Genomic DNA, 57,671 nt, shown 5'->3' with positions numbered 1-57,671 from the left:
GACACCGGCACTCAACCCTCCCAATTCCGCGGGAATAACTGGGGCTGGGTCGGCGCTTGGAACCGCTGGATTATTTGGCACAGTGGACACTGGAACGGTAAAGATATCGAATTTCGCCTGCGCAGCCTCACAGGAATCCACGCCCGCAATGGTTAGTGTTGCCCGGACATTCGCTCCCTTAGGAAGCACTGCGCCGCGAGGACGAGGCTTCCCCTTGTATTCATCGCGCTTTTGAAGTTCTGCCCATTCTGCATCGGTCGGCAAATTAACGGTTGCCTGAGCACGGTGCAGGTCATCTTCGACAGAAGAAGTGAACACCGGGTTGGTGAGGATCTCCATCTTATCCACACTCCACTGTGCGGCGCGGATGGTTGTTTGATCGTTCACGCTTAGTGCCAACCGCTGCAAAACCATGTCTTCAGGGCTGGTAAATGAGAACTCACACCGGACCTGTCGGGCACCAGGAAGCAACGGTGAATTGGGATCAGTGACCGCCTTCGTGATTATCTGCGAACCGCCGAACGTTTTGTCTGGCTGTCGGTTGTTCTGAACGTCCGCCGTTGGTTTTACCGTCGTGGTCGAACCATCGCTTCCAGAACCAGTAGTTGAAGGTGCTGTGGTCGTAGTGTTTCCCGCAGCAGGCCCCGGGTTCGTCACAGGTGGAAGACCTGTACCGCTCGGGAAATCCGGAAGTGGCTCCACTGGAGCAGGTTCAGAAGGAGCCGGTTCAGTCGCCGCAGGCGGAGTACTTGTCGCGGGTTGATTCGGTTGTGACGGCTGCGTGGCTGGAGTTGTTGTCGTAGCGGTCGCCGGTGCAGAGCTCGGGGGAGAAACAACTTCTCCCACGACTTCCAGCTTCAGAGTTCCGTTAGGCGTTCCGAAATTGTTGATTTGGAAAGTGATTTTTGTTCCTGTGGGAAGTTCGCCGGAAAACTCTCCCACGGGGAAATTTCCGCCTGGGGCTCGCACTACGCCTTCAACAATTTTAGGATTCTTCGCTACTGTTCTGCCATCTACCAAGTATGCCCAGCTAGAGTAAGAGAGGCTGCCAGATCCCATGGCCATTGATGCCCTTAACTGCGACGCCTTGACTGGTTTGTCTAAAACGAGGTCGACACTAATGTTCTTTGTTCCAGAGGAGATCGTCTTTTGACTAGAGGCTACGACCCCGGTTTGGGCAGATGCGACCGAACCGAAATTGATTGGCGCATCAGGTACGACGGGCGCCAAAACTAGGCCGAAAGCTAGCGAAGTCGCCGCCAAAACGTGTAGAGGAACTCGCATCCAACGGGTCCGTCGATTCGAGGTCTTTGTGAACCTCTTATTGCGGGTCATTGTCTTCTCCGGTTTCAAGAATTGTTCTGCCAGTTTTTCTGTAAGGGAGGACTTATGCGTCATTCTTCAGTTCCATGTCGACGACTCAGTAGGAGGAAGATCCAACCAAGTCCAATGAGCAGGAGAGCAGAACCAATAACCCACAGCACTGATGCTCCGGTATTAGCCAGCCAGGACGGCCTTGGGTTCTCACTCGGAGGCGTAGGCGGGACTTCGGTTTCATTTCCGGGTGGTGAAGCGGGGGGCTCACCGGGATGATCCGCGGGGGGCCCAGGAATATTCGGAGGCACGCCCGGTGGGGTCGTCGGCGGAGTCGTCGGTGGCTCATCCGGAGAGTTCGGGATTGACGTCTTGGCGTACACGACTGCATCGCAAACCCACGTCCCATCTTGTCCAATTGGCACGGTCACGGCAAAAGCCGGAACATCGAGGTTTTCATGGGCACTGTCCGCGGGCTTCTGCGTCTCGACGAGATAAATGCCAGGCTCTACGTTGTCGAACGTAACTTCCCCTGTCTCAGTGGTGGTTGCCGTGCGGAAGTCGACGCGTTCCAACTGCTCAACGTCCGAAACCGTCAGGGCACCAGCTCGGTTCCAGCCCTCCAGAGTGGTCAGGTCCACGCCCTTGACGCGGGAAATCGTAAAAACATATCCCGATCCGTTCCCAGGAGGAAGTTCACCGACAGGGACATCGTCGAATGGGTTCCCCTTGGGCAGCCGCACTGTGAGGGAAAAAGAGTGGCCACACTGTTGTTCAATTCCTTTAACCGCTGTTTGGTCCACCCAACCTGTAATCACAGGCTTGGCAATGGCAGAGGGGCCCAGGGCAGACACCCCGAGTGCTAGAGCAGCTGCAAAACCACCCACAGCGAGGCGGCAGCTATTACGCATTGGTCGAGTCCCCCTCGTTGTCATGTTGCGCAACAATGGACTTCTGTCGCATCTTGTAGACCCACCGCGCAAGAGCAATGAGCACCAGGACGGCAAAGGCTAGGATTGCCCACATCCACCACTGGATGTGAGGACCCTTCTGGTCAAAGACTCCTTCGTCCTTGGGATCCATCGGCACCTGGTGGCCGGTGACCAAAAGGCGATGCGTATTAACCCCATAAGGCGTACAGGTGATAAGCGTCATCAGGTCTTGGCCCTCCACGGGGCGCAATGAATCGGTTTCGTGCGGCTCAACCACTCGAATGTCGTGAACCTCGTACTTCAACTTGTGCCCTGCCACCTGGACGTAGAAAGCTTGTCCCTTCTTTACGTCTGTGAGGTTGTCAAACAAGGTGGCATTAGGCAGCCCAGTGTGGCCGGTAAGCACCGAGTGCGTACTTTGTCCACCTACTGGTAGGTCACTTCCAAATAGATGGCCAACTCCCTTGGAAAGGGTCTTGTCATCAGTGCCGTGATAGATCGGCAGGTCTGCCTTCGCACCCGGTACGATGATGCGCCCCATGACGTCGGAGCTGTTGAGCTGGCTCAGGTACTCCTGATAAGGGATATTGTCCTTTGACACGCGAGCCAGCCAAGGGTCCAAAATCACGCCGGTGTTTTTGGTGCGGTTGTACTCATGAGCTGCGTCCCATTGCGCATCGTTGACCTCGGGCGGAGTAGCCACATCTAGTTGTGAGTACGCCTGCGCGGCTCTGGTCTGGGCGAAGTTGTTCCATTGGGTAGAGACCACTGGGTAAAGCAGTACCGCAAGCCCCAGCAAAACAACCAAGATGGGCGCCAAAGTGCCGCCTTTGGCTTTCTTGCCTACAGCACCATCGGAGCTACGTGACCGCTCCTTGAGCGCGACATTGGAATGGCGTCCCACCGTGTGTGGTCTCCCTAAAAATCTGACTACTAAATGAAGTTGTGTAAAAAGTCTGAGCTGCGCTGCTACCCCAACATGCGGAGAAGCAGCGCAGATGGTGAGGCTTATCCTCTGGGGGCTACCCAGAGACGTCGTTAAGCCCCCTCACCAAAGGCTGTCCCTCTAAGACTGGGACTTCGCGTTACGACGAGCCCAGAAGGCGCCACCGAATACGATCGCGAGGCCAGCGAGGATCATGCCGACGATGCCGGCACCACCGGTCAGCGGCAGGTTCGGAGTGGTGTCATCCAGGTTGACGACCTTGCCATCGCCCTTGTCACCGATCTTGACGGAAGCGGGCTGGTAAACCGGAACATTAATGGTGGTCGAGCCAGCTGTTTCCTGGAGATCTTGAACCTTACCGTTCTGGTCGGTCGTCCACGTCGTGGTCAGCTGCGGAACAACAACCTTCTTGGTCTGGTTAGACGCCACGAGCTCGAACTGCAGGGGCTTAGACAGCAGCTCCTTGCCCGCCGGAGCCTTGGTCTCCACGAGGCAGTACACCGACTTCTGCGCGGGATCAACGGCCTTGCCATTTACCCAGTCGGTAACGTGTAGACCAGAAACAGAAACCTGACCGTCCTTATTGGACACGAACGTATCCGCGTAGGTATTTGCGAAGTCGTCCTGTGCTGACACCACAAAGCCGTTGATGCTCTTCGGATCGTTCTTGATTACGTCATCGACCTTCACAGCCTCACAAGTAGTAGTGCCCGGCTTGGTCTGGACGATCTTGAATTCTGCCCCGGCAAGTGCAGCTCCAGCTCCGTCGACCTTCTGGAACTTCAGCTCGCCCCAGCGAGACTCAACGATGTTGGTCTTGGTGCCCGGAGTGCCAGGCGGCGGAGTGGTCGGAGGCGTCGGGGGGTTGCCATTGACATCCCAATCCGAATTAGGGTTATTGGGCTCAAATTCAACTGCTTGGTTGGGCGCAGCCTGCTTGTTGGTGAGCTTCTGCACTGCAACACCGGTCCTAATAGCGGTGTTGGACTCTAGCTTCTTCAGGCCACCAGCGGTGAAAGCGACCCGGAAAGAGTTATTGGCAGCGTTCTTGACCAGGGTGTAGTCGGCGCCTTCGGTCAGCTTCGTGAAGTCGGCAGCATTAGGAGTCTTGATAGCGACTTCCACGGTTGCTTTGTTGACATCGAAGTTGGTCTTGTCCAGAGAGTCCTCTACGAAGTAGTAGCTCAGACGCTTGCCGTCCTGGATCTTACGAACCTGCGTGTTGATGTAGTAGTTGACCACATCACCCGGCCCAGCCAGCTTGCCGTTTTGGTCACGATCCACAACCTGCTTCTCGGGCTGCTTCTTGGAGTAGTTCTTGGGGTACGCGTGCACGTCGTAGTTCCACGAGGTGCCGCCGGTAGCTTCATTTCCCTTGGTCATCGGAACGAAGGCAATGAAGTCAGCCGCTGGGGTGTACCCCTCCTTCGGCTTGGTTTCTTGGACCAAGTACGCACCGATCGGCAGGTCGGTCAGAACGATTTCACCATTAGCGTTAGTCGTTTGAACGAACTTTGGAGCGCCCAGGTTCTTCTTCGCCTGATCCACGGTAAGGCCGGCAGCCTTTGCCAGACCTTCGTTAGTCTTCAGATCGACGTTGTTGATCTTGGTGATCGTGAACTCAACACCCTGAAGCTTTTCACCCTGGATGGTCGGATCCACTTCACCAGTCGGGGTCTTCGTAGAGTCCGGGTTCGCGTGCTTGTGGATGGTGAGTTTACCGGTGTCCTGCAGAATCAGAGAGGAGGGCTGGGCATTCTGCGCAAATGCGACCGGAGTGCCCAGCGGCACGGTAGTCAGCGACAAGCCCAAAGCGGCAAATGCTGCGACGGACCGAACGGTCATCGAGTTATTTTTCAATTTTCAATGTTCTTTCTGTAGAAGCCTGATGAAAGTGATGTATGTAGAAAGGGCCCTCTACGCCACTTCATGACATTTCACAACCAAAAATCTACATTTTTCACAGCGCGAAAGCAACTAGAATCTAGAATTCCGAAGGTTTTTATTCACCCCATCATATAGCGGCCATATTATATGTCTTCCGCTTGATATGAATGTATCCTTATGTTCGATCATTTCACCCCTATTCACAAGGGGTTCCCCTAAACCTAAGCGCCAAGACTTAACCCTTACAACGTGTCTGCCCGGGTTCGCTTCAGTCAGCTACATTCGAAATACAAGAAGCCCCCTGATCCAACTGATCGGATCAGGGGACTTATAACCTTGTACCCCGTACGGGATTTGAACCCGTGTTACCGGCGTGAGAGGCCGGCGTCCTAGGCCGCTAGACGAACGGGGCTTAACGGCATCCTTGCGGACTCGTTGAACTTTAGACGAGCAACTCTATCAACAACAAATCAGCTGGTAGACGGCGATTTCTGGAGCTTCCCAGCAGGCAAAACGCGATGGCAAAACAACAGTCCCTACGCAGACAAAAGAAAAGCGGCCAACACTTTCGTATTGACCGCTTAACTTTGTACCCCGTACGGGATTTGAACCCGTGTTACCGGCGTGAGAGGCCGGCGTCCTAGGCCGCTAGACGAACGGGGCATATAGGACGCGAACTAAAAGCTCGCTGCTGGCCTACCAGGACTCGAACCTAGAATGACGGTACCAGAAACCGTAGTGTTGCCAATTACACCATAGGCCATTGTTGCTCTTTGCTTGCTTGCGCTCGCTGTGCAACGGGGATAACTATAACCACATGGGTGTTTTTCTCCCAAATTGCCAGGTCACAGCACTCTTTCAAGCAAAAAAGCGGGCCGGAAATCGTATCCAGCCCGCCTTCCACGTCAGCTCCTACTCGGCAGCAAACGGCGTTACCGCGCGAGCAGCGCGCAGTCGAGCCAGAGTGGATTCGCGTCCCAGCAGCTCCATGGATTCAAACAGCGGCGGGGAAACCTGCTCGCCGGAGATCGCCACGCGGAGCGCACCGTAGGCCTTACGCGGTTTAAGCTCCAGCTTCTCAATCAGGGCAGAGCTCAGCGCCTGCTCGATGGCAGCGGTCTCCCACGTATCCAGCGCTTCGAGGGCAGAGATGGCCTCCTCGAGAGGCTGGACCGCATCCTCCTTGAGGTTCTTGCGTGCCGCCTTCTCGTTGAGCTCCAGCTCTGCATCCGGGGTCACCAGGAACTTCAACAGGCCATAGGCCTCGCCCAGCGTCTTGATGCGGGTCTGGGTGAGATCAGCTGCCACCGCGAACTTGTCGGCCGGGTAGTCCTCGGGGAAGTCGGTAAAGCGGGTCAGATGCTCGCGCAGGCGGGTTGCAAAGTCCTCCGGCTCCAGCAGGCGAATGTGGTCGGCGTTGATAGCCAGGAGCTTCTTGTCGTCGAAACGCGCGGGGTTGCCCAGCACATCGGCGACGTCGAAGTTATCCACGAACTCCTGGCGGCTGAAGATGTCCTGATCCGAGGAGAGCGACCAACCCAGCAGCGCCAGGTAGTTCAGCATGCCCTCGGGGATGATGCCGGCCTCGATGTGGTTGAAGAGGTTGGATTCGGGATCGCGCTTGGAGAGCTTCTTGTTCCCCTGCCCCATCACAAACGGCAGATGCCCAAACTCCGGTGTGAATTCGGCAATGCCGATCTTCTTCAGGGCCTCGTACAGCGCGAGCTGACGGGGAGTAGACGAGAGCAGGTCCTCGCCACGCAGGACGTGCGTGATCCCCATGAGGGCGTCGTCAACCGGGTTGACCAAGGTATACAGCGGTGCGCCATTCGAACGCGCGACCACGTAGTCGGGTTGGGTGGATGCCTGGAATGTCACCTCACCGCGAACCAAGTCGGTCCAGGTCCAGTCCTGGTCTGGCATGCGCAGGCGGTAGACGGGCTTGCGGCCCTCCGCCTCAAACGCAGCGATCTGCTCGTCGGTGAGGTCGCGGTCGAAGTTGTCGTATCCCAGCTTCGGGTCGCGGCCTGCAGCCTTGTGGCGCTCTTCCACCTCTTCGGCGGTCGAGTACGCCGGGTAGACCAAGTCTGCCTCGATTAGCTTGTTCAGCACGTCGCTGTAAATGTCGCTGCGCTGCGACTGGCGGTACGGCTCGTGCGGTCCGCCCTTGATCACGCCTTCATCCCAGTCGAGGCCCAGCCAGTTCAGCGAGTCAATGATCGCCTGGTAGCTGTCCTCGGAGTCACGCTGGGCATCGGTGTCCTCGATGCGGAAGACCAGCTTTCCACCGGTGTGGCGGGCATATCCCCAATTGAAGAGGGCAGTGCGCACCAGGCCGACGTGCGGGGTGCCGGTGGGCGATGGGCAAAAACGTACGCGAACATCACTTGTCATGGCACCGATGGTACTCACCAGGGGCCAAGCAACCACCGGTCAGTCATAGTTGCTGATAAAGCCATGGGTAGGATTGGAGCACGTGTGTGCTCATCGACCTTCTACCGCGCCGGACTTCCTGCTCTCCCGAGCAACGGGGTCTGTGCGTACTCAAGGCTCTCTAGCCACCTATACGGATCCTTGGGAAGCTGCTGATGCTCTCAGCTCGGGTACCATCGACATGGTTGTGGGTGCTCTCCCCTTTGAGCGATCCGCAGACGCTGCGCTTGCCGTGCCAGAGTCGATCATTCGCGAGCCCGGCCCTCTCGAACCGCACAGCTATTACCGCTTCGGGCCAGGCGCACAGCTGAGCGCGCGGATCGCCGGTGTGGATCCAGAAGAACACGAGCACCTGCGCCGCATTGAGGCTGCGCTGGCCACCATCCAAACCTCTAAGTTGGACAAGGTGGTCCTCGCACGCGCCGTGGACATTGCCTTCGACCCGCCTGTCGATCCGCTCCTGGTCGCCGCCCGCCTCATCGACCGTTCCAGCAACAAGGACGGTTTTATCGCCGATCTCTCCCCTGCATTGGAGCCGGGAACGATGCTGGTGGGGTCCTCTCCCGAGGTGCTGGTCAAGCGCACAGGCATGACTGTGACGTGTTATCCCCTGGCCGGCTCGGCCCCGCGCCAGCAGGACCCGGCGCAGGATCGGGCCGTTGCTGAGACGTTGGCGGCCTCGACTAAGGATCTGTCGGAGCACCATTTCGTCGTTGAGCATCTGCGCCAGGCTCTGAGCCCCCTGTGCGACTACCTGGAGGCGCCCGACGTCCCCGAACTCACGCACACCAATGAAATGTGGCACCTGGCTACGCCGATCGTCGGTAAGCTCAAAAACCCACGCACCTCGGCGCTGGAGTTGGCGCTGCGCCTCTATCCCACCCCTGCGGTCTGCGGAACGCCTACCGACTCGGCCGAGGCGCTTATCAACACCGCAGAGTCGGACCGCTCCTTCTATGCCGGAGCCGTCGGCTGGGCGGACTCCTCCGGCGACGGGGAATACATGGTGGCTATCCGGTGTGCCGAGGTCGCCGGAGATGGAACCCATGCCCGCACCTGGGCGGGCGGCGGAATCGTGGCGGAGTCTGATGCCGAGGCCGAGCTCGCAGAGACCAGCGCCAAGCTCCGCACGATCCTGAAAGCGCTCGACCTCTAGGCCTTACGCGCGATCAGCACCTCATCGACAGTGTGATGTGCTCCCGCTCCACCGGCGACTTCTCGCTCGGTGCTCTTTAGCTCAATCACCTTGAGCGTGGTTAGGGCATCAGCGACCGCACGCGGACTCATAATGTCGCCGTGGACGTGCTCGTGATGCACAAACAGCAGGTTCCCGCCGGGAGCAACCAGGGACTCCAACGTGGCTAGCTCTTCTGCCTTCATTGGGAGGTAGAAGCAGCTGACCAAGTCAAAGGTTTGCTCACCGACTCCCTGAATGGTTGCCTCGCAAAACTCAATGCGCTTGTCGACGCCGCGCTGCACCGCCAACTCCCGAGCGCGCCGGATTGCCGTCGGAGCGGGGTCAATGGCCAGCACCTTCCAGCCACGTTCGGCGAGCCAGACCGAGTCAGCTCCCTCACCGCAGCCGACATCAATAGCTGATCCTGGGATGAAATCCTGTGCCTCTCGGATTAGCGCTTGGTTCGGGTTACCCGACCATTGCACCCCAGATGCGTAGACGGCCTCAAAGTCTTCCGGCAGGTGGTTATGCCCACTCAATGGGGTTCTCCAGCACACCGAGGCCTTCGATCTCCACAGCAATGCGGTCGCCAGGAACCATGGCCTCGGTGCCGGCCGGAGAGCCGGTGCAGATCACGTCGCCGGGCAGAAGAGTCATCGATGCGGTGATGAACTCAATGATCTCGCCCAGCTTCATGATCATCTGGTTCGAGTTGGAGTCCTGCTTGGTTGCCGTGACGCCATCGTGAGTCAAGTGGGCCTTAATGGCAAGGTTGTCCAAGTCAAAGGAATCGATGTCGGTCTCGATCCAGGGACCCAGCGGGCAGAAAGTATCAATTCCCTTGGCGCGCGCCCACTGGCCGTCGGCAAACTGCAGGTCACGCGAGGAGACGTCGTTGACGATGGTGAAGCCGCGCACCACGGAACGCCAATTTTCAGCCTTGACGTTCTTGCACGGAGTACCGATAACGACCGCGAGCTCGCCCTCGAACTCCACCTTGGTGGCAAAGTCCGGGATCTTAATCGGTGCGAACGGGCCGGTCACCGACGTCGGCGGCTTGAGAAACAGGGTCGGGGGAAGCGATTCCGCGGACTTCTGGAAGACCTCGGCAACGTGATCGGCATAGTTGCGCCCGATGGCTACGACCTTGCTGGGCAAGGTTGGGGCGAGCAGACGGACGTCGGAAAGCGGCCACTGCTTCCCGGTGAATTCCGGTTCGGTGTATGGGGTGCCAGCGATCTGGCGAGCGACGAGGGCGGAGTCATTCTCTCCCTCGATAACAGCGAACGTGAGTCCTTCAGGGGTAGCAATTCGAGCAAAGCGCATACCTTTAAGAGTACGCGCATACTGTTGGGCTCGCGCGCTGGGGTGATCTACACCCCAAGGGGCGGGCCCACCCCAGCTAGCCTGCGCCTACTGGTAAGAGACAAACCACGGACGCGGGTCTACCTCGCGGTAGGTCTGCTCCGGAGTGAAGGTCGGGGTGTCCTCGTCGATGAAGTTCTTCCAGGCCATGAACCACCGATCGCTCAAACCCTCCTGCAGAACGTTCCACGTCTCAAACTTCAGGTCCGGGGTGCCGTGGCCGTCGGCGTGCAGAACGGGAGCAAGCTCCGGGTAGTCGGTGCGGATCTGATCGCGATCCCGCAGCATTTGCGCCTGGAACTGGTGTAGGACGAATGCCTTCTGCGGAAGGTTGTTCTCGCGCGTCAGCTGCGCCAGCCACTCCGCTACCTCGTTGATCTCCTGCGCTTCCGCCGAGCCAACACGTTGGAGGGGGATCTCACCCGGGCCGATCTTCCACTCGGCATCCAGGGCCAGGCCGACGTTCGGACGCTTAAGCAGCTCCTCGTACAGCTTGGCCTGGTCCAGGAAATTCGCCCGCCCCGGCTGCAGGTCGATCACGGCGTAGCCACCGGCCTCCGTGATCGCATCGATGTACGGTACGTAGTCCTCGACCGGGAACTCGTTGGTGTAATTGCCATCCGGTCCTGGAGAGGCAGACGCCACGGACACGATGATCTCAAAGGCCGGAACAACCGGCTGATCCTCGAACTCTTGGTATTGATCAACGAGTTGCTGAAGGTGCTCCACCGATTCCTTCGGCGGGCGCTCCCCCATTACCCCCAGTGCTGGACCGGAGGGGTGACCGTAATAGGCGATCATGCGGCGCCCCGGAAAGACCAGGCCTCCGCCGCCGGGCAGCTCGCCGTTGCTAGCCATCGCGCTTGCCCCGGCGTAATACTCAGTACCGCCGAACTGTTGTCCCAGCGCCAGCGTGTTGCCCTCCGCAGCAACCTTCATGGTTTCCGGCGTAATGCGCGGATCTGGGTAATCCAGCAGGTGAACCGGCGCGCCGGCCGCCTTAGCGGTGGCAATCGCTGCCGGCGAGGTCTCTGCGGTGACCATTACGTCCGGAACTGCAACCGGATGCTTGGAGTTCTTGTTCGGCGTATCGACGATCTGACGCACCGCATCCTGGTCGCTTTCTGGATCGACCTCCAGCTCTTCGACCTTGGCGTCGCCCAGATCGGCCGTCTTAATATCTCCCGCCGCGAGCACCGTCTTGGCGCCCAGGCGGTCAATTTCCTTGCCGATGAGCTCGGCGTTGTCCGACTTCACTGTGAGCACTGGTGCCGAGCGCTTGATCGCTTCCTTTCCAGCTGTCACAGCGGCAGCCGGGTTATCCGCAGCAACGACGACCACGTCAGACTTTTTAAAGAGTCGCTGGGAAACGTCGATTCCGTCGCCACGCGAGTCGTCAATGGCCTCCGGCCCGCTCATCTCCAACTGAGGCTTGCCGGAGCTGGAGTGCGAGCCGGAACCTCCCAGGCCAAACGGCGAAGTGTCGGAGGCGCAACCAGCCAAGCTCACAGCGAGGACGGTAGCGGTAGCGATACTTACAACGCGTCGATTCAAGCGGCACTCAGCTTTCTATACATAATCTCCAAGGGTAGTGCCACCAGATGGGCACCACCCTACGCGTTTCTGCGTCGCTGTTGAGTCTACCTACGCACCGCGCAGGGCTTGTGCGAGGCGGTCTCCAATTTCGGAAGTAGATGCCTTCTGCTCACCGCGCGCGCTCACGTCCTGTGCAACCGCCTGCTCGATACGCTGCGCTGCGTCCTCATCGCCCAGGTGACGCAAGAGAAGAGCCACGGACAGGATTGCCGCGGTGGGATCAGCGATCCCCTGGCCAGCGATGTCGGGGGCCGATCCGTGAACGGGCTCGAACATCGACGGGTTTGCGCCCGTGGCATCGATGTTTCCGCTTGCGGCCAAGCCGATGCCACCCGTTACTGCTCCGGCGAGATCAGTGAGAATGTCACCGAAGAGGTTGTCGGTAACGATAACGTCGTATCGCTGTGGGTCCGTGACCATGTAAATGGTGGCCGCGTCGATGTGGTTGTACTCCACCGCCACGTCCGGGTATTCGGCGGAGACCTCGTTGACGGTGCGCTGCCACAGGTCACCGGCATTGACCAGAACGTTGGTCTTATGCACCAAGGTCAGGTGCTTACGCCGTCCGCGGGCGCGTTCGAAAGCATCGCGCACCACCCGCTCCACGCCGTACCGGGTGTTCTGCGAAACCTCGGAAGCGACCTCGTGCGGAGTGTTCTTGCGCAGTGAGCCACCGTTACCGCAGTACAGCCCCTCGGTTCCCTCGCGTACAACGACAAAGTCGATCTTCCCCGGATTGGCCAACGGTGATGTTGCCGAGGGGTACAGCTTGGCCGGCCGCAGGTTCACGTGATGATCAAGCTCAAAGCGCAGCTTCAGCAGCAGTTCACGCTCCAGGATGCCGGGCGGAACCTTGCCTGGCGCCCCGATTGCCCCCAGGAGAATGGCGTCGTGCTTGCGCAGATCGTCGAGGTCATCATCCGTGAGGGTATCGCCGGTCTCCAGGTAACGCTGGGCCCCCAACTGAAACTCGGTTACTTCCACGTCGTCACGCACCGCGCGGAGAACCTTGAGTGCCTCTGCAGTAACTTCTGGGCCGATGCCGTCCCCGGCGATCACAGCGAGTTTCATTATGTGGGATTCCTTTTCTCACTAGGTGAACTTTCGGCCCAGTGTAGCAGCCCTAGCAGCAGCGAGCCCCCGGGTTGGCATCCTGCTCCGCATAACGGCGCTTCCAGTACTCCCGTTCGCTCAAGACCGGGTGGTCAGGGTGGTGCGAGCGCTGATGAGCCACGTACTTGCGATAGTCGTGATCCCCCATCAGCTCACCCACGTACCAGCGCACGCTCTTGATGGCCCGCAGCATCAATGCCTCTCACCCGCACCGGAGTGTTCCAGCTCCCGCATGACCTCTTTCTCCCGCTTCGTGGCAATCATGTTTGCCGGAAGGAAGAGCGTCGATGGGTGATCTGGCTCCTCCGAGCTGTGCGGGGCGATTCCGGCCGAGCGATCGCGCACTGCCCGCACACAGGTCACCACAGCAGCTCCGACCACTACGAGCACGAGGGCAGCAAAGACAACCGATAGCGTTCCCTGGATAAACGTGTTGCGCACGACCGCGTCGATCGCCTCCGGAGACTTCGCGGTGCCGAACTCCGTCAACCCCTGCTGGGCAGCCTCCTTGAAACGAGCGTGCTGGGCCCAGTAACCGATCTTCGGATTCGAGCTAAAGATCTTCTGCCACGAGGCGGTCATTGTGACGATGAAGTCCCAGGCCAGAGGCACTCCCGGGACCCAAGCCCAGGCGTACAGCCCCTTCTTTACTACAACGACCAATACCAAAGCCAGGGCCATGGCAGCCAGGAGCTGGTTGGCGATGCCGAAGAGCGGGAACAGCACGTTAATGCCGCCGAGCGGGTCGGTGGCACCCATGACCAGGATGGCACCCCAGAGCGCGCAGACAGCGAGAGTGGCGATCCAGGTGCCCAGCTTCCAGGTAGGATCACCGAACTTCTTCAGACCCGGGATGTTCGACAGAGAATCGGTCATCATGAAGCGTGCCACGCGCGTGCCGGCATCCACTGCGGTCAGGATGAACAGCGCCTCAAACATGATGGCGAAGTGGTACCAGAACGCCTGCAGCCCCGGGTTGCGCGTGATGCTGGTGAGAATCTGACTCATGCCAAACGCGAAGGTCGGGGCACCACCCGTACGCGAAACGATGGTGTGCTCTCCGACCGACTCTGCGGCCTGCTCAAGCTGCTGAGCCGTCATCGGCTCGCCCGGGATCGCCAGCGAGCTGACGAATTCTGCTGCACCTTGAGGGTTTCCACCCGTCAGCGTGGCAGGAGAGTTCATGGCGAAGTACATGTGACGATCAATGATCACCGCCGTCACCAGAGCCATGATGGCCACGAAAGACTCCATAAGCATGCCGCCGTAGCCGATGGCCCGCATGTGAGTTTCCTTCTCCAGCAGCTTGGGCGTAGTACCCGAGGAGATCAGCGCGTGGAAACCAGAGAGTGCACCACAAGCGATGGTGATGAACAGGAAGGGAAACAATCCACCAGCAAAGACCGGCCCATCTCCAGTGTGTGCAAAGGTTGTTAAGGCCGGCATGTGCACTTCGGGCCGGTCAATCAGCAGAGCAACTGCCAGCAAGGCGATCACGCCAACCTTCATAAAGGTGGAGAGGTAATCGCGCGGGGCGAGCAAGAGCCACACCGGCAGGATGGCAGCAACCACACCGTAGATGATCACCGCGGCGGCCAAAGTCTCCTTGGACAGCGTGAAGGCGGCCGCACCCCACTCAGTTTCCGCGACCCAGCCGCCGGAGATGATGGCCAGGAGCAGCAGCACAACGCCGATGATCGAGACTTCGGACACGCGACCCGGGCGCACATAGCGCAGGTACAAGCCCATGAACATGGCGATCGGGATGGTCATAGAGATGGAGAAGACTCCCCACGGGCTCTCCGCCAGCGCGTTGACCACAACAAGCGCGAGCACCGCGATGATGATGATCATGATGGCCATCGTCGCGATAATGCCGGCGGCACCGCCTACACGGCCCACCTCATCGCGAATCATTTGGCCGAGCGAGCGACCCCGGCGGCGCGTAGACACCCACAACACCAGGTAGTCCTGCACCGCGCCGGCAAAGATCACGCCGAGGACGATCCACAGCGTGCCGGGTAAGTACCCCATCTGTGCCGCCATAACCGGGCCCACCAGCGGTCCGGCACCAGCAATGGCTGCAAAGTGGTGACCGAACAGCACACGTCGATCAGTAGGAACAAAGTCCTTACCGTCGTTGATGTATTCGGCCGGGGTGGCGCGGTCGTTGCGCGGCTTGACCACCTTGTACTGGATCAAGCGCGCGTACAGCGAGTAGCCGATGACGTAGGAACCGCAGGCGGCAAGAACCAGCCAGACCGAGTTGATGGCTTCTCCACGCGCCAGGGCAATGGATGCCCATCCCACGGCCGCCAAAATTGCCGCCACAGCGATGACGATTTTTTCGCCCCCGCCAATGCGTATCGACGACGCCACCGCTACCGGATGGTCCCTCCCTTCCACGGTGTTGTACACGAGATCGTCTTCTCGCTGCTTATGTAACGCCGTACTCATGGCTTCCTCCGCCTACTCGCAGTTCTCACCTTGGAGGGACACTTGACAAAACATATTTATTTTAAGTCACACCACACCCCTGCGTGAGGCAAACGCAACAAAAACGGCCCGTTCACCGCAGAATTTCTTCCCGGGAAAACAGGCCGCCCTTGCGACAAGGTTTTTAGGACAGGTCGAGCTGGAACGCTTGAGCCTCGAGCTGCTGCGCCAGCTCCTCTACCAGCTCATGCGGAAGCTCGCGCTCGGTGCGCAAGATGAGCACTGCGCCCTTACCGTCGGCGGTCTGGCTCAGCGCTGCGGCCTCAATGTTGATGCCCTGCTCGCCGATAATGGAGCCCGCCTTACCCAGCGCACCTGGGGTGTCCTCATAACGCAGGAATACGTTGGGGCCGGTAGCCCGCAGATCGAGGCCGCGTCCATTGATGCGCACAATCTTTTCCACGTGATCCAAACCAGTCAGCGCGCCTGTCACGCTGACGCGCGTCCCGGTGGAAGAAACTGCGTGCACCTCCAATGCCGAGCGGTGGGACACCGACTCGCTCTGGGTGTTCACGGTGAAGTTGACCCCGCGGTCTTCAGCAATCTGCGGGGCATTGACAAACGTCACCGGATCGGAGGTTATGCCAGTAAACAGACCACGCAGTGCCGAAAGCCCGAGGGCTTCCACCTGATCATTGGAAAGCTCTCCGCGAGCGACAACGTCGAGGGCTACCGGGGCGGCGTCGAGAAGCGAAGACGCGATCAGACCGAGCTTGCGTGCCAGGTCCAGCCACAGGGCGACCTCCTCCCCCACGTGACCACCTGCGACATTGACGGCGTCGGCAACGAACTCGCCGCGCAGGGCCTTCAGCACCGAATGAGCCACATCAGTACCCGCTCGATCCTGTGCCTCGACCGTGGAGGCTCCGAGGTGGGGCGTGACGACGACCTCATCGAGCTGGAAAAGAGGCGAATCCGTGCACGGTTCAGTGGCGTACACATCGAATCCTGCACCACGAATGTGGCCGTCTCGGATGGCTTCGGCCAGCGCCTCTTCATCCACCAGCCCTCCGCGCGCAGCATTGACGATGATCTGACCAGGCTTGGCCTTAGCCAGAAGCTCCCGCGAGAACATTCCCGCTGTTTCGGGCGTCTTGGGCAGGTGGATCGTGACAAAGTCGGCACGTGCCATGAGCTCTTCAAGCTCCAGGAGCTCGACACCCAACTGGGCGGCTCGAGCCGGGTTGGCGTAGGGGTCAAATGCCACGACTTTGGCGTCAAAGGCGGCGAGACGCTGAGCAAAGAGCTGGCCAATGTGGCCGAATCCGACGATGCCGATGGTCTTGCCGTAGATTTCGACGCCCTTAAACGCAGAACGCTTCCACTCCCCGGCACGCAGCGTGGCATCCGCAGCCGGAATCTGGCGGGCCGTAGCTAGGAGCAGCGCGATGGCGTGTTCACATGCGGAGTGGATGTTGGAGGTCGGAGCGTTTACGACCATGACGCCGCGCTCAGTCGCGGTCGCGACGTCTACGTTGTCAAGGCCCACGCCTGCTCGTCCAACGATCTTGAGACGCGGGGCGGCGGCGAGAGCTTCGGCATCGATGGTGGTGGCGGACCTGACCAACACTGCGTCAGCGTCCGCGAGCGCGGGAAGAAGCTCAGCGCGGTTTGGTCCGTCGACCCAGCGAATTTCTACCTCCGAGCCCAGCGCTTCGACGGTGGACTCGGCTAGTTTGTCGGCGATGAGTACGACCGGCTTGGTCATGGTGGCATTGCTCCTAACCTAAGTGGGGTTAAAGAATGCTACCTATCAAACCATAGAAATGCGGGCTGCGCCCGCAGAATGGGAAAATTCTTCCTATTCTGCGAACGCATTCGGCCCTTCATCACCGCCGTGAATATCCGCGACGTCGACATCCCGGATGACCGGGCGACCCATGGCTTCTTCCACCAAGGCCAGCAAGCGGGCTCGACGCTCCCCGAAGAATGCCTGGGCGTTGGACGCGTGGAGCATGGCTGGATCCAGCTCGTGGGTAGCCAAAACAGCGTCGAACTCGTCGTCTTCCATGATCGACTTCGACTGGATGCGTGGCAGATAGCGCGTCGGGTTGAAGTTGTTCAGCACCACCTCGGTGCGCTTGCCCATCGGAGTGCGGTTGAGCACCGAAAGCGCCAACACCGGCTCGATACCGTGCTGGGCACACCACTGGACCGGGAAGATCGGCTCGAACGACGGCTCAAGTTCGGCGTAAGTCTCCGGGGTGAACTCCTTACCGGTGCGCCAGTCCTTGGCGCCGCGTGCCATCAGTAGGGCGAACATGCCACGCCACACACCGGTGTCGGAATCAACCGACAGCAGGCGAGACTCCGTGAAGCTGGCGTCCGCCACCGTCTTGGGCAAGGGGGCATTCTCGTCATTAAGCCACTGGGTAACCTGCGCAACGTCACGCTCGGCACGAATGGCAACGGCGGCCGATCCGTACAGCTCACCGAGCACGCCAGACCAGAACCAGCGGTTGAGGCGATCCTCGGCCTCTTGGTCCACGCCAAAGGAGGCCAAAGCCAAGATGGCTGCCAGGGGGATTACCTGCGCCGAGTAGGGCACTTGCTGGCCGGTAAAGATACGCCGGTCTGTAAGGAAGTGGGCAGCTGCGATGAAGCCGCGCTCGATTGTCGGAGCGTGCTGTCGCCACTCTGCCAGGGAGATCGTCAGTACGTCCTCTCGCTGGCCACCGGGCTCGCCACGCAATGCGGTGACGTAGAGGCTCAATGCAGTCAGGAACGCGGTGCGGTCGACGGCGTCCAGCACGGCATACTCAGAGAGTCGCCGACGGATGCTGGAAATCTCGTCTGCCAGGGAGAATGACGGATCCTCGGTGCCGTACACCGCGGTGAGAAGCTCGAAGACGTCCATCTGCAGGCCGGCAGCATTCGCTTGGGCAAAGATGGAGCCGATTCCGGCACGCGCAGTTTCGCGGCCCAGCCGGATCATGGGAATGTCATAACCAGCCAGCGGAGCGATAACGTCGTGGTGGAAGCGCTTGATTGCCTCACGAGTCTCGTCGTCGGCCTTGGCTGCCATGTCAAACAGGGCGTCGGATCCACGCTGGCCGAGCAGCGCGTCTACCGGCACGCAGCCGCTGTCGATTGCGGCCTGCGTGGTCAGGAGCGGTCCCGGTTGCTGTGGTGCGAAGTGCGAGGTGGCCTCACCGTTCTCGTCCACCGAGAACACGGCCTCCTCGGGCATGACATCCGATTCGACGGCCTTGCGGACGTCGACAAAGAAGCGTCGGGTGATTCGCTTGTTGCGGAAATCGACGGTGTTGACCAACCCGTTGCCCTGGAAGCAGTGGTAGAGGCTGGTAAGGCGCTGCTGACCGTCGAGAAGCAACAGACCCGGGAGACGGTCAGTAGCCGGAGCTCCCTCCAGCGGGCGAGGACGGAAACGCATCGGCTCATTACGCGTATCGAGCGCGAGCAGCGCACCAACCGGATAGCCACGAAGAACAGTCACAATAAGCGATCGAATCCGGTCAACCTCCCAGGAAAAAGAGCGCTGGAAGTCGGGCAACTGCAACTCGCCCCGATCAATACGGGCGAACAAATCCGAAAGTGAGTAACTGGGCGTGGTAAAAGCCATGTCCTCATACTAGCGCTCTCCCCTGACCGACGTCGCAAGCGCACAAAAGCGCCCTGGCCAGGTAACCACGGATCAAATGCCGTGGTCACCCAACTAGGGCGCCACCCGGAAGCGGGTGAGTGAACTAGGCGGTCTCGGCGCGGGTATCTACCTTGACCCAGCTCATCATGTCGCGCATCTTGGCGCCCGTCTTCTCGATCGGATGTGCCTCATACTCCTCGCGGTAAGCCTTCATCTTCGGCTGCCCGGCCTCTACGTCATCGAGCATGGCCTTAACAAAGGTGCCGTCCTGGATGTCGGAGAGGATTGCCTTCATGTTCTCCTTGACGTGCTCGTCGATCACGCGCGGGCCGGCCATGTAGCCACCCAGCTCGGCGGTCTCAGAGATGGAGTAGTTCATGTTGGCGATGCCGCCCTCCCACACGAGGTCGACAATCAGCTTCATCTCGTGCAGCACCTCGAAGTAGGCCATCTCCGGGGCGAAACCGGCCTCGGTGAGGACCTCGAAACCAGTGGCCATCAGCTTCTCCAAGCCACCGCACAGGACGGCCTGCTCGCCGAACAGGTCCGTCTCGGTCTCCTCCTTGAAGGTGGTCTTGATAACTCCGGCACGTGCACCACCGATGGCGGCTGCGTAGGACAGAGCCAGCTCCTGAGCATCACCCTGCGGATCCTGGTCCACAGCGATCAGGCACGGAACGCCCTTGCCGTCGACGAATTGGCGACGCACCAGGTGGCCCGGCCCCTTCGGGGCAACCATGCCCACGACGATGTCATCTGCCGGGGTGATCAGGTCGAAGTGGATGTTCAGACCATGGCCGAAGAACAGTGCATTACCGCCCTCCAGGTTCGGCTCGATCTCGTCCTTAAAGATCTTGGCCTGAGATGTATCGGGAGCCAGCAGCATGACAACGTCGGCCCACTTGGCGGCATCTGCGACGCTCTTGACCTCAAATCCGGCCTCCTGCGCCTTAACCGCCGACTTGGAGCCGTCACGCAGACCGATAACAACCTCGACTCCGGAATCACGCAGGTTTTGGGCGTGCGCATGTCCCTGGGAGCCGTAACCGATGATTGCGACCTTCTTGGATTGGATGATCGCCTGATCAGCGTCTTTCTCGTAAAAGACCTCGATAGCCATAAGGGGGGTTTCTCTTTCTCTTTCTTTTTGATCAAAAACGACTGTTGGTTACCCGCCCGGAGGCTAGATTCCGGACGCCGAACAACCCGTGCCATCTATTGTGCCACAGCATGACACCAAAGTGGCCACTATGTGAGACATTTTGTTGATTTTGTCCCACATGCTGGGAGCTAGCGGGTAGGGGTAGTGCTCTTCGGCCCGCGATTCATTGCAATGACACCCGAACGTTGCAACTCACGGATGCCGAAGGGCTCCAAAACGTCCAGCAGCGCTCGAAGCTTCGCCGGGGTGCCCGTTGCCTCGATGATGACGGACTCCGGGGCGACGTCGATAACGCGAGCTCGGAAGAGCTTGGCGGCATCCACAACTTGCGGACGATTCGCGTTAGAGGCATTGACCTTCACCAGCATGAGCGAGCGGGCAATCGAGCGCTCCTCATCCAAGCGCACCACCTTGAGCACAGGGATGATTTTGTTGAGCTGCTTGGTGATCTGCTCGATCGAGTACTCGTCGGCATCCACCACAATCGTCAGCCGAGCGATCCCCTTCGACTCCGTCTTCGCGGAGACCAGGGACACGATGCTGAAGCCTCGCCGGGTGAACATGGCCGTCACACGGGAGATGATTCCGTCTTCGTCCTTGACCTGGACCGACAGGGTGTGGCGAGTCTTGTCCATGGCTTAGTTCTCCTCCTGCTCGTACTGCGCTTCGACCGCTTCGTTGATCTCATTAGGCGATTCTGCGGCGGACTCTTCATCGTCGAAGTCCGGACGCAGCCCCAGGGCGTATTGGATATCCGAGTTGGAACTGCCCGCAGACACCATCGGCCACACCTGGGCGTCTTCTCCCACAATGAAGTCGATGACGACCGGCCGGTCATTGATCTCACGGGCCCGCTGGATCGCCGGAATGACTTCCTCTGGCTCAGTTACTCGGATGGCCTCGCAGCCCAGGGCATCAGCAAGCTTGACAAAGTCCGGCACGTACTCCGTTTGCTCGCGCAGCTTGGTGTGAGAGTAGTTGCGGTCATAGAACAGCGTTTGCCACTGACGCACCATGCCCAGGTTTCCGTTGTTGATCAGCGCAACCTTGATGGGCATGCCCTCGACGGCGGAGGTGGTCAGCTCCTGGTTAGTCATCTGGAAGCAACCATCGCCGTCGACAGCCCACACCTCGCGGTCCGGTGCTCCTGCCTTAGCGCCGAGTGCAGCGGGAACGGCAAAGCCCATGGTGCCCAGGCCGCCCGAATTGATCCAGGAGCGGGGGCGCTCAAAGTCCAGGAATTGCGCCGACCACATTTGGTGCTGGCCCACGCCAGCAACATAGATGGCCTCCGGCCCGACCACCTGGGAGAGCGTTTCAATGACAAACTGCGGAGACAGCTTGCCGTCATCGGTGTCCTCATAGCCTCGTGGGAAGCGCTCGCGCAGCTTGTTCAGGGTGTTCAGCCACTCACCGTGACGCTGACTCGGCTCCACATCCGTGCTGGTTGCGGACTTGTAAGCCGGCAGCAAAGCCTGCAAGACCTCACGGGCATCGCCCACGATGGGCACATCTGCCGCCCGAATCTTGCCGATTTCGGCAGGATCGACGTCAGCGTGAATGACCTTGGCCAGCGGCGCGAAGCTATCCACGTCGCCGGTAACGCGGTCGTCAAAACGCGCACCAATCGCGATCACCAGGTCCGACTTTTGCAGTGCACCGACCGCTGGAACCGTGCCGTGCATACCCGGCATGCCCATGTGAAGCGGATGCGACTCCGGGTAAACGCCCAGCGCCATCAGAGTGGTGACCACCGGGATGTTGGCAAACTCCGCGAAAGCCTTCAGCTCGGCAGCCGCATTTGCCTTGAGCACTCCTCCGCCGATGTAGAGCACCGGGCGCTCGGCCTGGCTGATGAGCTTGACGGCTTGCGCAATCTGCCGGTTGTGCGGGGTGGTCACCGGCTTGTAACCGGGGAGGTCAACGACCGGCGGCCACTCGAAGTCGAACTCGGCGTTCTGCACGTCCTTCGGGATGTCCACAAGCACCGGCCCCGGCCGGCCCGTGGACGCCAGGTGGAAGGCCGCCGCGATTGCGGAGGGAACCTCCTCCGGTCGCGTCACCATGAAGTTGTGCTTGGTGATCGGCATGGTCACACCGCGGATATCAGCCTCCTGGAACGCGTCCGTACCAAGCAATGAGGATCCAACCTGGCCGGTGATCGCCACGATGGGAACAGAATCCAGGGCGGCGTCGGCCAGAGCTGTGACCAAGTTGGTAGCTCCTGGGCCCGAGGTAGCCACACACACGCCCACTCGTCCGGTGGCCCAGGCATAGCCCTCGGCTGCATGTCCAGCGCCTTGTTCGTGGCGAACCAGTACGTGCCGCAGATCAGTAGATGCATGAAGGGCGTCGTAAAGCGGAAGTACCGCACCCCCCGGCAGACCGAACACAATGTCGGTTCCGAGGAGCTCAAGCGAACGCACGATGGCTTGGGCACCGGTAAGACGCTGGGCTCGATGCGCCGGCGCCGTGGGGTCGGGCGTGGTTTCTGCGGAGGCTGCCACGGTTCTGATGCTCCTTCTTCGGCAAATAACTTGTGGTCACGGGCGGTTTTAAGTCTCCTTCGCGCTCCGCGTAAGAGCCCGAAGGAAGCGGTGATCATATAAACAATGCCCCCGGCCAGCTCCGCGTCTGCGGGCTGTCGAGGGCGCTTGCTTGAGATTCGACGAGGATCGTCGGCTACGGCAAGCGCCGGGCCGGTACTACCTGAAGTCGAATCTGCTTGATCATGTGAGCCACTATACACAAAACCGACACATACACCGATAGGTATTGCCCGATCTCCACTCTCAGGTCACCTGCTTTGGGGGATTGATCGGCGTTTTCCGACGTATGGAATCACCCCAGTTAGCTCCCAACCGACTGCCAGATCCACCGCCTAAGCTCAGCGCTATGCCGGTGATATTTCTTCTCAAACAATGGTGGGCCTGGGCCGCGGATACAGGAGTTAACCTGGCAATTCTCTTTGTTATTGCCCTGCTTATACCCCGCGCGGGACGGTTCATCGAACGAGTAGTCACCTACGAGGTCTCCCATTCCAAGGACGACAACGAGCAAAAAGCTTCGCTGGCCTTCGCGGGGGTCGGAATATATATCGGCCAAATCATCGCGTACTTTGTTCTCGGCATCGCCTTCTTGCAAGAAATCGGCTTCTCTCTAGCCGGTGCGGCCATCCCCGCGACTGTCGTGTCCGCAGCCATCGGTTTTGGCGCGCAGTCCATCATCGCCGACTTCCTGGCGGGATTCTTTGTCCTCTCCGAAAAGCAGTACGGCGTAGGCGACTGGGTCCGTTTCGAGGGCAACGGGGTCCAGGTCGAGGGAACAGTCACCGCCATCACGATGCGCGCGACCACCATTCGCACCCTCGCGCAAGAGACCATCACGATCCCCAACTCAACAGCTCGGGTGTGCGTGAACACCTCCAACTACTTCTCGCAAGCAGTCATCGTTATGCCCATCCCGCTTAGCGGTTCCCCGAGCGCACAGGCGGCGGTCGGCCGAGCTGAAGCAGCTGCCCGCCGGGCATTGGCTAGGGAGGACATCGCAGAGCACCTACACACGGAGTTGGACGTTCAACCCGGTACGGCTGTCAATCCCCCGGCTACTGTCGGGGCCCCGTGGACCGTGGACATCCGGTTCCTACTCCAGGTTGACGCCGGTCAGCAGTGGCGCGTTGAGCGCGCGGTACGCATGGCAGTCGTTGAGGAGTTCTTTACCGAATACAACGAGGCCTCCCCCGTCCCCGGTTCGACCAGTTCTCGGGCGCTTTTCGACGCCTCCCCTGCCGCCGAGAACAAACCCGCCGTCCCGTCACCTGCCACAGCTGGCAGCTCTGCAGCCCCGGCCACGGAAATATTGAAAGAACCAGCTCCGGCCGTGGCTTCTACCACCCGCCAGGGGCCAGTGCCTCCTGGGCCGGAGGAGGCGATCGACACCGCCGAGCAGAGCGACGAGGCTGCTGCTTACCAATCCAATCGCTGGGCGCGCTACAAGGCGTCCTTCACACAGATGCGCGGTTCTACCGGGTGGCTGCTAGCTGCAGTGATGGGACTCATCCTGGCCAAGATGTTGACCTTTACCGCCGAGGACGCCCACGGACAACGCGTAGCGGGGATCCTGGCTCCGCCCGCTCCCCCGACCGAAATCACCACGGTTGCCCCTGAACCAGCCGAGGAACCGAGTCCCACGACCACGTTCCAGGAAGAGCCGACCACCACGCCGACGCCTACGCCGGAACCAACTTCGGGGAACGCTCCTGCCCCTGTCATACCGGATCGAGGATCCTCCCAACGCGAACCGAGAGACGACAACCCGGTGTCCGAGACTTCGACCTCTCACCCAGCTCCTCGCAACACCACGCCTGCGAGCCCAACCTCGTCGCCTGTCCCGAGCCGCGAGGCTCCAGGCGGCCTCAATTAGACTTCCCAGCATGACTACCCGGCATACAGCATCTACCGGCCACCCCACAGACAAGGATCACCGCGGTGTTTTCCGGCCCGATCGTGGCCACCTCATCGCCGCTGTGTTGATGCTCTTCCTCCTCGTCTTCCTCGTCGGCTTCGCACCATTGAAGACGTTCTGGCTCTTCCTGTTTCCGGCGCTCTTCATTTACTGGGCGCTCAAGGCCCACACGACGGTCGATGACAAGGGCATTAGCGCTGTGTATGCGTTTCGTAAGGGCGCTCACCTGCCTTGGGAAGACGTCTCTGGTGTGAGCTATCGGGGGTCCCGGGCGCTTGCAGAAGACAAGAACGGTGACAGCATCGTCCTTCCCGGCGTGACCTTTAATTCACTTCCTCGGCTCTCTGAGGCATCCCGCGGCCGCATCCCGGATCCTGTCACCGACGCCAAGGTCGCCGCTGATGGCAAGGTGGAGGTTATTGACCGGAATGGGCATTCGGTGCTGATGACGCAGGAGGAATACCAGGCGCATCAGCGTGGTCAGCACTAGCTAGATTTCACACGATCAGTACTGTGGGTGTTTTACATAGACCTATAGAAAATCGTTTTTAAGGAGCTTCACATGATCCCGTTGAGGTCAGCTGTGACCACTGTCGGTCGGCAGGCTTCTGGGGCACGCGCCCTGTGGCGTGCTACCGGAACGAAGGAGAATGAGTTCGGCAAGCCCATCGTGGCCATCGTGAACTCCTACACCCAGTTTGTCCCCGGCCATGTCCACCTCAAGAACGTAGGTGACATCGTCGCCGACGCGGTTCGTGCTGCCGGGGGTGTGCCCAAGGAATTCAACACCATCGCCGTGGACGATGGCATCGCAATGGGGCACAGCGGAATGCTGTACTCCCTGCCCTCGCGCGAGATCATCTCCGACTCCGTCGAGTACATGGTCAATGCTCACACCGCCGACGCAATGGTGTGCATCTCCAACTGCGACAAGATCACCCCGGGCATGCTCAATGCAGCCATGCGTTTGAACATCCCCGCCATCTTCGTGTCGGGCGGCCCGATGGAGGCCGGCAAGGCCGTCGTCATCGACGGCGTGGCTACAGATGGAGCGGCGACTGACCTCATCTCTGCCATCGCCCACTCTGCGAACGAGGCTGTCTCCGACGACAAGCTGCGCGAAGTCGAAGAGTCTGCGTGCCCGACCTGTGGATCCTGCTCGGGCATGTTTACAGCCAACTCCATGAACTGCCTGACCGAGGCGCTGGGTCTCTCGCTCCCGGGCAACGGCACCACTCTGGCCACGCACAGCGCCCGCCGTGAGCTGTTTGAGCAGGCAGGGCAGCAGATCGTCGAGCTGTGTCGGCGCTACTACGGAGAGGAAGACGATTCGGTCTTGCCTCGCTCCATTGCCACCAAGCAGGCTTTTAGCAACGCCATGGCGCTCGATATGGCCATGGGCGGTTCGACCAACACTGTGCTCCACATCCTGGCGGCAGCACAGGAGGGCGAGGTTGATTTCACGCTCTCGGATATCGACGACATCTCCTACCGCACTCCATGCATCTCCAAGGTTGCGCCGAACGGCAAGTACCACATTGAGGACGTTCACCGAGCCGGAGGCATCCCGGCAATCCTCGGCGAGCTGCACCGGGCGGGCCTGTTGGATGATTCCGTCCACTCCGTCGCCTATTCCAACCTCAGCGACTGGCTGAACGAGTGGGATATTCGAGGTGAGTCCCCGACAGAGCGCGCCGTCGAGCTTTTCCATGCAGCACCTGGTGGAAAGCGCACCACCGAGGCATTCTCGCAGTCGACGCGCTGGGACAGCCTGGACACTGATCGCGAAAATGGATGCATTCACTCCGTGGAGCACGCTTTTTCCTCGGACGGCGGTCTCGTGGTCCTGCGCGGCAATCTGGCTCCGGACGGAGCTGTGGTCAAGGCCGCGGGCGTGGAGAAGGAATTGTGGTCCTTCTCCGGTCCTGCTCGTGTGGTGGACTCCCAGGAGGAGGCAGTATCCATCATCCTCAAGCGGGAGGTCCAACCGGGCGAGGTCGTCGTTATTCGCTACGAGGGCCCCTCGGGCGGACCGGGCATGCAGGAGATGCTGCACCCCACCTCCTTCCTCAAAGGCGCCGGCCTGGGCAAAAAGTGTGCTCTGATTACCGATGGCCGCTTCTCCGGCGGCACGTCCGGTCTATCTATTGGCCACATCTCCCCGGAGGCTGCCCACCGCGGGCTCATTGCCCTGATCGAGGACGGGGATACCATCTCCATCGACGTGCACGAGCGCAAACTCACCTTGGACGTCGATGACGCGGAGCTGGCACGGCGTCGAGAAGCGATGGAAGCCCGCGAGAAGCCGTGGACGCCCGAGAACCGCAACCGGACTGTGACCAAGGCCCTGCGTGCCTATGCTTCGATGGCCACGAGTGCCGACAAGGGTGCAGTGCGCCAGGTCGACTAAGATCCGTGGGGTCATGAATCTGAACCTGCACCCCACCGAATATGAGGCGCCCGTGGTTTCGGAAAGCCATGGGCGCCGCGTCGCCTACTCCCTAATGACCGCCGCCATCCTTCTGGTGGGCGGGTTCATCAGCGTTGCACAGATGCGCGCTGTCGACTTCCCCGTAGACATGGCGATTTACCGCGCCGGCGTCCGCGCGTTCATGGATGGTGGCGAGATGTACACCGTGCCCATGATGGCCGGGGATCTCGCACTGCCCTTCATCTATCCGCCTTTCGGCGCGCTCGTGATGGTGCCGCTGACCGCGCCCTCGTGGCTTAGCGACGACATCGCGGGCAACATCATGATCGGCATCAGCAATCTGTTTTTGCTGTTCGGCCTCTACTTCGTCCTCCGCGCGGTGTGTAAGGGCCTGCCTATCTCCTTGATTCGGCTGCTCACCGCTGCCACCTGGGCTTTGGTGCTTGTGTTCGAGCCCATCCGACTCAACAACAGTTTCGCCCAGATCAACGCCTTCCTGATGTGCCTGGTGCTCATCGACCTAGCACCGCGCAACACCAAATGGATACCGCGCGGAACCCTCATCGGAATTGCGGCGGCGATCAAGCTGACTCCCCTGGCCTTTGGTCTTTACCTGCTTCTGCGCAAGGATTTCCGCGCCCTGATCACCACGGCCATCAGCGCTGTGGTGTGTACCCTGTTGGCGGCCCTGTGGCGTCTGGATTCAACGATTCAGTTCTACTTTTCCACACTCCTCGGCATGGGAACCGAGTCGCAGATCGGTGTGGACACCACCTACCAATCCAACAGCTCGCTCAAGGGCATGCTCATGCGTTTTAGCCCTTCGGCGCAGTGGCTGGATACGCACTCCACGCTCATCAATGTGCTGTGGTTGGTGCTGGTGCTGGCCACGATTGGCCTGGGCGCCCTCCTGATGGTGGCACTGCTGCGCCGCGGACTAACCGTGGATGCCGTGTTGGTCAATGCGATCGTGATGTTGCTGATCTCGCCGGTGTCCTGGTCGCACCACTGGGTGTGGGCTGCAGTCTTCATCCCGGTATGGATCTGGCGGGCAGTGACCGTTTTCCCCCGCCCGACGGGCCTGATCGGCGTGCTGATTGTGTGGATGGCCTGCGTCATCACTGTGCCCCCGAAGTGGTGGTTCGGAGACTCTATCAACGTCTTTGCCCTGCCGCTGTGGCAGAAGATCTTGGTCTCCGACTACGTCTGGCTGGGAATGGCCATCCTCATCGCCGTGGCGCTCGCGGTGCGCCAGATTCCGCGGCAAAGCATTCAGGCGACGCAACCCGGCGCGCCAAGTCGCCCGGTGAACTAGCCCGTGAATCCGCCTTCTGCGTTCCACGTAACGCTGGCTCCCGGAGTTACCGGGGTGCTAGGGTCTGCCACATTGGCCACACGCTGATACGTCGCCTGCACCTGGTTCGCGGTGAGTTTCAACGCGGTGTAACCATGGGCGTCGAAGTCAATGTGCTTGACCCAGGGGTTGGCGTCTTTAAGCAATGACTCCACTAGCTGTGAGGTGGAATTGTCCTGCGGGTGGTCAATTCCCGTGTAGCTGGTCAGCAGATCGTCGATATTGGGCGCAGAGACCGAGGTACACACGATCTCGCAGCCGATTTCACGGCCATCGGCAACCACGCTGTGCGCCCATTCGGAGTGGATATCACCTGTGAGGAAGAGCGTCTGTGCCTCGGAGGAAGCCAAGAGCTTGAGGAGCCGGTCTCGCTCGTGGGCGTATCCGTCCCATTGGTCCGAGTTCACGGCGATTCCGGTCGCCTGTTGCTGCATCACGGCGAGTGCGTCCTTCACGGCGGGGTCCGAACTGTGCTGCTGCAGCGTCAGGATCTTCAGTGGGGAGATCATCACCGAGTTGCCCAGCATGTTCCAGCGCGTATGTGCCGCGCCGATTTCGCGCTCGACCCAGGCGAACTGATCTTCCCCCAGCATGGTTCGTCCAGGATCTGCGAACTGGATGGGAGTCGTCTCCGGGTCACGGAAGGAGCGCAGATCCATCATGGTCAGCTGCGCTAGGTTGCCGAAGGTAAACGAGCGATAGATCGGCGCCTCGAACCCCTCCAATGCCGGGCGCAGGGGCTGCCACAGGTAGAACGCTTTCTTGGCCGCTTGTCGACGTTCCTGCCAACCGCCTTCGACAACGCCATCCGTGTGGTTCTCCGCCCCGTCGCGGTAGGCATTATTGGCCATCTCGTGGTCATCCCAAGTAACGATCCACGGGGCCGAGGCCTGCGCCTTTTGTAGTGATGGGTCTGTACGGTACTGGCCGTAGCGGATGCAGTAGTCCTCAAAGGTGACAATCTCGTTTGTGGGCTGGAAGGTGCGCACCACTCCATGCTTGCCAGCGTATTCGCCGGTGCCGTACTCGTAGATGAAGTCACCAAGGCCAACGATGAAATCGAAATTAGCGCTAGCCATGTGCTCGTAGGCGCCGAAGTATCCGGATTCCCAGTTCGCGCAGGAGGAGATCGCGTAGTTGAGTTCGGCAACCGAGGCTCCCCGTGCCGGGGCAGTCTTGGTGCGGCCAATCGGAGAGAGGGCGCCGTCAGCAGTACGGAACCGGTAGAAGTATTCGGTTGCTGGTTCCAACCCCTTGGCTTCTACGTGCACGCAGTGGTCGCGTTCAGCAGTAGCGGATGCCGAACCTCGCCCGACGATCGACCCAAAACCGTGATCTGTGGCGATCTCCCACGTCAGCTCCACCGCCTTCCCCAGTCCGGAACCTGGCAGAGCGTCGCGCGAGGGGGTCACGCGCGTCCAGAGAATCACGCTCTCTGGGTAAGGGTCGCCAGAGGCTACACCGTGGATAAACGGCAGAGTTCCCATGTTCGCTGGCGGTACCGGAGCAGGCGCGCCCCCGGTGGAGGACGATTGGGCATGTGCATAACCCAGACCACGCACCGAGGTCAGGGCGAAAATGGCGGCCGCCGAGGACGACAGGAGAGAACGTCGGGAAATTGTCATACCCACCATGGTGAAATAGCCCCGCTGTACACGACCAACGCTGGGGCCGGTTTTCACCATGAATTCATGCTGCGGGATCTCATCGGTCACCTGCGGTTCACTTTTGGCTTACATGGACGTCGCCAAGCGTTCATTGCCATCTGCTTCAATGCTGGGTCGTTACATATCCCCAAACCCCAGGACTCCCCTACCCCAGGACTCGCCTACCCCATGACCCGCATTCGCATCTCCGCCGCAGCCCTCGGTTTCGCCACCGCGAGCGCGCTCATTCCAGTCACACCTGCAGCTGCCCAGTCGGCTGACGTCTTTCGCGTCATGCTTGGCGTGGGAGCTAACGAAAGCGAGCAGACGCTGACGTGGCGTAGCCCATCGCCCGCCCCGGAACAGGTCCGCTTCTACCCCACTGATGCGCCTGCCAACGCAGTAATTGTCGACGGGAAGGCTGAGGAGCACGGCATCACCACGTACTTCTCCAAGGAAGCTGTGCTGACTGGACTTGAGCCGAACACCGAGTACGCCTACCAGATTGGCACCGAAGCCGCTGGCTGGTCGCAGCCGCAGTCCTTCCGAACCGGCGACGGGGACGACACCTGGGATTTTCTGGCCTTTGGCGATGCCCAGATCGGCGTGGGAGGGGTGGCCTTCGACCGTGAACAAGCCGATAACTGGAATGCCGCGGTCACTGCCGGCCTAGCGGATGCGCCTAATGCCGAGATGCTACTTTCCCTGGGCGACCAGGTTGATGGCTGGGGCGGAGTGGCCTTTGTGACCAAACAGTACGACCACTTCTTCGAGCCAGACGCTTTGCGTTCTATTCCCACCGCGGTGCTTCCCGGCAACCACGAGACCTACCCGACCTATCTGGAGGGTATGGCGCACTTCCGTGAGCACAGCGCGCTGCCTAACGAGCACGGGGACTCCAACTACTTTTATGAGCGCAATAACGCGCTCTTCGTGTCGCTCAACACCAACCTCTCCTCTCCTGAGGAGATTGCAGATCAGGCAAACTTTGTCCGCTCTACTGTGGCCGAGCACGGCCAGGACAAAGACTGGGTGATCGTCACCGAACACCACTCTCCGTTCTCCCAGGGAACTCACTACACGGACGACGACGTGAGGGCGATTCGCGAACAGCTCACCCCCGTATTCTCTGAGGTCGGTGTGGACCTGGTCCTCTCAGGCCACGACCACATCTACACCCGCTCGCATCTGATGAACGGCACCCAGCCGGTGATTCCATCCACCGCCGCGAAGCGCGGTGATGTGTTGACGCCAGGCGCCAACGAGACGCTCTACATCGCGACCTCGACCACGGGAGCCGGCAAATTCTACGACTTCCAGGCTGAGGATGGCCGAAAGCTTCCGAACGCTCGGCAGGAGTTCCTCAAGCCTGAGGACATGCACCCCTCCACAGCCGTGTGGAGGCAGGACTACACCCCGGATTACTCCAAGGTTGCAGTCACGCCCACGGAGCTCACTGTGACCACCTATAACGTCCACAACCCGCAGGTTGTGGACAAGGTGACCCTGCGCAAATAGTTAGCGGACCCGACGGGCCCCGGCACTCGCGCGCGACTGGGCAAAGCCCGGAGCATTGAATCCGGCCTCTGCGAAGGCCGCGTCAATGCTCTGAGCAATCTCGGGGATGCGCTCCGCATTCGCGAGCACGATGGCGGAGCCACCAAAACCGCCGCCCGTCATGCGCGCTCCTACAGCTCCGTGGTGCTCGGCGGTAGAGACGACCAGATCGAGTTCCGCGACTGTGACCTCGTAGTCATCCCGCAGCGAAGCATGAGAGGCGAACATGGCCTGGCCAAACGCTTCAAAGTCGTCGTGTTTCAGGTCTTTGATCGCCTGCTGAGTGCGCTCAATTTCGCTAACGATGTGGCGTACTCGCCGCTGGACTTCCTCCACATCACGCCCGGATGCAGCCGCAAACTCCTCGGCTGCCTGTCGGGGATCCTGCACGCTCCTCAAGACCTCCTGGCCAGCGGTGTGGGCGACCTGGTCGGCGATCGTGCGTCGAGAAGCGTACTGCCCATCGGCCAGCTGGTGCGGAGCATTGGTGTCCACGATGAGCAGACCCAAATTGTGCTCCTTCAGGTCGAAAGGCACGCTGTTATGCGTCCAGTCGAGGAAGTCGATGGCTAGCGCGTGCCCTTGCTGGCCAAACATGGCCACCGTCTGATCGAGCCCGCCGGTCGATGCCCCCACTACCTCGTTCTCGGCGCGAATGGCTACCTGCACAATATCCTCTGGCGTTGCATCGGCACCTGCCAGTTCCACCGCAGCAACGGCGGCCGAGCACTCCAGGGCGGCTGAGCTCGACAGACCGGCTCCCACCGGGACGTCGGAGACGATCGCGAAGTCGAACCCCTGCGTGAGACCGAGCGCCCACAGCGGGCCGACCACGTACCCCTCCCACGAAGAAGGATTCCCGGGGCCTACCTCACGCAGATCGACCTGCCCAACCTGGGCGCGGCCGTGAAATTCGCTCACCAGCCGCACCAGGCTGTCTTCGCGCGCGCGAGCAGCGAGGTAGGTGGCGTGTTCCAAGGCAAAAGGCAGACAGATTCCGCCGGCGTAGTCGACGTGCTCGCCAATCAGATTCACCCGACCCGGCGCGCACCACACACCACTGGGCTCCTCGCCGAAGTGAGAGCGAAAGAGCTCGAGTGCGTCGTCGGCTGCCTGGTCAGCGCTGCGGGCTTGAACCCACGTAGTCATTTCCTACTCTCCTACTGCAATGAGTCGTTCGGCGATTGCCTCTGGGGTGGTGTCCGACATCCAGGCCCCGTGCCCCGATTCGGTGGAGGCGAGGAACTTCATGCGGCCTGACGAGCGCATCAGCGAGAAGATCTGTAGGTGCAGCCGGCCATACTCGCGTCCCTCACCTACCGGGGCCTGGTTCCAACACGACAGGTAGGGAGTCTTGTCCACTCCCTCGAAATAGTGGTCAAAGCGCCTCAGCAGGTCGAGGTACAGCTCAGTGAGTTCATCCCGCTCGTCGTCGGTGAGCTCTGCGATGTCTGCCACGTGGCGGTACGGCATGATCATGGCTTCCACCGGCCACTTGGCAAAAGCCGGCACGAAGACGAGGAAGTGCTCACCACGGCGAATAACGCGCTGCTGTGCATTCTCCTCTGCGGTCAGAAGGGCGTCGAAAAGCGCACCCGGCTTACCGAAAGCGCGGGCCTGTTCCTGAATGCGCTGGGCACGTGGGCTCAAAAACGGCAGGGAGTAGATCTGGCCGTGGGGGTGCTGAAGGGTGACTCCAATCTCCTCCCCGCGGTTTTCGAAGGGCAGGACCTGGCGGATACCCGGAAGCTTCGACAGCTCGGCGGTTCGGTGGGCCCAGGCCTCCATGACGGTGCGTGCGCGCTCCAAGGGCAGGTCGCGGAACGAACCGGTGGCCTGCGGGGTGAAACAGATAACCTCGCACCGCGCAGCAGCGGGCATACGCTCCACTAATCCGTCGAGCAAGGGGTCCAGCGGGGCGGTGTCCTGGTGAAGCGAGAGCGACGGGAAGCGATTCTCAAAGACGACCACGTTGTAGTCGTCCGCGGGGATTTCCGTGGGAAATGCCCCAGGCTTGGTGGGTGCCAGCGGGTTGAGGTCCGCCGGCGGCATGAATGTGCGGTTATTTCGGTGGGCGGCGTAGACGTACCAATCGCCGGTCAGCGGGTCCCGGCGAGCCTCGGAGAACGAGGAGGCTTGGCCAAGATCTCGAGTATCCTCCAGGCTGCGCGTGGCCTCTCCGCTCAAGTACGGCTCGGTGTCATCGAAATAGATGATCTCGCGACCGTCGTTGAGCTTGCCTCGCGTGACGCGGACGGGATGCGGGCTCATGATTAATCACTTCTCCGTAACGGTGTCTGGCTGATCGACCACGACGGGCTTGAGCAGCGACCATGCGATGAATGCTGCAGCGATCAACAGCAGCGCGATGCCGCAGTAGAGGTTGTAGCTGGAATCCTTGGGCTGCCCGGTGGAAACGTCGATTCCCGGGTCCACGAAGAACGCGGCCACCAGCAGGATGATTCCGTAAAGCCCAAGCAGTGCGCCGATGATGTTGCGAATGTCGAAAGCACCGGCAGTGTGTTGACGTGCCATGGTGAACACCTTTCCTTTCTGGTGACGATTTAGGCGAAGACGATGTTGAGCAGCAGTGCCAGGGCGAGGCAGAGCGCACCCAGCGGAACAGTGCGGCGATACCACGGCAGCGTGGCCTCATGGGCATCGGTGAGCGTGTCCTTGGGGGTCACCGACTTTACAAATCCCACCAGCTCATGATCAGGCTTCGGGGTGGTAACCAAGGAGACTGCCACGGACACGACGATGTCGACGACGAAGGCGATGGAGGCTGCCACGAATGCGGTTCCCTGACCCGGCAGGTTGAAGAACGCAATGTCGGTTCCGCCAAAGGTAGCCACGGCCCAGTAAGCAACAGCGGCCGAGGTACCAGTGACCAACCCGGCCCAACCAGCGGTTGGGGTCATGCGCTTCCAGAACATACCCAGGATGAAGGTGGCAAACAGCGGTGCGTTGAAGAATCCGAACAGCGCCTGCAGGTAGTCCATGACGTTGCCGTAGTTCTGCGCGATCAGGGCAGTCAGGATCGCCACGATCGCTGCCACGGCGGTAGCCACCTGACCGACCTTCAGGTAGTAGTTGTCCGGCCGATCCTTGACCACGTAGGACTGCCATAGGTCGTAGCTGAACACGGTGTTAAAGGCGGATATGTTGGCGGCCATACCGGCCATGAAGGCGGCCAGCAGACCAGCGATAGCCACACCCAACAGACCGTTGGGCAGCATGTCGCGCATCAGGTAAAGGATTGCGTCGTTCGGCTGCGCCGAGCCATCCATGATGGGTGTTACCGTGGCGCCAGCGACCATGCCGGGGATGACCACGATGAACGGGATGAGCATCTTGGGGAACGCGCCGATGATCGGGGTCTTGCGCGCCGACGACAACGAGTCAGCCGCCATCGAGCGCTGCACCTCGACGAAGTTGGTGGTCCAGTAACCGAAGGAAAGTACGAAGCCCAGGCCGAAGACCAGTCCGATGACGGAGACGATCGGGTGCTCGAAACCGGAGATCTCGGTGCCGGGCCAGGTGTGGAAGTGCTGCGGGTCCGCCACCTTCTCTTTCAGGCCAGCCCAGCCGCCCACGTTGTGCAGGCTGATCAGTGTCAGCGGGAGGAGTGCGGCGATGATGACGAAGAACTGCAGAACCTCGTTGTAGATCGCGGCGGAGAGACCGCCCAACGTGATGTAGGACAGCACGATGGCTGCTGCCACGACGAGGGTGATCCACAGCGGCCAACCCAGTAGGGCGTTCACCACCTTGGCGAGCAAAAGCAGGTTCACGCCAGCGATCAGTAGCTGCGCGATGGCGAAAGACAGGGCATTGACCAGATGAGCGCCAGGTCCAAAGCGACGTAGCATGAACTCAGGAACCGAGCGGACCTTGGAGCCGTAGTAGAACGGCATCATGACGATGCCTAGGAACACCATGGCCGGGACTGCACCGATCCAGAAGTAGTGCATCGTCTCGAAACCGTAGGAAACACCGTTGGCGGAGTGGCCAACGATTTCCACCGCACCGAGGTTGGCGGATATGAACGCCAAGCCGGTAACCCAGGCTGGCAATGAGCGCCCGGAGAGGAAGAAGTCAATGGAATCGGAGATGCGGGACCGAGCTGCCCAGCCGATGCCGAGGACGAACAAGAAGTAGATGGCCACGATGGCGTAGTCGATGAACGTCGCATCGAGGCGGAGTGCTGATTCGGCTGACATGGCCGTAGAGCCTTCCTAGCTTAGGGGTGTTTGGGGTTTAGACAGGGGCAATCGCGCAAAACTGCATGTGGAAGCTTTGCGACGACTGAGGTGGCAGGTACATCAGGTCCCGCCCAGAGCGCAGTGCGTCTGGCGGGCACGTCATCGGCTCCACGGCCAACGCACGCCCAATTCCTGGGTAGCCTGCTCGCAGTGCCGGGTCGGCGGTGAAGAGCTGAGCCCATCCAAAGGACTCGTCGGCTCGCAGCTGGACTCCGCGGCCCTCGCTGTTAACCAGGCGGGCGTCGAAAGTTCCTACCGTGAAGCAGTGATCGAGCCAGACTCGCTCCATCTTCTCCGGTGCCCGTTGCGGAAAGAGTGGCCCTGCGGGAAGGTTGCGGGCAGGGTCGAGCGGGAGTTGATGAGTGGTGTCGAGGTGCAATGTGCACTCGTCAAGCGGGCTTCCGAAGGCACTGAGGTACGGGTGTAGACCCAGGCCGAAGGGCACGTCTTCTTTGCCGATGTTGTCGACTGTGAGATGCATGTGCAGCCCGTCCTCACTGAGCTGCCAGTCGACCGCATAATTCAAAGGCCACGGCCATCCGGGGTGCGGGGAGCAGTAAAGCGTGAGGGTGAGTCGGTCGTTGTCCTGGTGCGCTACGTTCCACTCTTTATCGGTGACGAGCCCGTGGATAGCAGTGTTTCGAGCAGGCTCTGATACGTCGAGCCGATGCAGCGTTCCCCGATGGATAAACGCAGCGTCGGCAACGCGGTTGGGCCATGGAGCAAGAATCACACCAGAGGATAGAGGCGCATAGTCGGTGTCATATCCGCACAGCAGTGGGGCGTCTTCGTAGTACAAAGAGCTCACCCCACCTCCGAGTGTGGAGATCGTTGCGCTGTACGGGCCGTGCTGCAAGCGGATATGCATCGTGGTACTCCTTTTCTCCACGTTTTAGCTTAAGTCCAGCGTTTTGCCAGAACCGTCACAAAACCGACGCAATGGTGATGATCACCCCATTTCCTCCCCCGCTTTTGGGTAAAAAATGGCCTCGGTCACACGCAGTGACCGAGGCTTACCCCAAGAACCGCCTAGGCGAAGGGGTTAATGCCCGTTCCGAACCACCACAGGGCACCAGCGCCCACTAGGGCCAGGACGATGAAGAGCCAGGAGCTGGCCAGCGGTCGGCGAGCCCAGCTACGACCAAAGTCGAGGGAGTAGAGGCCAGGGCCGGTGAATTGCAGAGCCACGGACAGACCCAGCAGCACGATGGACAGCCAGACCGACTCCGGCCATGCAAACACATTGAGCCCCTGCCCTGACGAAGCCAAGGCGTGGAGCGCAGTGAAGCCGGTTGCCACTGTGGCCACGGCGGCAGCCACCGGGGTCAGCAGGCCAAAGATGAGGAATACGCCTGCAGCCAACTGCGCGGTCGGGATGACGATGGAGAGGATGCGCGCCCAGGGGTAGCCGGCAAATTCATTTTCCAGCCCGGCCAGGCCAGGGTTGCCGCCCAGCTGGAAAAAGGTTGCCAGCGCACCGATAGTCAGGACAACACCGAGGAGCAGGCGGGCAATCAGCAAGCCCAGGTCGATGGTTCCGCGGCGCGCATCAGCCTTTTCCGGCTCCGCATAAACCGCGTCGTGCTCCAGATCCTCGTACTCGAGCTCGGACGCCGGAACTGCGGCCGGCTCATTGAGATAGGCGGCCTGGCTCGCCGGCACGGTGCCCGCAGGAACGGAGGAGGTGGCAGCAAAGTCCTGGTCCCGGTACGGCTCACGCGGAATCCGCTCAGTGTAAGCCGTTTCGGAGGCTGCTTCATCGTGGCGATCTTGCGCCTGGAAGGCCGTGGTGGCCGCGTCGCTCTGGGACTGTGGGCGGATCTCCTGCGGCGCAGCGCGCCCGGCGCGCTGGTACACCGTGGTTTCCGGGTCCTGCTCGGAAGCATCGGCCGAGTACGTGGGAACGTTCGGCTCGTCGTGATGTGCGCGATCGGGGCGCTGGGTCTTGTCCTTCATGTCGGCTAACTTAGGCCAGCTTTCTCCTCGGTGCAGGTCGGCGCGCCGATGCGAGGCAAGTCAAAGGTTGACGCGGCCTCTGGCGGTGGACAGGGACGTCGAAAAGCACTAATCTTGTTGACACGTCACCATAGGAGCGAGGGAGAGAACCATATGGCAACGATCGATAAGGACTGGGACGGAAACGCCCAGAACGCGAGTCCCGATGGCGAGTTCGTCCGCGATACCACCTATATCGAGGACCGAATCGTCAGCGATGTACCCGCTCAGTCTGCACCTGTTCCCCAAGAGGATGGCACTTTCCATTGGCCGGTCGAGCCGGGGCGCTACCGACTCATGGCGGCGCGTGCCTGCCCTTGGGCGCATAGAGCAGTGATTACCCGTCGCCTGCTTGGGCTGGAAAACGTGATGAGCCAGGGGCTCGCCGGACCGACCCACGACTGGCGCTCCTGGGTTTTCGACCTCGACCCCGACGAGAAAGACCCGGCCACCGGGCTCCATCGCCTGCGCGAGGCCTACCTCAACCGCTTCCCCGACTACCCACGTGGCATTACAGTCCCCGCCATTGTGGAAGTCGAGTCGGCCAAGGTAGTCACCAACCACTTCCCCTCAATCCCCGTAGATATGCAGATTCAGTGGAAGAACTACCACCGGGATCATGCGCCGGACCTCTACCCGGAGCACCTGCGCTCGCGTATCGACGAGCTGGCCTCCTGGCTGTTCAAGGAAGTCAATAACGGGGTATACCGGTGCGGCTTCGCAGGTTCCCAGGATGCTTACGAGGCCGCCTACCACCGCCTATGGTCTGCCCTGGACTGGCTAGAGGAGCATCTATCTACACACCGCTTCCTCGCGGGGGAGCACATCACGCTCGCCGACGTCTACCTCTACCCCACCCTCGTGCGCTTCGACCCCGTCTACGTGGGCCACTTCAAGTGCTCTCGCAACCGCATTGCGCAGATGCCCAACCTGTTTGGCTATTTGCAGGAGCTCTTCCAGACCCCCGGCTTTGGCGACACCACCGATTTCCAGGAGATCAAGGAGCACTATTACTACACGCACGGTGAGATCAACCCCACCCGCGTGGTGCCGCTGGGCCCGGACATGTCCGGCCTTGTCGAGCCGCACGGCCGCGAGCACCTCCCCGGCTCGCCCTTCGCTCCCGGAGTGACTCCACCCGGCCCACTGCCCGCGGGCGAGGAAGTTAAACACCCAGAGGCGTTCCAAAAATAGCCATGACGTGCGCGAACCTCCGCTTTCCAGCTGCAGTTTCGCGCTCTCCCCGTTCTTAGTCCACACTATGGGGTATGTCGATCGCGCTTGCTGGGTTTTTGCTCACCCTCTCCATCATCTTTGCTGTCGGCCCATTGAACCTGCTCCTTATCAGACAAGGAACGCGACGCGAGTATGTGGGACTCGTCATCGCGGTCGTGTCAGCCTCGATGGCGTTTTTCTATGTGGTGGGCATGCTCTTTGTCGGTCTGCTCACCGAATCAGCCCCGTGGTTGTTGGTCATGTTGCAGGTCCTCGGGGTGGCCTACCTTTCGGCGTTCGCGGTCAGCGCGTTCCGCGATGCCCTAAAGCCGCTGGACAAGGTGAAAACGGTCGACCAGCAAGACTCCAAGGCGTACCAGGAGTACGCCCGATCCATGAAGAACAACGAGCCGCAGCTCGGCGGCACCCTGGGATCGGTGACGGGCCCTAACGAGGCTTCCTCCATGGTTGCCAGCGCGTCTCGTCCTTCTCGCCGTCGGTTGCTAAAGCGCCCGACACTGCCTGCGAACCGCCCGGCCTGGATGGCGCCGGTGGCCAAGTCTCTGCTGGTCACGTGGCTGAACCCGGGCATGTACCTGGACACGTTTGTCATTATTGGCGGCGTGGCAAACCAGTACGGAGACCCCGGTCGTTGGTTCTTCATCACCGGAGGTTTCCTTGCCTCGGCTTCCTTCTTCACGGCAGTTGGCTACGGCGCCAAGGCACTATCCAGACCGCTATCTTCACCGCGGGTGTGGCGCGTGCTCAACATCATCATCGGCATCGTGTTGGTAGGCCTCGCCATTAAGGTTGCCGCGATGTAAACGGCGGGTAGCCATCGTTTATCATCCTCTTCTATGAACGACGAAACCCGCTGGCTCTCCGACGACCAAACCTCAGCGTGGTTGACATTGTGGGCTGTCACGGAGTTTCTGCCCACCCGCCTCGACGAGCAGCTCAAGCGCGACCACGGAGTAAACCTCCTGGATTACTTCGCTCTTGCCCAGATCTCGATGGCGGACAATCGCGAGCTTTCCATGACTCAGCTCGCCAACTTGTGTGCGATCTCGCCCTCCCGGCTATCCCACGTCGCAAGCCGCCTGGAACAGCGCGGGTGGGTGACACGTCGCCAATGGGAAGAGGATCGCCGTACTAACATTGCCTCCCTCACCCCGGCGGGCCTGGAGTTCCTGCAGTCAGCAGCACCGAGCCACGTCAACCGGGTACGCGAGCTCGTTTTCGACGGCCTTACCGAGGACGACACGAACGAGCTCAACCGCATTCTCAGCATCGTGCTCCAGCGCATCGACCCGCCAGGGCTGCCGCGAGTACGTTCTACGGACTAAGCAACCGCCCTGGCTAGTCGCATTAATCGCCGCGCACGCGGGACTTGGTGGCCGACGCCCACTGGTTGATTCCGGCGTCATGAGCAATCTCATCAATGCGCTTGAGCTCCTCGGCGCTGAACTCTAGGTTGTCCAGCGCACCCACATTGGCATCGAGCTGCTCGACGGAAGACGCCCCGATGACCGTACTGGTCACCGTCTCCGCTCCTTGGTCACGCAAGACCCACGCCAGCGCCATCTGTGCCAGGGATTGTCCGCGCTCTGCCGCAACCTCGTTTAAGGCGCGCGCCATGGCCACATTGTCCTCGGAGACGAAGTCCGCGTTCATCTTTCCCGCACCGGCACGAGAGTCCTGCGGTACGCCGTCCAAGTACTTGTCGGTGAGCAGACCTTGTGCCAGCGGCGAAAAGGCAATGACGCCGAGCCCATTGTCGGCACATTCGGTGAGCACGCTGCGCCCATCCTCGCCCGGCTCTTCAATCCAGCGGTTGACAATGGAATAGCTCGGCTGGTGAATCAGCAGCGGGCAGCCTTCCTGCGCCATAATCTCCGCAGCCTCTGCCGTCAGCTCCGGCCCGTAGGAGGAGATGCCCACGTAGAGGGCTTTGCCCTGAGCCACGATGTCACGCAGCGCGTACATCGTCTCTTCCAACGGGGTGTCCGGGTCGGGACGGTGGTGGTAGAAGATATCCACATAATCCAGCCCCATCCGTTGGAGAGACTGGTCGAGTGAACTAACGAGGTACTTGCGGGATCCTCCGAAGTTGTAGGGACCAGGACCCATGACCCACCCGGCCTTTGAGGAAATGATGAGTTCGTCGCGGTAGCCACGCAGATCAGTTGCCAGCATCCGACCGAAGTTGCTTTCGGCCGCACCCGGTTCCGGCCCGTAGTTGTTCGCGAGGTCAAAGTGAGTGATGCCGTGGTCGAAGGCGCGCCTCACAATGGAGCGCTGGACGTCGAAAGGTCGGTCGTCTCCGAAGTTGTGCCACAACCCAAGTGAGATCGGGGGCAGCTTCAGGCCAGAATGGCCGACCCGGCGGTAATCCGTTTCGTGATAGCGCTGCGCTGCGGGCACGTACGGCTGTTGGGTATCGCGTTGAAAACTCATGCCTTCCCACTTTAGGCCCCGTTGAGTGCACCCATCCACCGAGCACGTGAGCCTAGCCGCGAAGGAAATTTCGATAATCCGGGAAAATAGTTGGTAAAAACCTGCAGAGACTCCCGTCACACCAGCTACGGTGCAGGTATGACTTCACCTATCAGTGAACCGAAAAGCGGGGGCGTCCTCGCCAACTGGCGCAGCTTCGGCCCCGGAATCGTGGCAGCAGCCACCGGTGTCGGCGCTGCCGACCTGGTGGCCACCCTCATCGCAGGGCAAAAGTTTGGCTACGCCCTGCTGTGGGCCTGTGTACTGGGTACCGCGATGAAGATCATCCTCGTGGAAGGCGTTGGCCGGTACTCCCTGGCAACCGGCCACACCATGTTCCACGGCTGGCGCAGCCTGGGCCGCTGGACGGCCATCTATTTTGCCCCCTACCTAGTCATTTGGGGATTTGTCTACGGTGCGGCCGGTACCGCAGGCGTGGGCCTGGCCATGTCCGCCCTGTTCCCCGGAACGAGCGTGACATTCTGGGCAATTACCTCCGGAATTCTTACCTTCATCCTGGCTTGGGCGGGTCGCTACGGATTCATTGAGAAGCTGATGAGCCTGATGGTCGCGGTGATGTTCTTTACCGTCGTAGGTATTGCCACACTCTCTCTGCGTCACCTGCCTGAGATTCTTACCGGCCTCCTACCTACCTTGCCCAGCGGTTCCTTCGTCTATGTGATGTCTCTGGCAGGCGGTGTCGGCGGCACGGTGACCTTGGCGGCCTACGGTTACTGGTTCCGGGAAAAGGGCTGGCACGGCCCCAAGTGGATGAACATCATGCGCATGGATAACACGATGGCGTACGTGCTGACCGGCCTGTTCGTCATCTCTATGCTCATCATCGGCGGCGACCTGCTCCAAACCGCCAACATCGCCGTGCAAAAGGGCGACCGGGGATTGCTTGACCTCGCTGCCGTCCTCAAGGATCGCTACGGATCAACCATTTCCACCGTTTACCTCATCGGCTTCCTCGCCGCTGCGTTCTCCTCCATTCTGGGTGTGTGGAACGGCGTTTCGCTGATGTTTGCTGACTTCGTCGGCCACGTCCGTCATCTTCCTGAGGATCACCCCTCCACCACCGTGGGCGGCAAGTACTTCCGCGGCTACCTGGTGTGGCTGACCTTCCCGCCGATGATCATGCACTTCCTGGGCAAGCCCACCGCACTGGTTCTTGCCTACGGCGTCATGGGCGCGCTCTTCATGCCCTTCTTGGCGCTGACCCTGCTCTTCCTGCTCAACTCTCATCACGTTCCAGCGAATTGGCGCAACGGCTGGTTGTCCAACCTGCTGCTGGGCATCATCGCTGTGATGTTCGTGGCCCTGGGCATCAACGAGTTGTACGGGATCGTCACGGGTAGCTAGTTTTCGCTTCTCGACGTGCCAAAGGCCCCACCACCCTAAAAAGGACGGTGGGGCCTTTTCTTTAGCGCCGCGTTAAGCGGAGTTATTCGCCAGAGTTTTCTCCGAAGTTCTTCTGGCCCTTGAGCTTCGCCTCGGCTGCAGAGCGCTCCAGATCCTCGACCTCAACGGTCTCGCGTCCCGCGGTGTCCGCATCGGCATAGTCGAAGGAGTCCGGCACTCGAGTTGCCTCGTAGTCCACCGAGTCGTCACCGTGCAGGTCGGTGGCAACCTCGGTGTGGATGGCCTCGTGGAATGCGTTCTCATCCATCTGGGACTCGTTGGAGATGCGCTCGAGCTCAGCGGCATCCTCCTTGGTGAACTCCTCGTCCGGGTGCTCACGGCTGTAGATGAGCTCGGTGGCGCGCTCACGCAGTTCTGCCTCAGAGTTAATGTGGCCACGGTGGCGGAACCACCAGTAGGCGAGGTAGATGACCACGATCATGCCCATGTAGCCCAGAACTGGGTACACGTAGGTCATCAGGGCATCGAAGCCGAAGAAGGAGATGGCAAAGCCTGCCAACGTCACGCCCAAGAAGATCGGGGTGTAACGCTTCTTGTTGCCCGCAGCAAGGCGGCGTCCCAGCGCGTAGAACATGCCGATAGCCGTGTTGTAGATCATGCCGAAGATGATCCACACCATGATCGTGGCCAGCACCGGATGGATGCTCTCAAACAGCTGAAGCATCGGGACATCGGATTCACCGATTGCTTCGAAGTTGAAGAGCATGACGACGGCGGCCATGATCAGCAGGACGGTGTAGAGAATTCCACCTGCTAACCCGCCACGGAAAGCGGCCTTGGGGTCACTGTTGTTGCCACCGATCACCAGGCACATGGACAGGCCAAGGATCAGCGCCAGACCGTTGTAGTTGAGCGCAGACAGCCACCACGGGCTAACCGGAGACTCAGAGTTGGCGGCTTGCTCAGCCACGGCGCCCAGATCCTCAGGAATGTTCATCATCGTGTAGATGAACGCCACGATGACGGCAATGATGATGAACGGTGTCAGGGCGGAGATGATCTTGGAGACGCGGTCGACGTCGAAAAGCCCAGTGACCATGACCAAGATCGTCATCGCGAGGGAACCCACCCACGCAGGCCAGCCGAATTGCTGGCTCAGGTTAGCGCCCGCGCCGGCGAGCATGACAAAGCCGATGGCGAACAGCGTGATGGTGACCGAAATGTCCAGAGCACGCGAGGCGATCGGGTGTGAAACGTTACGGAAGACGAAGTTGTGCTCTTCCGCCATGAAGTACGAGCCGAGCGTGAGGAAGATTGCTCCGGCGATCGCGAAGATGATTCCCGCGACAACAGCACCGATAAGGCCCGCGGTTCCGAACGAGATGAAGTATTGAATGACTTCGGCGCCTGTGGCAAAGCCCGCACCCACGAGCAGCCCCACAAACGCCAGGGCAATGGAGACCGTACGTCCCACGGTAAGTTACTCCTTGGTAATGATCCGAATGGTGACGGTGAGTCACCATAACGGTAATCGGACCAAAACCTGAATCACTCCCCCATATTTGCCCAGGGAATACTTAAGAAAGCTTCTTCGCAATCAGCTGGTTTACCTGCTGCGGATCAGCCTTACCCTTGGTGGCCTTCATCACCGCACCAACGATGGCGCCGGTAACCTTGGTGTTTCCGGCCTTGTACTTCTCCACAATGTCCGGGTTATTTGCCAGAGCTTCGTCGACGGCGGCCTCGATGGCCCCGTCGTCACGCACGACCTCCAGACCGCGGGCCTTGACTACCTCATCGACCGATCCCTCGCCGGCCAGAACCCCGTCGACAGCCTGGCGCGCCAGCTTGGTGGTCAACTTTCCTTCCTTGACCAATCCGATCACGCGGGCAACCTGCTCCGGGGAAATCGGCAGTGCGGAAAGCTCCGTGCCGGCTTCATTCGCCTTGCCAGCCAGGTAGCTCACCCACCAGGAGCGGGCCTCATCGGCGCTTGCCCCGTACTGAGTCGTCTCAATGATCAGGTCGAGGGCACCGGCATTGACCAGGTCACGCATCTCCTCGTCCTTCAGGCCCCACTCCTTCTGCACGCGGGCACGGCGCAGCCACGGCATCTCCGGGAGGGTGGCGCGAATCTCCTCCACCCACTCGCGCGGTGCATGTACCGGTGGCAGATCTGGATCATTGAAGTAACGGTAATCCTCGGCTGTCTCCTTCGGGCGGCCCTTGGAGGTCGAACCGTCTGCCTCCTGGTAGTGACGAGTCTCCTGAACGATCTCGCCGCCCTCGTCTAGCACTGCAGCCTGACGCTGCATCTCAAAGCGAATCGCCTGCTCAACGGAGCGCAGCGAGTTGATGTTCTTGGTCTCGGTGCGGGTACCAAACTCGCTGGTTCCCACAGGACGTAGGGAAAGATTGGCGTCGCAACGCATGGATCCCTGATCCATACGAGCATCCGACACACCCAACGCAGCGACCAGCTCGCGCAGGGCACGCACATAAGCCTTGGCCACCTCGGGGGCGCGCTCACCCGCTCCCTCGATCGGCTTAGTCACGATCTCAATGAGGGGAACGCCCGCGCGGTTGCAGTCCACGAGCGAGGCGGTAGCACCGTGGATACGTCCCGATGCTCCGCCCAAGTGGGTGAGCTTGCCGGTGTCTTCCTCCATGTGAGCGCGCTCGATCTCCACTCGCCACTCTGTGCCGTCGTCGAGCACCACGTCGAGGTAGCCGTCGTAGGCAATCGGCTCGTCGTACTGGGAGATCTGGTAGTTCTTCGGCTGATCCGGGTAGAAGTAGTTCTTCCGGGCAAAGCGCGAGGACTCCGCAATAGAGCAGTTCAGCGCCAGGCCAATCTTGATGGCGTACTCCACGCCCTTCGCATTAACTACAGGCAGTGCGCCAGGAAGCCCCAAGGACACGGGGTCGACATTGGAGTTCGGCGCGTCGCCAAACGCAGCTGAAGACGCGGAGAACATCTTCGTGTTGGTGGAGAGCTCTACGTGAACCTCCAGTCCCATGACGGGGTCGTACTTTTCCAGAACTTCGTCGTAGTCCATGAGGTCATAGGTGGAGGTGGTCATGGTTGGGCAGTATACCGTTTAACCCAGATTCGGTTTGCTCCTGGTCCTCGATGTTGACCGCCCCGGAGGCTAGGTTTCATTCGCATTAGCGCTCCGAGGCAATCATTGCTTTGACGCTACGTAGTTCGCTGCACTTCCCGCGCATCTCGCAGGCGGCACAACGCGGCGAGAACCGCACCGGAGAGGTTGTGCCACACGGAGAAAACCGCGGCCGGCAGGGCCGCCAACGGGGTCATATAGGTGGCCGCCAATCCTGCGGCAAGCCCGGAGTTTTGCATGCCCACTTCCACGGCCATCGTGCGTCGTATCGGAACTGCCTGGCGCATCACCGCACCCACGCTGTAACCGAGTACGTAACCCAGCAGATTGTGCAGTGCGACTGCAGCCAAGACGATAAACCCGGCCTCAAGAATGCGATCTCGAGATCCACCGACCACGATCGCCACGATCAGCGAGATCGCCAGCACAGATACCCACGGAAGGATCGGGGAAATCACGTCGACGGCCTTGGGCAGGAACGTGCTTACCACTAACCCCGCAAGTACAGGAATCAACACCACCTGCACGATTGACAGCGCCATCGGCCCGGCTTCGACGGGCATGTACTGCCCCGCCAGCCAAGCCACGAGTATGGGTGTCATGATGGGGGCGAGCAGCGTGGATACGGATGTCATGGTGACGGACAGTGCTACATCACCCCGAGCGAGATAACTGACCACGTTCGATGACGTACCGCCGGGGGCACAACCAACGAGGATCACACCTGCTGCGACCTCAGGTGGAAGTTGTAGGAGCCAGACAACCACTACAGCGACCAACGGCATGATGGTGAACTGAGCAATCACCCCGATGATGACGGGCAGCGGACGGACGAACACAAGCCGAAAATCCGCAAGTTTGAGGGTGAGGCCCATGCCGAACATGATCACACCGAGCAAAGGGTTCACCCAGGGCGCGCCCTGCGACGTGACGTCGGGAAGCGCGTACCCGATAAGGCCACCGAGAATGACGAGCAGAGGAAATCCGAGCGTCGCCATTAAGGCGCCTCGGTCTTGCCCTGCTGTTGACGACGCTGCGTTGGTACTCATCACATGAGCCTTTCCCCGGGGAATAATCAGTGAATTATCATGCTATCCCCTGGTGCCAGGGCGTAGCCGAATCCCCGGGTTCTGGAAAGGGCCGAACCGCAGCGTCTCGGCCCGGCCAATTAGTCAGAGTGACCTAGCCAAACATGCTGACAACGCGCTCGTAGCGATCGATCGGGACTTCCTTGAGCGTGCCGACGGCTTCGCTCAGATCGATCAGGTCGATGTTCTCACCGTGAAGCGCCACGCAAGAGCCGAACTGCCCCTCATGAGCTGCGCGGGCAGCAGCGGCACCATAGCGGGTCGCCAGAACGCGGTCGTTCGCCGTCGGGGTACCGCCACGCTGGATATGCCCCAGAACCGTGGTGCGCACGTCCTGTGCACAACGACGCTTGATCTCATTCGCGATCTGCTGCCCCATACCGGTAAAGGTCTTGTGACCAAACTGGTCGATCTCGCCCTCCGCCGCTTCCATGGTGCCCTCCTTGGGCATGGCGCCCTCAGCAACGACGATGATGGCGTACTTCTCACCCATCTGGAAGCGTCGCTGGGTTGCTTTGACGATGTCCTCGATGTCGAAGGGGACCTCGGGGATAACGGTGTAGTGAGCGCCTCCGGCCATACCGGCGTGCAGGGCGATCCATCCGACATGTCGACCCATGACCTCGACGATCATGACTCGGTCGTGGGATTCAGCCGTCGTGTGCAGGCGGTCAATGGCGTCGGTGGCAACCGACACTGCGGTGTCGAACCCGAATGTGTAATCGGTGCCGTTGACGTCATTGTCGATCGTCTTGGGAACACCAACCACCGGGATGCCATTGTCCGACAGCCACTTGGCTCCCTTGAGGGTGCCCTCGCCGCCGATCGGGATAAGAGCATCGATTCCGGCATCCGCCAGGTTGGCCTTGATCTGCTCCAAGCCGGCCTTGAACTTGTCGGGATGGAGGCGGCCGGTACCCAGAATCGTTCCGCCACGCAGAAGAATGCGGTCGATCTCTTCGTCGTCGTAAAGATCAACGCGGCGATCCTCGAGCAAGCCAGTCCAACCATCGAGGTATCCCACGACAGTGGAGCCGTACTCGGAGCTAGCAGTGCGGACGATGCTGCGGATAACGGCGTTAAGCCCCGGGCAGTCGCCGCCGGAAGTCAAGGTGGCAAGACGCATAGCCCTATTCTAGCCCGAGCTAATCCGCGTGTTGGGCAGGACCGTGACCGCGCTGAAAACGCAGGCTCAGCAGTGCCGCGCCCGCAAGAACCACGGCCAGGAGGAGGACGGCTCCGACTGTTCCGAACGCCGTCATTACTGCGCCGACGCTGGCGACTCCCACGACGGCACCTACTTGCCGGGCAGCGTTGTACGCTCCCGACGCTGCCCCCATGTCCTCACCCGGAATCTCACCGAGCGCCGCAGCGGCATTGGAAGCCCAGATGCAGGATTGTCCAACGCCGATCACGACCAGGACAGTAGCCACGATCCAGAGTGAAGCCCGTGCTTGAAAGATCCAGGCCTCTGCCCAAAAGCACACCGACAGCAGAGTAAAACCAACCCCGTGCATGATTGCCGGCGATACACGCTCAGCGAGAAATCCCCCGGTTGGCCCGAGAAGAAGCGCCGTGATCGCCATAGGAGTGGCTAGAGCTCCAGCACTGGCGGAATCCAACCCACGCGCATCCTGCAGCCACGCCATAAGTGGGATAAGACCGGCTGCAGAAAACATCCCCATCGCGGAGATCGTCACCATGCCGACGTTGTAGTTACGCACCGCAAACAGACGCAACGGAACAAGTGCATCCGAGCGACGTTGACGCAGTGCAAAAAAGACCAGCGCCGCCAGGCCCACCGGAGCGAGAATCCAGAGCCACGGGTGCCGCGGACCTTCCTGAGCCGCCAACACGATCGATCCCAGCCCGAGCAGGGACAGTACGACTCCGAGCGGGTCAATCGGCACAGCGGACACAGGCAGGTTAGGTACCCAACGAAGCCCCAGAATGACTGCAACAATTCCTACTGGGATGTGAACCAAAAAGACTCCGCGCCACCCCAGGGCCGAAACCACTACTCCCCCGAGCAGCGGGCCGGTAATTGCTGCCGCTGACCCGACGACACCCCACGCACCGTAGGCCCGCCCCCTCCGCTCAGGCGGAAACACCTGGTTGACCACAGCCACTGTCTGCGGGATAAGCAAGCTTGCCCCCAGCCCCTGCACGAACCGCCAGGCGATCATCATCGCCAGGGAGGCCGACAACGCGGCTCCCGCTGCCCCGAGAGTAAACACAGCCACTCCGGCGACGTACACCCTGCGATGTCCGAATCGATCCCCCATGCGTCCCGTAGCAAGGAGAGGGACGACGACAGCCAACAGGTAGCCAGTGGCTACCCATGTCGCCGCTGCATAATCGACGCCGTGGGCGCGAGCTATCGTTGGCAACGCGACCGCGATCGCGGTTTGATCCAGAAGCGCCAAAAAGAAGCCCAGGCTCAGTGCTGCCAGCGCTTTCCAAGCCTGTGTCGGCGAATAAGTCGGGACATTCACGGGGTCCCACCGTACTCCGCGGGGCTAGACTGGCCGCATGGAACTCAAGAATGCACGCGAAGTTAATACCTCTGCAGTCACTGCCGTTGGGCTCATTGGTGGCTGGCTCACTGCTCGCGAGACCGGCGTGCGCCCTCTTGGTGGAGTGGTGCTGGCCGCTGCCGGAGCCTGGTCGGCGCGCAGCTGGGCGGCCAAGGCTGGCCCGGCTACGGCCGCAGGTCTGGCCGCTGGCTACATTGCGGCTTTTGGTCTTTCGCACCCCTTGGCTAAAAAGATTGGCTCCTGGCCGTCCGTGCTTAGTGTGACGGCTGCTGTGTCTGCTGCTTCGTGGGCGCTATCCGACGCCAAGTAGAATCCCGAAACTCCACAAGGCCCCGTTCCTCGAAAGCACGGAGCCAGCCTTCCATCGGCCATTCGCCCCACAGGGAGTGGAAGAGTTGGGCATTGGCGACGATGTCGTCCACGTGCTCTACGGGTGGGGACGAAACCGGATGCCACTGGTGATAGGCATGCGCCCCGCCAACCCAGTAGAGAGTGTGCCCGGTCTGCCGGGCCCGAAACGCAAAGTCGGTGTCCTCGCCGCCGTAGCCAGTGAACTCCTCATTGAAGCCCCCAATCCTCTGCCAAGTACGCGCTGTGAGTGCGAAGGACAGGGACCAAAATAGCGGCCACTGGCTGGCCTCCCCCGCGACTATTTCACCTGCGGGAGGAGCCGGCCGGGCTGGATGGGGATCGGTCAGCGAGGTCAGTGACTCCAAGTCATAGCCACCCTCGCCTGGTGGTTTCAGATAGGTCACCGGTCCTGCCAGAACGCCCTCTGGGTGCAGCTGCATGGCCCGAACGTATCCGGAGACTGCCGATGGACCTGGAAGGCAATCTGCATCCAAGAAGATCAGCTGATCAGCACCGTCGTCGAGCGCTGCCTGGGCACCGGAGTTTCGGGCTCGCGAAAGGTTGCGGTCCACGCCCACGACGGCGCGATAGTGCATGAGCGGGTACCCACCCCATCGGCGAAGGCACTCTTGTTGGGTGTGGACTCTGTGCTCACGCGCGGCGTCGGCAAGCGTAATCACAGCAATTCGGTTGTTCACCCGGCTACCTCCTCGATCACCGCTGCGGCACGCTCGGCGGCTCCAGCGGTCTGCCACAATGCCCAACTTTGCGCGCGCTTTCGAGCCAGACTCATGACGTCGGGCAGCTCTTCCGCGGCGGGGATTTGTGAGGACACGACGCACAGTTGCGCCGCCTTGAGTACCTCAGCGGTGGCATGCTGCTCGCCGAAAGGACGATCCTGGGCAATGACCACGGCGGGAGTTGCTGTGCTGGCCAGGTCAGCAACCGAGTTCTGCCCCGCAGCAGCGATGACTAGGCCTGCACGCTGCAGGATCTCGGTGGGATCAGCAACGTAGTTGTCCCCGCCCAGCACGCGAGCGCCCGGCAAGTTCAGGTGCCCTCCACCGGCCCCGTTAAGCACGACGACCTCCCCACCGCGTGGGACACGGCGGGTCGAATGTAGGCGTGAGATTCCGCCGACTGCGTGGAGTTTGCGGGCGTGCTCGGTGAGGTGGGCCGGGGTTTCTACCCAATCTGGCCAACACGCGATGATGGCGTCGGCAGCCCGGTATGCAGTCTGATGCGGCAGGTCGGTGCGCGCGCCGGGCATCGCGATGGTGATGACCGGGACTCCCATGAGTCGGACAAATAACGCCACCTCCACGGAGCAGTCCACGTAGAAGGCCCGCGGCTGATAAGTACGAATCCATTCCGCGATGATGGCCATGCGTTCGCGCAGGCCGGAGACGTGATGCGGCGCGTAGTGCAGGGCACCTCCTGCTTCAGGAGCAACCGTATTTTCCCCAGCAGGCGGGGTGTCCAGAGGAAGCACCACGTCCGCGCCCTCTCGGGAGGAAAATATCGTGCTCGGCTGATTGAGTGCCTGTGCGATCTGCCGGCAGCGATACAGATGCCCGCTGCCGTGATGATGTGCGTAGATGCCGATCATGCCAGTTTCGCTCCCGCCATCTGCTGGTCGTGACCAGCGCTCCGGGCGACCTGACGATAAACCTGCTCGTATTGGTCGATAAGCCGGTCGATGCCAAAGCGTTGACGGGCAAAGAGGCTGACTTCTTCGCGCTCAATAGCACCTGCCCGGCAGATCGCTTCTGCCAGCGCATCCACGTCGTTGGGAGCAACCGGTGGGCACGGCGATCCAGCCAGCACTTCGTGCAGACCCCCGCGTGCAAAGGCTGCCACCGGCGTTCCGGTCGCCATGGCCTCAATGCTGACTAACCCAAAAGGCTCGTCCCAGGCAGGCGGAATCACAGCCACCCGCGCGCACCCGATTTCCCTGGCCAGTTCGCGATGCGGCAAGGGCTTTTCGATAAGCACGTCAGGCCCCAGCCGGGGAACGATCTGGGTCTGTACGTAGTGCGGATCGGCCGGTCGGCCGATCAACTTAATGGGTAGACCGGCGCGTCGAGAAGCATCGATCGCTACATGGGGTGCCTTTTCGGGAGTGAATCGACCAAAGAACACCGCATGGTCTCCACCCGGCCCCGGGCACCACACTGACGTATCCACGCTGTTGTAGATGACCTGAGTAGACTCCAGACCCCAGGAGCGAGCCGTGGCATTGCTCACGGCCACAAACCGCCCCGGGCATTCGGTAGCAGCCTCCGACATCGGTGCCACCGGCGGACAGTGCAACGTGGTCACCAGGGGCAAGGTAGTGGATTCCAGCAACGCGGGGTGCAGACTGTTGTTGTGCACCACGTCGTAGTTGCTGTGCTCTAAATGGCCCCGAAGACGAGCGAAAAAGTGTGATTCGAGTTCCGGGTAACCGGGCGGATACGTCGTGTCGTTTTCCAGGTGCGGGCACTGGGACCAGTCCGCGGCCGGAAACTCAAAGTCGCGAACGTGTCCGGTAGAACCGGCGCTGGCGTACAGGTCTACCTGGTGCCCGCGGCGTCGCAATGCCTGGGTAAGGATGCCGCAGAACGCCTCTAAACCTCCGGGATAGGGCTCGGAAATGGGATGCCTAGCGGGTGCGACCAATGCGATTTTCATCGAGCCGATTTCCCTTTGCTTCCGAGCTGCACGTAAAGGTTTCGGTGAAAGTCGACGACGTCACGGTGAGAGATCCTCGGGCTGTGGTAGGCGAACTGGCCACGCTCAAGCAAACGGGCGCATGCGCGGGCGGCATCCTGCCCATCCCCCGCTCGGTATATTTCCACGGCCTCCGGGACGTCGGCCTGGTCCCAGTAACACCCGCAGTCGGGCGCGGCTACTGAGACTCCCAGCTCACGGCACATCTGTAGCCAGCCAGAGTGGGTTCCCCGCACATAGGGCAAAACAACAACCCGGTGAGACGCGATGGCAGAAAAGAGCTGCTCATCGTCCATGGGTTCATGCACATCGGTGGCCAGGGCCGCCATCTGTGCCGAGTCCGCGTGGGCAAAGACCCGATCTGCGCCAAGCTCACGGTAAAACTCGGGGTCCTTCACCACGTTTGCGCGCCCGGACTTGAGAAAGACCCCGACATCGGTCAGAGGGTAGGAGGGTAAAACCTCGCGCCTACCGACGATCGGCGGGTGAGGCAGGACGTGAGCTTTGCGGCCATAGCGATCGTCGATCAAGGCAGCCGAAGCAGGGGTCAGTGTGATTAGGTGGTCAGCCTGCGCGATGAGAATACCCAGCTGCTGGTGATAGGTGGTTTGGGATTCCACGTGCGGGTTGTCCAGGTCGTGGACGGTGAGCACCAAGGGAACCGAAAGCCGCTGCAGCGTGGCCGCCAACTCGTGAGTCTGCTCGAGTGAGAGGTGCTCGAAACCAAAGTGAATGTGGAGAACATCGGCTGGCCGATCAGTCCAAAAGGCAGGTTCCAGAGCGCGGTGGGGCCACCAGCGAGCAGGCTCGTCCGGGTCAACGATTGGATCAGCAAGTATCTCCAGCTCTTGATCCGCACTGGTTTCTCCCGGTCGCGCAACAATTGCCTGTGGGTAAGGATGCCCCGCAGGCACGCTAGCGACGCGTACTGCCACTCAACCCCTCCAATAGTTTTTGACTTTCGACCATTACATAATTTCTACGTTATGTACTATCACACAATGTGACTTCAGGTTCCCCGGACGCCGCCCGCCGCATGCATTATGGCACCTTTTACCTGCTGAAACCTCCACCGAAGCCCACGGGTAAGCCCCGGGTAATGGTCGTAGGCAACTGCCAGGCCGAGTCGCTACGCATCCTTTTGGAAACCGCCGACGTGGTCGATTCCTTCCGCATTCCTCCGATCCACGAGTGGACCGACGAGGACTACGCGTTGGCTTGCCGGCACTTGAAATCCACCGACGTCCTGGTCATGCAGCCGGTTCGGGAGAACTATCGCGGCCTGCCCTGTGGAACTGCACAGCTAGCAACGCACCTGCCTCGCGGTGCTCGCGTGATTACCTTCCCCGTGCTGCGATTCGACGGCCTTTTTCCCTATCACGCGATCGTGCGCTCCCCTGCGCAGCCGTGGCTCAATCCACCGGTGGTTCCCTACCACGATCTGCGCATCCTGAGCGCAGCATGGCACACAACGCCCACCATCCCCAGTCCCCAGCCCAGCCTGCAGGTCTTGCGCGCCTTGGCGGCAATGTCTATCGAGCAGCTGCGGCGCCGAGAGCAGCATCACCGCACCGTCGTGGTCTCGGACTTCTTGGAGCGCACTCCCATATGGCACACGCTCAATCACCCGGACAACGCCACGCTCATGTTCATGGCCCAGCGGGTACTTGACGTTGCTGGACTCGCGGGCGATGTTGCAGACCCCGGACGAGAGCTGTTGGGAAACCTGGATGCGCCCGTCGATAAGCGCGCAGCCCGGGCTCTGGGAGTTGACGTGACCGGACGCGAAGAGTGGAGTCCGGCGCGGGAGGGCATTGCTCTAGAGCACCGGGCCTTCTACGCCGAACACCCCGAGATCGTTCGCGCCGGAATCGAGCGCCACCGTGATCGCCTCGAGCTTTTGGAGCTGCTATGAAACTCACTCATCTCATCGCTGGTGAACCCACCCACGGGGTCACCGAATACGCGCGACTTTTAGCACAGCACACCGGTGGTGAGGTTCGCAGCTGGGACGACGGTTCCGGTCTCCCGCACGCGCCGGTCCATGTCACGTTCACCGACCATCTCTTTGGCACCACTCCAGACGACGCGGTCGACCGTGTGCTTGAGGCCGTGGGTAACCGGCCTCTCAGCGTGTCCTTCCACGATGTACCCCAACGCGGAGAGGGTGAGGAGCGCTTCCGACGCCGGGCAGCAGCGTATGTGCGTTTGGCGCACCGGGCGGAGGTGGCGGTTACCAACTCCCAGCATGAGGCGGGATTTTTCCACGACAACGGCGTGGACGTGGAGGTGATTCACCTGCCTCTGCCCCAGGCGCCCGAGGTAAACATAGAGGCCGAGCCGGGCACTATCGGCGTCATTGGATTCATCTACCCCGGAAAGGGACACGCGGACATCGCTGCAGCGGCAACCAAGGTCGGGGGCTGGCGCGTGCGCGCTCTGGGCGGGTACTCCGCCGGACACGAGGATATGGAGCTGCCCGGGGTTGAGGTCACTGGTTATCTCTCGGAGGAGCACCTCTGGGAGGAGATGGCGCGCGTATCCCTGGCGGTATGCCCACACCGCCATGTTTCGGCCTCTGGGTCGCTTATGCGGTGGCTAGCGGCAGGACGCACTGTGCTGATGGCCGATTCCGCCTATGCCCAAGAACTTGCCCAGCTGTGCCCCGGGCAGGTCAAGCCGGTCACGGACTGGGAGCAGGCACTTCGGTCACACGACGCAGAGGCCACGGATTTAATCCCCGCGGATGAGCGTTGGCAGCACTCCTGGTGGGATGTGGCGCGACTGTGGCAAGACCTGTGGTGTCAGGCATTCAAGCCATGGTTTACCGGTCAGCTACGCCCCTCGCCTACTCCCGCCCAGGCAGTCAGCGTGATCATCCCCCATTACAACGACGAGACCAGCTTGCAGCGCGTGGTCGACGCCATCGATGCCAGCCGCGGGATCGACGCCGTGGAGATCATCGTGGCCGATGATGGTTCCCGGGCCTTGCCGAAGGTGAAGAGTTCGCGCTGGCCGGTAAAGGTTGTCTCGCAGGCGGACTTCGGATTCCGAGCGGCAGCAGCGCGAAATCTGGGAGCGAGCCACGCCCGCTTTCCTATCCTCGCGTTTGTGGACGGAGACACCATCCCGGAACCGGACTACCTGGCGCGGGCGGCGTCCTGGGTGTCTGCGGATGAGCGGGCCGTTGTGGTGGGTACTCGCCTGCAAGATGGGGTGGAGCCAGACTGGTTGCACGAGGCTTGGCAGCGTACTCACGACTTGGAATGGGCTGATTCCTCGGCCTGGCGTTTCATCCTCTCGTCGGTGCTGACGATTTCGCGGCGCTTCTTCGACCTGCTCGGTGGCTTCGACGCCTCTCTCATTGGCTACGGGGGCGAGGACTGGGAGTTGGCGTTTCGCGCCTACAACGCCGGCGGAGTATTCGTCCATGACCCCCAGGCGCGCGCAGCCCACCTTGAGCCAGACTTTGGTGAACGCACCGCGCACGATGAGACAGAGCGGCTACGGCTCAAGAACGCAGAAACATCCGCTCTGGCGCGACGCATCACGCATCCGCTGGCCCGACCAGACGGAGTGATCTTCTCGCGTCAGGACATCGGCGTATGGCTGCCTCCCCACACCCCCGAGGCCGTCATTAGCGCCTGGCTAGCCGCCGGCGATGTCCGCGTGACACACCCGGTCCCGGAGCTGCTAACCGAAGATCCGCGCGTTGGCCCCGGCCCTACCCGGATCACGATCGAGGTGGACCAGCCGATCGGGCCGCCGCAGGATCTCGCTGGGGTGGTCTCTCGAGTCGAGGCGCTTGGTGGACGCGGGATGCTTTACGACGCCCACCAGGCCTACGCATCGCCCATCGGCCGGGTCACGCTGCGCCGCAATGACCAAGCGCACCCCGCAAAGATTGGGGTGCGCTGGGCTGAGGTGACTGCCCCGGCACAGCTCGAGCGGTGGTGTGCCGGCTGGTAGAGGCCCTCTAGTCGCGGGCTGCCTCGTAGGCAGCTCCGACTCGGTACAGGCGATCGTCAGCAAACGCCGGAGCCATGATCTGCAAGCCAGTGGGCAGCTGCGAGTCGCTGGCTAGACCGCTGGGCACACTCATGCCGCAGAGACCTGCCAGGTTCAGCGGCAAGGTGCACAGGTCGAAGTTGTACATCGCCAGGGGATCGTCATTCTTCTCACCCAGCTTGAAGGCGGTGGTCGGCGTCGTCGGGGAAACCAGCACATCAACCTGTTCGAAGGCACGGGCGAAGTCCTGCGCAATCAGGGTACGCACGCGCTGCGCCTGCAGGTAGTAGGCGTCGTAATATCCGACGGACAGTGCGTAGGTGCCCAGGATGATGCGGCGCTTGACCTCCGGGCCGAAGCCTTCTGCGCGGGTCAGAGCCATGACCTCGTCAGCGGAGTGCGTGCCGTCGTCGCCAACCCGCTGGCCGTAGCGCATGCCGTCGAAACGCGCGAGGTTCGAGCTGACCTCGCACGGCAGAATGAGGTAGTACGCGGCCAGTGCGTCGTCGAAGTGCGGGCAGTCGACCTCCACGGTCTCTGCACCCAGGGAGCGCAGAGTCTCCACGGACTTGTGGTAGGCCTCCATCACGCCCGGCTGCCAACCATCGCGCTCGAACTGCTTGATCAGGCCGACCTTGACGCCGCTGAGATCTCCGCGAGCGCCCTCTCGAGCGGCCTCCACCACGCTGGGAACCTGCGTGTCCACGCTGGTGCCATCGAAGGGATCGTGACCCGCGATGACCTCATGCAGCAAGGCCGTATCGAGCACGGTGCGCGCGGTGGGGCCACCCTGGTCCAAGGAAGAAGCACAGGCGATCATGCCGTAGCGCGAAACGGTGCCATAGGTTGGCTTCACGCCCACGGTTCCGGTCAGTGCGGCTGGCTGGCGGATGGAACCGCCGGTATCCGTGCCGATGCCCAGCGGGGCCTGCCCAGCAGCGAGAGCAGCGGCCGTGCCGCCGCCGGAGCCACCAGCGGTGCGAGTGGTGTCATAGGGGTTGCGGGTCGGCCCATAGGCGGAGTTCTCCGTGGAAGAGCCC

The 57,671-nt window shown here is 61.0% G+C and carries 46 protein-coding genes and 3 tRNA genes (2 of these 49 running past the window's edge); 13 read left to right on the top strand and 36 right to left on the bottom strand.

All coding sequences use genetic code 11. The features are described 5' to 3' along the window. The 7 genes from FHE74_RS01870 to gltX form a co-directional block, all read right to left on the bottom strand. Positions 1-942, bottom strand: the beginning of a protein-coding gene (locus FHE74_RS01870; RefSeq protein ID WP_139464724.1) for a vWA domain-containing protein. Its footprint begins 2,097 nt before the window's first position; the window shows 942 of its 3,039 coding nt (coding positions 1-942); it begins with the start codon at positions 940-942; its stop codon lies beyond the left edge, outside the window. Positions 943-2,217: 1,275 nt separating this feature from the next. Further along, positions 2,218-3,150, bottom strand: a complete 933-nt coding sequence (locus tag FHE74_RS01865) for a class C sortase (protein WP_180339647.1) — start codon at positions 3,148-3,150, stop codon at positions 2,218-2,220. Positions 3,151-3,312: 162 nt separating this feature from the next. Then, positions 3,313-5,037 (bottom strand): SpaH/EbpB family LPXTG-anchored major pilin, encoded by a 1,725-nt coding sequence (locus FHE74_RS01860; RefSeq protein ID WP_139464723.1) that lies wholly within the window; start codon positions 5,035-5,037, stop codon positions 3,313-3,315. 381 nt (positions 5,038-5,418) lie between these two features. Further along, positions 5,419-5,491, bottom strand: a tRNA-Glu gene (locus FHE74_RS01855). A gap of 178 nt (positions 5,492-5,669) precedes the next feature. Then, positions 5,670-5,742: transfer RNA gene (locus FHE74_RS01850), tRNA-Glu, on the bottom strand. 28 nt (positions 5,743-5,770) lie between these two features. Further along, a tRNA-Gln gene (locus FHE74_RS01845) sits at positions 5,771-5,842 on the bottom strand. A 149-nt stretch (positions 5,843-5,991) separates the two neighbouring features. Continuing rightward, entirely contained in the window at positions 5,992-7,473 is a 1,482-nt protein-coding gene (gene gltX / locus FHE74_RS01840) for a glutamate--tRNA ligase (RefSeq protein ID WP_139464722.1), read from the bottom strand. A gap of 82 nt (positions 7,474-7,555) precedes the next feature. Between gltX and FHE74_RS01835 the strand changes: the two genes are divergently transcribed. Next, entirely contained in the window at positions 7,556-8,668 is a 1,113-nt protein-coding gene (locus FHE74_RS01835; protein ID WP_139464721.1) for an isochorismate synthase, read from the top strand. On the opposite strand, the gene FHE74_RS01830 is transcribed toward FHE74_RS01835, so the two are convergent. The 11 genes from FHE74_RS01830 to FHE74_RS01780 all read right to left on the bottom strand — a co-directional run bounded on the left by FHE74_RS01830 (position 8,665) and on the right by FHE74_RS01780 (position 22,532). Then, positions 8,665-9,228: a class I SAM-dependent methyltransferase gene (locus FHE74_RS01830; protein WP_246049141.1), complete on the bottom strand. Its 564-nt coding sequence runs from the start codon at positions 9,226-9,228 to the stop codon at positions 8,665-8,667. The genes FHE74_RS01835 and FHE74_RS01830 overlap by 4 nt on opposite strands. Beyond that, on the bottom strand, positions 9,215-10,015 hold the full coding sequence (locus tag FHE74_RS01825) for a fumarylacetoacetate hydrolase family protein (RefSeq protein WP_139464719.1): 801 nt from the start codon (positions 10,013-10,015) through the stop codon (positions 9,215-9,217). Before FHE74_RS01825 ends, FHE74_RS01830 begins: the two co-directional genes overlap by 14 nt. 87 nt (positions 10,016-10,102) lie before the next feature. Further along, positions 10,103-11,473 carry a cell wall-binding repeat-containing protein gene (locus FHE74_RS01820; protein ID WP_246049146.1) on the bottom strand — a complete coding sequence of 457 codons (1,371 nt, stop codon included), beginning with the start codon at positions 11,471-11,473 and terminating at the stop codon, positions 10,103-10,105. A gap of 225 nt (positions 11,474-11,698) precedes the next feature. After that, a complete protein-coding gene (locus tag FHE74_RS01815; protein ID WP_139464717.1) occupies positions 11,699-12,721 on the bottom strand; it encodes a 3-isopropylmalate dehydrogenase in 1,023 nt (340 codons plus the stop codon). A 52-nt stretch (positions 12,722-12,773) separates the two neighbouring features. After that, the gene (locus FHE74_RS01810) at positions 12,774-12,956 is read right to left on the bottom strand and encodes a YbdD/YjiX family protein (RefSeq protein ID WP_139464716.1); all 183 of its coding nucleotides are present in this window, start codon (positions 12,954-12,956) and stop codon (positions 12,774-12,776) included. Further along, entirely contained in the window at positions 12,956-15,220 is a 2,265-nt protein-coding gene (locus tag FHE74_RS01805; RefSeq protein WP_139464715.1) for a carbon starvation CstA family protein, read from the bottom strand. Before FHE74_RS01805 ends, FHE74_RS01810 begins: the two co-directional genes overlap by 1 nt. 163 nt (positions 15,221-15,383) lie before the next feature. Then, positions 15,384-16,967, bottom strand: a complete 1,584-nt coding sequence (serA, locus tag FHE74_RS01800) for a phosphoglycerate dehydrogenase (RefSeq protein WP_139464714.1) — start codon at positions 16,965-16,967, stop codon at positions 15,384-15,386. A gap of 93 nt (positions 16,968-17,060) precedes the next feature. Further along, a complete protein-coding gene (locus FHE74_RS01795; protein WP_139464713.1) occupies positions 17,061-18,842 on the bottom strand; it encodes a DUF262 domain-containing protein in 1,782 nt (593 codons plus the stop codon). Positions 18,843-18,966: 124 nt separating this feature from the next. Beyond that, a complete protein-coding gene (gene ilvC / locus FHE74_RS01790) occupies positions 18,967-19,983 on the bottom strand; it encodes a ketol-acid reductoisomerase (RefSeq protein WP_139464712.1) in 1,017 nt (338 codons plus the stop codon). A gap of 170 nt (positions 19,984-20,153) precedes the next feature. Further along, the gene (gene ilvN, locus FHE74_RS01785; RefSeq protein ID WP_139464711.1) at positions 20,154-20,660 is read right to left on the bottom strand and encodes an acetolactate synthase small subunit; all 507 of its coding nucleotides are present in this window, start codon (positions 20,658-20,660) and stop codon (positions 20,154-20,156) included. A 3-nt stretch (positions 20,661-20,663) separates the two neighbouring features. Then, a complete protein-coding gene (locus FHE74_RS01780) occupies positions 20,664-22,532 on the bottom strand; it encodes an acetolactate synthase large subunit (protein ID WP_246049139.1) in 1,869 nt (622 codons plus the stop codon). Positions 22,533-22,920: 388 nt separating this feature from the next. Here FHE74_RS01780 and FHE74_RS01775 point away from each other — a divergent pair, with 388 nt between their 5' ends. The 4 genes from FHE74_RS01775 (at position 22,921) to FHE74_RS01760 (ending at position 28,235) form a co-directional block, all read left to right on the top strand. Continuing rightward, a complete protein-coding gene (locus tag FHE74_RS01775; protein WP_180339646.1) occupies positions 22,921-24,447 on the top strand; it encodes a mechanosensitive ion channel family protein in 1,527 nt (508 codons plus the stop codon). 10 nt (positions 24,448-24,457) lie between these two features. Further along, positions 24,458-24,979 carry a PH domain-containing protein gene (locus FHE74_RS01770; protein ID WP_139464708.1) on the top strand — a complete coding sequence of 174 codons (522 nt, stop codon included), beginning with the start codon at positions 24,458-24,460 and terminating at the stop codon, positions 24,977-24,979. Positions 24,980-25,051: 72 nt separating this feature from the next. Then, positions 25,052-26,899 (top strand): dihydroxy-acid dehydratase, encoded by a 1,848-nt coding sequence (gene ilvD / locus FHE74_RS01765; protein ID WP_139464707.1) that lies wholly within the window; start codon positions 25,052-25,054, stop codon positions 26,897-26,899. A gap of 13 nt (positions 26,900-26,912) precedes the next feature. Then, positions 26,913-28,235: a glycosyltransferase family 87 protein gene (locus FHE74_RS01760; RefSeq protein ID WP_139464706.1), complete on the top strand. Its 1,323-nt coding sequence runs from the start codon at positions 26,913-26,915 to the stop codon at positions 28,233-28,235. Here the strand turns inward: FHE74_RS01760 and FHE74_RS01755 are convergent. Continuing rightward, the gene (locus FHE74_RS01755; protein WP_139464705.1) at positions 28,232-29,899 is read right to left on the bottom strand and encodes an alkaline phosphatase D family protein; all 1,668 of its coding nucleotides are present in this window, start codon (positions 29,897-29,899) and stop codon (positions 28,232-28,234) included. The two genes, FHE74_RS01760 and FHE74_RS01755, sit on opposite strands and share 4 nt — an antisense overlap. Positions 29,900-30,109: 210 nt before the next feature. Here FHE74_RS01755 and FHE74_RS01750 point away from each other — a divergent pair, with 210 nt between their 5' ends. Then, complete coding sequence (locus tag FHE74_RS01750; RefSeq protein WP_180339645.1) at positions 30,110-31,438, top strand: purple acid phosphatase family protein; 1,329 nt, start codon at positions 30,110-30,112, stop codon at positions 31,436-31,438. Here the strand turns inward: FHE74_RS01750 and galK are convergent, their stop codons facing one another. From galK to FHE74_RS01720, 6 genes are all read right to left on the bottom strand, one after another. Then, entirely contained in the window at positions 31,439-32,626 is a 1,188-nt protein-coding gene (gene galK / locus FHE74_RS01745; RefSeq protein WP_139464703.1) for a galactokinase, read from the bottom strand. A 3-nt stretch (positions 32,627-32,629) separates the two neighbouring features. Next, positions 32,630-33,748, bottom strand: a complete 1,119-nt coding sequence (gene galT, locus FHE74_RS01740; protein ID WP_139464702.1) for a galactose-1-phosphate uridylyltransferase — start codon at positions 33,746-33,748, stop codon at positions 32,630-32,632. Positions 33,749-33,754: 6 nt separating this feature from the next. Then, a complete protein-coding gene (locus tag FHE74_RS01735) occupies positions 33,755-34,012 on the bottom strand; it encodes a cell wall anchor protein (RefSeq protein ID WP_139464701.1) in 258 nt (85 codons plus the stop codon). A gap of 29 nt (positions 34,013-34,041) precedes the next feature. Next, a complete protein-coding gene (locus FHE74_RS01730) occupies positions 34,042-35,700 on the bottom strand; it encodes a sodium:solute symporter family protein (RefSeq protein WP_139464700.1) in 1,659 nt (552 codons plus the stop codon). 37 nt (positions 35,701-35,737) lie between these two features. After that, positions 35,738-36,610 (bottom strand): aldose 1-epimerase family protein, encoded by an 873-nt coding sequence (locus tag FHE74_RS01725; RefSeq protein WP_139464699.1) that lies wholly within the window; start codon positions 36,608-36,610, stop codon positions 35,738-35,740. 161 nt (positions 36,611-36,771) lie between these two features. Then, complete coding sequence (locus FHE74_RS01720; RefSeq protein ID WP_139464698.1) at positions 36,772-37,698, bottom strand: DoxX family protein; 927 nt, start codon at positions 37,696-37,698, stop codon at positions 36,772-36,774. Positions 37,699-37,851: 153 nt separating this feature from the next. Here FHE74_RS01720 and FHE74_RS01715 point away from each other — a divergent pair, with 153 nt between their 5' ends. The 3 genes from FHE74_RS01715 (at position 37,852) to FHE74_RS01705 (ending at position 40,298) form a co-directional block, all read left to right on the top strand. Then, complete coding sequence (locus tag FHE74_RS01715; protein ID WP_139464697.1) at positions 37,852-38,931, top strand: glutathione S-transferase C-terminal domain-containing protein; 1,080 nt, start codon at positions 37,852-37,854, stop codon at positions 38,929-38,931. A 74-nt stretch (positions 38,932-39,005) separates the two neighbouring features. Continuing rightward, on the top strand, positions 39,006-39,776 hold the full coding sequence (locus tag FHE74_RS01710) for a LysE/ArgO family amino acid transporter (protein ID WP_139464696.1): 771 nt from the start codon (positions 39,006-39,008) through the stop codon (positions 39,774-39,776). 33 nt (positions 39,777-39,809) lie between these two features. Beyond that, positions 39,810-40,298, top strand: coding sequence for a MarR family winged helix-turn-helix transcriptional regulator (locus FHE74_RS01705; protein WP_139464695.1), 489 nt, complete (start codon positions 39,810-39,812; stop codon positions 40,296-40,298). A 22-nt stretch (positions 40,299-40,320) separates the two neighbouring features. Here the strand turns inward: FHE74_RS01705 and FHE74_RS01700 are convergent, their stop codons facing one another. Further along, positions 40,321-41,409, bottom strand: a complete 1,089-nt coding sequence (locus FHE74_RS01700; RefSeq protein WP_139464694.1) for an aldo/keto reductase — start codon at positions 41,407-41,409, stop codon at positions 40,321-40,323. Between the two features lie 138 nt (positions 41,410-41,547). Between FHE74_RS01700 and FHE74_RS01695 the strand changes: the two genes are divergently transcribed. Further along, positions 41,548-42,813 (top strand): Nramp family divalent metal transporter, encoded by a 1,266-nt coding sequence (locus FHE74_RS01695; RefSeq protein ID WP_139464693.1) that lies wholly within the window; start codon positions 41,548-41,550, stop codon positions 42,811-42,813. An 82-nt stretch (positions 42,814-42,895) separates the two neighbouring features. Here FHE74_RS01695 and FHE74_RS01690 read toward each other — a convergent pair whose 3' ends face one another. The 5 genes from FHE74_RS01690 to FHE74_RS01670 form a co-directional block, all read right to left on the bottom strand. Continuing rightward, entirely contained in the window at positions 42,896-44,287 is a 1,392-nt protein-coding gene (locus FHE74_RS01690) for a YkvI family membrane protein (RefSeq protein ID WP_180339644.1), read from the bottom strand. Positions 44,288-44,390: 103 nt separating this feature from the next. Continuing rightward, on the bottom strand, positions 44,391-45,896 hold the full coding sequence (gene gatB / locus FHE74_RS01685; RefSeq protein WP_139464692.1) for an Asp-tRNA(Asn)/Glu-tRNA(Gln) amidotransferase subunit GatB: 1,506 nt from the start codon (positions 45,894-45,896) through the stop codon (positions 44,391-44,393). 116 nt (positions 45,897-46,012) lie between these two features. Then, positions 46,013-46,984, bottom strand: coding sequence for a bile acid:sodium symporter family protein (locus tag FHE74_RS01680; RefSeq protein ID WP_139464691.1), 972 nt, complete (start codon positions 46,982-46,984; stop codon positions 46,013-46,015). Positions 46,985-47,117: 133 nt separating this feature from the next. After that, positions 47,118-48,149, bottom strand: a complete 1,032-nt coding sequence (locus FHE74_RS01675) for a 6-phosphofructokinase (RefSeq protein WP_139464690.1) — start codon at positions 48,147-48,149, stop codon at positions 47,118-47,120. A 19-nt stretch (positions 48,150-48,168) separates the two neighbouring features. Next, entirely contained in the window at positions 48,169-49,518 is a 1,350-nt protein-coding gene (locus FHE74_RS01670) for a DHA2 family efflux MFS transporter permease subunit (RefSeq protein WP_139464689.1), read from the bottom strand. Positions 49,519-49,555: 37 nt separating this feature from the next. Between FHE74_RS01670 and FHE74_RS01665 the strand changes: the two genes are divergently transcribed. Further along, positions 49,556-49,870: a hypothetical protein gene (locus FHE74_RS01665; RefSeq protein WP_139464688.1), complete on the top strand. Its 315-nt coding sequence runs from the start codon at positions 49,556-49,558 to the stop codon at positions 49,868-49,870. Here FHE74_RS01665 and FHE74_RS01660 read toward each other — a convergent pair. The 4 genes from FHE74_RS01660 to FHE74_RS01645 form a co-directional block, all read right to left on the bottom strand. Next, entirely contained in the window at positions 49,815-50,507 is a 693-nt protein-coding gene (locus FHE74_RS01660) for a glycosyltransferase family 2 protein (protein ID WP_139464787.1), read from the bottom strand. The genes FHE74_RS01665 and FHE74_RS01660 overlap by 56 nt on opposite strands. A gap of 98 nt (positions 50,508-50,605) precedes the next feature. Continuing rightward, positions 50,606-51,520 carry a glycosyltransferase gene (locus FHE74_RS01655; RefSeq protein WP_139464687.1) on the bottom strand — a complete coding sequence of 305 codons (915 nt, stop codon included), beginning with the start codon at positions 51,518-51,520 and terminating at the stop codon, positions 50,606-50,608. Continuing rightward, a complete protein-coding gene (locus FHE74_RS01650; protein ID WP_139464686.1) occupies positions 51,517-52,584 on the bottom strand; it encodes a glycosyltransferase family 4 protein in 1,068 nt (355 codons plus the stop codon). The genes FHE74_RS01655 and FHE74_RS01650 overlap by 4 nt, the downstream gene beginning before the upstream one ends. After that, positions 52,581-53,558 carry a glycosyltransferase gene (locus FHE74_RS01645; protein WP_139464685.1) on the bottom strand — a complete coding sequence of 326 codons (978 nt, stop codon included), beginning with the start codon at positions 53,556-53,558 and terminating at the stop codon, positions 52,581-52,583. Before FHE74_RS01645 ends, FHE74_RS01650 begins: the two co-directional genes overlap by 4 nt. 68 nt (positions 53,559-53,626) lie before the next feature. Here FHE74_RS01645 and FHE74_RS01640 point away from each other — a divergent pair, with 68 nt between their 5' ends. Together FHE74_RS01640 and FHE74_RS01635 are read left to right on the top strand one after the other, a co-directional pair. Then, positions 53,627-54,538, top strand: coding sequence for a WcbI family polysaccharide biosynthesis putative acetyltransferase (locus tag FHE74_RS01640; protein WP_246049134.1), 912 nt, complete (start codon positions 53,627-53,629; stop codon positions 54,536-54,538). Then, positions 54,535-56,592, top strand: a complete 2,058-nt coding sequence (locus FHE74_RS01635) for a glycosyltransferase (RefSeq protein WP_246049132.1) — start codon at positions 54,535-54,537, stop codon at positions 56,590-56,592. Before FHE74_RS01640 ends, FHE74_RS01635 begins: the two co-directional genes overlap by 4 nt. Before the next feature lie 7 nt (positions 56,593-56,599). Here the strand turns inward: FHE74_RS01635 and gatA are convergent, their stop codons facing one another. Next, positions 56,600-57,671, bottom strand: the 3' portion of a protein-coding gene (gatA, locus tag FHE74_RS01630) for an Asp-tRNA(Asn)/Glu-tRNA(Gln) amidotransferase subunit GatA (RefSeq protein WP_139464684.1). Its footprint extends 416 nt past the window's final position; 1,072 of the gene's 1,488 nt are visible here — the last part of the coding sequence; the start codon falls outside the window, past its right edge; it ends in the stop codon at positions 56,600-56,602.

Origin of the sequence: Corynebacterium tapiri (genome assembly GCF_006334925.1) — a bacterium.
GTDB classification, from domain to species: domain Bacteria; phylum Actinomycetota; class Actinomycetes; order Mycobacteriales; family Mycobacteriaceae; genus Corynebacterium; species Corynebacterium tapiri.
The sequence above is the reverse complement of the archived record's forward strand: the minus strand, read 5'-3'. Positions and strand labels throughout refer to the sequence as shown.

Bases quoted from the DNA above. Each gene is read 5' to 3' on its own strand.
- FHE74_RS01860 (WP_139464723.1), bottom strand. From the start codon at position 5,037: ATGACCGTTCGGTCCGTCGCAGCATTTGCCGCTTTGGGCTTGTCGCTG.
- gltX (WP_139464722.1), bottom strand. From the start codon at position 7,473: ATGACAAGTGATGTTCGCGTACGTTTTTGCCCATCGCCCACCGGCACC.
- FHE74_RS01825 (WP_139464719.1), bottom strand. From the start codon at position 10,015: ATGCGCTTTGCTCGAATTGCTACCCCTGAAGGACTCACGTTCGCTGTT.
- FHE74_RS01820 (WP_246049146.1), bottom strand. From the start codon at position 11,473: ATGAGCGGGCCGGAGGCCATTGACGACTCGCGTGGCGACGGAATCGAC.
- FHE74_RS01815 (WP_139464717.1), bottom strand. From the start codon at position 12,721: ATGAAACTCGCTGTGATCGCCGGGGACGGCATCGGCCCAGAAGTTACT.
- FHE74_RS01810 (WP_139464716.1), bottom strand. From the start codon at position 12,956: ATGCTGCGGGCCATCAAGAGCGTGCGCTGGTACGTGGGTGAGCTGATG.
- FHE74_RS01805 (WP_139464715.1), bottom strand. From the start codon at position 15,220: ATGAGTACGGCGTTACATAAGCAGCGAGAAGACGATCTCGTGTACAAC.
- serA (WP_139464714.1), bottom strand. From the start codon at position 16,967: ATGACCAAGCCGGTCGTACTCATCGCCGACAAACTAGCCGAGTCCACC.
- FHE74_RS01795 (WP_139464713.1), bottom strand. From the start codon at position 18,842: ATGGCTTTTACCACGCCCAGTTACTCACTTTCGGATTTGTTCGCCCGT.
- ilvC (WP_139464712.1), bottom strand. From the start codon at position 19,983: ATGGCTATCGAGGTCTTTTACGAGAAAGACGCTGATCAGGCGATCATC.
- ilvN (WP_139464711.1), bottom strand. From the start codon at position 20,660: ATGGACAAGACTCGCCACACCCTGTCGGTCCAGGTCAAGGACGAAGAC.
- FHE74_RS01775 (WP_180339646.1), top strand. From the start codon at position 22,921: ATGCCGGTGATATTTCTTCTCAAACAATGGTGGGCCTGGGCCGCGGAT.
- FHE74_RS01770 (WP_139464708.1), top strand. From the start codon at position 24,458: ATGACTACCCGGCATACAGCATCTACCGGCCACCCCACAGACAAGGAT.
- ilvD (WP_139464707.1), top strand. From the start codon at position 25,052: ATGATCCCGTTGAGGTCAGCTGTGACCACTGTCGGTCGGCAGGCTTCT.
- FHE74_RS01760 (WP_139464706.1), top strand. From the start codon at position 26,913: ATGAATCTGAACCTGCACCCCACCGAATATGAGGCGCCCGTGGTTTCG.
- FHE74_RS01755 (WP_139464705.1), bottom strand. From the start codon at position 29,899: ATGACAATTTCCCGACGTTCTCTCCTGTCGTCCTCGGCGGCCGCCATT.
- FHE74_RS01750 (WP_180339645.1), top strand. From the start codon at position 30,110: ATGACCCGCATTCGCATCTCCGCCGCAGCCCTCGGTTTCGCCACCGCG.
- galK (WP_139464703.1), bottom strand. From the start codon at position 32,626: ATGACTACGTGGGTTCAAGCCCGCAGCGCTGACCAGGCAGCCGACGAC.
- galT (WP_139464702.1), bottom strand. From the start codon at position 33,748: ATGAGCCCGCATCCCGTCCGCGTCACGCGAGGCAAGCTCAACGACGGT.
- FHE74_RS01735 (WP_139464701.1), bottom strand. From the start codon at position 34,012: ATGGCACGTCAACACACTGCCGGTGCTTTCGACATTCGCAACATCATC.
- FHE74_RS01730 (WP_139464700.1), bottom strand. From the start codon at position 35,700: ATGTCAGCCGAATCAGCACTCCGCCTCGATGCGACGTTCATCGACTAC.
- FHE74_RS01725 (WP_139464699.1), bottom strand. From the start codon at position 36,610: ATGCATATCCGCTTGCAGCACGGCCCGTACAGCGCAACGATCTCCACA.
- FHE74_RS01720 (WP_139464698.1), bottom strand. From the start codon at position 37,698: ATGAAGGACAAGACCCAGCGCCCCGATCGCGCACATCACGACGAGCCG.
- FHE74_RS01715 (WP_139464697.1), top strand. From the start codon at position 37,852: ATGGCAACGATCGATAAGGACTGGGACGGAAACGCCCAGAACGCGAGT.
- FHE74_RS01710 (WP_139464696.1), top strand. From the start codon at position 39,006: ATGTCGATCGCGCTTGCTGGGTTTTTGCTCACCCTCTCCATCATCTTT.
- FHE74_RS01705 (WP_139464695.1), top strand. From the start codon at position 39,810: ATGAACGACGAAACCCGCTGGCTCTCCGACGACCAAACCTCAGCGTGG.
- FHE74_RS01700 (WP_139464694.1), bottom strand. From the start codon at position 41,409: ATGAGTTTTCAACGCGATACCCAACAGCCGTACGTGCCCGCAGCGCAG.
- FHE74_RS01695 (WP_139464693.1), top strand. From the start codon at position 41,548: ATGACTTCACCTATCAGTGAACCGAAAAGCGGGGGCGTCCTCGCCAAC.
- gatB (WP_139464692.1), bottom strand. From the start codon at position 45,896: ATGACCACCTCCACCTATGACCTCATGGACTACGACGAAGTTCTGGAA.
- FHE74_RS01680 (WP_139464691.1), bottom strand. From the start codon at position 46,984: ATGAGTACCAACGCAGCGTCGTCAACAGCAGGGCAAGACCGAGGCGCC.
- FHE74_RS01675 (WP_139464690.1), bottom strand. From the start codon at position 48,149: ATGCGTCTTGCCACCTTGACTTCCGGCGGCGACTGCCCGGGGCTTAAC.
- FHE74_RS01665 (WP_139464688.1), top strand. From the start codon at position 49,556: ATGGAACTCAAGAATGCACGCGAAGTTAATACCTCTGCAGTCACTGCC.
- FHE74_RS01660 (WP_139464787.1), bottom strand. From the start codon at position 50,507: ATGCACTATCGCGCCGTCGTGGGCGTGGACCGCAACCTTTCGCGAGCC.
- FHE74_RS01655 (WP_139464687.1), bottom strand. From the start codon at position 51,520: ATGATCGGCATCTACGCACATCATCACGGCAGCGGGCATCTGTATCGC.
- FHE74_RS01650 (WP_139464686.1), bottom strand. From the start codon at position 52,584: ATGAAAATCGCATTGGTCGCACCCGCTAGGCATCCCATTTCCGAGCCC.
- FHE74_RS01635 (WP_246049132.1), top strand. From the start codon at position 54,535: ATGAAACTCACTCATCTCATCGCTGGTGAACCCACCCACGGGGTCACC.